Annotated in this window: 62 protein-coding genes and 2 riboswitches (1 of these 64 running past the window's edge); of the genes, 8 read left to right on the top strand and 54 right to left on the bottom strand. The window is 40.3% G+C overall.

Translation table 11 applies throughout. From position 1 onward, the window contains the following. The 7 genes from metH to prsW form a co-directional block, all read right to left on the bottom strand. A protein-coding gene (gene metH, locus KH400_RS11405) for a methionine synthase (protein WP_217224729.1) crosses the window boundary here: on the bottom strand, positions 1 to 923 show its 5' portion. The gene continues 2,527 nt to the left of window position 1, outside the view; only the first 923 of its 3,450 coding nucleotides appear in the window; the start codon lies at positions 921 to 923; the stop codon falls past the left edge of the window. A gap of 70 nt (positions 924 to 993) precedes the next feature. After that, complete coding sequence (locus KH400_RS11400) at positions 994 to 2,838, bottom strand: bifunctional homocysteine S-methyltransferase/methylenetetrahydrofolate reductase (RefSeq protein ID WP_217224727.1); 1,845 nt, start codon at positions 2,836 to 2,838, stop codon at positions 994 to 996. A 30-nt stretch (positions 2,839 to 2,868) separates the two neighbouring features. Then, positions 2,869 to 4,044, bottom strand: a complete 1,176-nt coding sequence (gene metC / locus KH400_RS11395; RefSeq protein ID WP_217224726.1) for a cystathionine beta-lyase — start codon at positions 4,042 to 4,044, stop codon at positions 2,869 to 2,871. A gap of 23 nt (positions 4,045 to 4,067) precedes the next feature. Then, a complete protein-coding gene (locus tag KH400_RS11390; RefSeq protein WP_217224725.1) occupies positions 4,068 to 5,186 on the bottom strand; it encodes a methionine biosynthesis PLP-dependent protein in 1,119 nt (372 codons plus the stop codon). Between the two features lie 105 nt (positions 5,187 to 5,291). Then, positions 5,292 to 5,401: riboswitch (SAM riboswitch) on the bottom strand. Positions 5,402 to 5,514: 113 nt separating this feature from the next. Further along, positions 5,515 to 5,649: a hypothetical protein gene (locus tag KH400_RS25295; protein WP_281418696.1), complete on the bottom strand. Its 135-nt coding sequence runs from the start codon at positions 5,647 to 5,649 to the stop codon at positions 5,515 to 5,517. Positions 5,650 to 5,784: 135 nt separating this feature from the next. Next, a complete protein-coding gene (locus tag KH400_RS11385; RefSeq protein ID WP_217224724.1) occupies positions 5,785 to 5,946 on the bottom strand; it encodes a hypothetical protein in 162 nt (53 codons plus the stop codon). A gap of 4 nt (positions 5,947 to 5,950) precedes the next feature. After that, positions 5,951 to 6,625 (bottom strand): glutamic-type intramembrane protease PrsW, encoded by a 675-nt coding sequence (gene prsW / locus KH400_RS11380; protein ID WP_217224723.1) that lies wholly within the window; start codon positions 6,623 to 6,625, stop codon positions 5,951 to 5,953. Positions 6,626 to 6,729: 104 nt separating this feature from the next. Between prsW and KH400_RS11375 the strand changes: the two genes are divergently transcribed. Further along, entirely contained in the window at positions 6,730 to 7,701 is a 972-nt protein-coding gene (locus KH400_RS11375; protein WP_217224722.1) for an asparaginase, read from the top strand. A gap of 86 nt (positions 7,702 to 7,787) precedes the next feature. Here KH400_RS11375 and KH400_RS11370 read toward each other — a convergent pair whose 3' ends face one another. The 14 genes from KH400_RS11370 to KH400_RS11305 all read right to left on the bottom strand — a co-directional run bounded on the left by KH400_RS11370 (position 7,788) and on the right by KH400_RS11305 (position 19,579). Further along, positions 7,788 to 8,780 carry a YpdA family putative bacillithiol disulfide reductase gene (locus tag KH400_RS11370; protein WP_217224720.1) on the bottom strand — a complete coding sequence of 331 codons (993 nt, stop codon included), beginning with the start codon at positions 8,778 to 8,780 and terminating at the stop codon, positions 7,788 to 7,790. Positions 8,781 to 8,847: 67 nt separating this feature from the next. Then, complete coding sequence (locus KH400_RS11365) at positions 8,848 to 10,134, bottom strand: Glu/Leu/Phe/Val family dehydrogenase (protein WP_217224718.1); 1,287 nt, start codon at positions 10,132 to 10,134, stop codon at positions 8,848 to 8,850. Positions 10,135 to 10,436: 302 nt separating this feature from the next. Further along, positions 10,437 to 11,360, bottom strand: a complete 924-nt coding sequence (locus tag KH400_RS11360) for a D-alanine--D-alanine ligase family protein (RefSeq protein ID WP_217224914.1) — start codon at positions 11,358 to 11,360, stop codon at positions 10,437 to 10,439. A gap of 207 nt (positions 11,361 to 11,567) precedes the next feature. After that, positions 11,568 to 12,173, bottom strand: coding sequence for a genetic competence negative regulator (locus KH400_RS11355; RefSeq protein WP_217224716.1), 606 nt, complete (start codon positions 12,171 to 12,173; stop codon positions 11,568 to 11,570). 228 nt (positions 12,174 to 12,401) lie between these two features. After that, positions 12,402 to 13,295: a MerR family transcriptional regulator gene (locus tag KH400_RS11350; RefSeq protein ID WP_217224714.1), complete on the bottom strand. Its 894-nt coding sequence runs from the start codon at positions 13,293 to 13,295 to the stop codon at positions 12,402 to 12,404. A 45-nt stretch (positions 13,296 to 13,340) separates the two neighbouring features. Further along, complete coding sequence (locus tag KH400_RS11345) at positions 13,341 to 14,114, bottom strand: metallophosphoesterase (protein ID WP_217224712.1); 774 nt, start codon at positions 14,112 to 14,114, stop codon at positions 13,341 to 13,343. Positions 14,115 to 14,153: 39 nt separating this feature from the next. Beyond that, positions 14,154 to 14,579 (bottom strand): hypothetical protein, encoded by a 426-nt coding sequence (locus tag KH400_RS11340; protein WP_217224710.1) that lies wholly within the window; start codon positions 14,577 to 14,579, stop codon positions 14,154 to 14,156. Between the two features lie 743 nt (positions 14,580 to 15,322). Next, positions 15,323 to 15,496 (bottom strand): hypothetical protein, encoded by a 174-nt coding sequence (locus KH400_RS11335; RefSeq protein WP_217224708.1) that lies wholly within the window; start codon positions 15,494 to 15,496, stop codon positions 15,323 to 15,325. Between the two features lie 121 nt (positions 15,497 to 15,617). After that, positions 15,618 to 16,022, bottom strand: coding sequence for a DUF2663 family protein (locus KH400_RS11330; RefSeq protein WP_217224706.1), 405 nt, complete (start codon positions 16,020 to 16,022; stop codon positions 15,618 to 15,620). Positions 16,023 to 16,143: 121 nt separating this feature from the next. After that, the gene (locus KH400_RS11325) at positions 16,144 to 16,350 is read right to left on the bottom strand and encodes a hypothetical protein (protein WP_217224704.1); all 207 of its coding nucleotides are present in this window, start codon (positions 16,348 to 16,350) and stop codon (positions 16,144 to 16,146) included. 64 nt (positions 16,351 to 16,414) lie between these two features. After that, positions 16,415 to 16,996 carry a CPBP family intramembrane glutamic endopeptidase gene (locus KH400_RS11320; protein WP_217224703.1) on the bottom strand — a complete coding sequence of 194 codons (582 nt, stop codon included), beginning with the start codon at positions 16,994 to 16,996 and terminating at the stop codon, positions 16,415 to 16,417. Between the two features lie 5 nt (positions 16,997 to 17,001). Then, complete coding sequence (locus tag KH400_RS11315; protein ID WP_217224702.1) at positions 17,002 to 17,883, bottom strand: helicase-related protein; 882 nt, start codon at positions 17,881 to 17,883, stop codon at positions 17,002 to 17,004. A gap of 17 nt (positions 17,884 to 17,900) precedes the next feature. After that, a complete protein-coding gene (locus KH400_RS11310) occupies positions 17,901 to 18,527 on the bottom strand; it encodes a RecQ family ATP-dependent DNA helicase (protein ID WP_217224701.1) in 627 nt (208 codons plus the stop codon). Beyond that, complete coding sequence (locus KH400_RS11305; RefSeq protein WP_217224700.1) at positions 18,524 to 19,579, bottom strand: YpbB family protein; 1,056 nt, start codon at positions 19,577 to 19,579, stop codon at positions 18,524 to 18,526. Before KH400_RS11305 ends, KH400_RS11310 begins: the two co-directional genes overlap by 4 nt. 288 nt (positions 19,580 to 19,867) lie before the next feature. Here KH400_RS11305 and KH400_RS11300 point away from each other — a divergent pair, with 288 nt between their 5' ends. Then, the gene (locus KH400_RS11300; protein ID WP_217224699.1) at positions 19,868 to 20,116 is read left to right on the top strand and encodes a ferredoxin; all 249 of its coding nucleotides are present in this window, start codon (positions 19,868 to 19,870) and stop codon (positions 20,114 to 20,116) included. A gap of 127 nt (positions 20,117 to 20,243) precedes the next feature. Here the strand turns inward: KH400_RS11300 and KH400_RS11295 are convergent, their stop codons facing one another. Then, positions 20,244 to 20,882, bottom strand: coding sequence for a Crp/Fnr family transcriptional regulator (locus KH400_RS11295; RefSeq protein WP_217224698.1), 639 nt, complete (start codon positions 20,880 to 20,882; stop codon positions 20,244 to 20,246). Between the two features lie 128 nt (positions 20,883 to 21,010). Here KH400_RS11295 and KH400_RS11290 point away from each other — a divergent pair, with 128 nt between their 5' ends. Beyond that, positions 21,011 to 21,367: a group I truncated hemoglobin gene (locus KH400_RS11290; RefSeq protein ID WP_217224696.1), complete on the top strand. Its 357-nt coding sequence runs from the start codon at positions 21,011 to 21,013 to the stop codon at positions 21,365 to 21,367. A 136-nt stretch (positions 21,368 to 21,503) separates the two neighbouring features. Here KH400_RS11290 and KH400_RS11285 read toward each other — a convergent pair whose 3' ends face one another. Both KH400_RS11285 and KH400_RS11280 read right to left on the bottom strand, forming a co-directional pair. Beyond that, entirely contained in the window at positions 21,504 to 22,205 is a 702-nt protein-coding gene (locus tag KH400_RS11285; protein ID WP_217224694.1) for a FadR/GntR family transcriptional regulator, read from the bottom strand. A gap of 120 nt (positions 22,206 to 22,325) precedes the next feature. Then, positions 22,326 to 23,387, bottom strand: coding sequence for a M14 family metallopeptidase (locus KH400_RS11280; protein ID WP_217224693.1), 1,062 nt, complete (start codon positions 23,385 to 23,387; stop codon positions 22,326 to 22,328). 446 nt (positions 23,388 to 23,833) lie between these two features. On the opposite strand from KH400_RS11280, the gene serA reads away from it, so the two are divergent. After that, positions 23,834 to 25,408 (top strand): phosphoglycerate dehydrogenase, encoded by a 1,575-nt coding sequence (gene serA / locus KH400_RS11275; protein ID WP_217224692.1) that lies wholly within the window; start codon positions 23,834 to 23,836, stop codon positions 25,406 to 25,408. 150 nt (positions 25,409 to 25,558) lie between these two features. Here the strand turns inward: serA and KH400_RS11270 are convergent, their stop codons facing one another. The 13 genes from KH400_RS11270 to KH400_RS11210 form a co-directional block, all read right to left on the bottom strand. After that, on the bottom strand, positions 25,559 to 26,563 hold the full coding sequence (locus tag KH400_RS11270) for a M23 family metallopeptidase (protein ID WP_217224691.1): 1,005 nt from the start codon (positions 26,561 to 26,563) through the stop codon (positions 25,559 to 25,561). A 170-nt stretch (positions 26,564 to 26,733) separates the two neighbouring features. Beyond that, a complete protein-coding gene (locus KH400_RS11265; protein WP_217224690.1) occupies positions 26,734 to 27,684 on the bottom strand; it encodes a VanW family protein in 951 nt (316 codons plus the stop codon). A gap of 465 nt (positions 27,685 to 28,149) precedes the next feature. Beyond that, positions 28,150 to 28,725 (bottom strand): cob(I)yrinic acid a,c-diamide adenosyltransferase, encoded by a 576-nt coding sequence (locus KH400_RS11260; RefSeq protein ID WP_217224689.1) that lies wholly within the window; start codon positions 28,723 to 28,725, stop codon positions 28,150 to 28,152. A gap of 19 nt (positions 28,726 to 28,744) precedes the next feature. Further along, entirely contained in the window at positions 28,745 to 29,149 is a 405-nt protein-coding gene (locus KH400_RS11255; RefSeq protein WP_217224688.1) for a bifunctional adenosylcobinamide kinase/adenosylcobinamide-phosphate guanylyltransferase, read from the bottom strand. Beyond that, positions 29,146 to 29,754, bottom strand: a complete 609-nt coding sequence (locus KH400_RS11250) for a histidine phosphatase family protein (RefSeq protein ID WP_246589530.1) — start codon at positions 29,752 to 29,754, stop codon at positions 29,146 to 29,148. The genes KH400_RS11255 and KH400_RS11250 overlap by 4 nt, the downstream gene beginning before the upstream one ends. Beyond that, on the bottom strand, positions 29,712 to 30,530 hold the full coding sequence (gene cobS / locus KH400_RS11245; RefSeq protein WP_217224684.1) for an adenosylcobinamide-GDP ribazoletransferase: 819 nt from the start codon (positions 30,528 to 30,530) through the stop codon (positions 29,712 to 29,714). The genes KH400_RS11250 and cobS overlap by 43 nt, the downstream gene beginning before the upstream one ends. Continuing rightward, complete coding sequence (locus tag KH400_RS11240; protein WP_217224682.1) at positions 30,530 to 32,035, bottom strand: cobyric acid synthase; 1,506 nt, start codon at positions 32,033 to 32,035, stop codon at positions 30,530 to 30,532. Before KH400_RS11240 ends, cobS begins: the two co-directional genes overlap by 1 nt. Continuing rightward, positions 32,032 to 32,610, bottom strand: coding sequence for a bifunctional adenosylcobinamide kinase/adenosylcobinamide-phosphate guanylyltransferase (locus KH400_RS11235; RefSeq protein WP_217224680.1), 579 nt, complete (start codon positions 32,608 to 32,610; stop codon positions 32,032 to 32,034). Before KH400_RS11235 ends, KH400_RS11240 begins: the two co-directional genes overlap by 4 nt. Further along, positions 32,607 to 33,683 (bottom strand): threonine-phosphate decarboxylase CobD, encoded by a 1,077-nt coding sequence (gene cobD, locus KH400_RS11230; protein ID WP_217224678.1) that lies wholly within the window; start codon positions 33,681 to 33,683, stop codon positions 32,607 to 32,609. The genes KH400_RS11235 and cobD overlap by 4 nt, the downstream gene beginning before the upstream one ends. Further along, positions 33,670 to 34,626 (bottom strand): adenosylcobinamide-phosphate synthase CbiB, encoded by a 957-nt coding sequence (gene cbiB / locus KH400_RS11225; RefSeq protein WP_217224677.1) that lies wholly within the window; start codon positions 34,624 to 34,626, stop codon positions 33,670 to 33,672. The genes cobD and cbiB overlap by 14 nt, the downstream gene beginning before the upstream one ends. Beyond that, positions 34,623 to 36,095 carry a heme ABC transporter ATP-binding protein gene (locus tag KH400_RS11220; protein WP_217224676.1) on the bottom strand — a complete coding sequence of 491 codons (1,473 nt, stop codon included), beginning with the start codon at positions 36,093 to 36,095 and terminating at the stop codon, positions 34,623 to 34,625. The genes cbiB and KH400_RS11220 overlap by 4 nt, the downstream gene beginning before the upstream one ends. A gap of 22 nt (positions 36,096 to 36,117) precedes the next feature. Next, positions 36,118 to 37,170 carry a FecCD family ABC transporter permease gene (locus KH400_RS11215; RefSeq protein ID WP_217224675.1) on the bottom strand — a complete coding sequence of 351 codons (1,053 nt, stop codon included), beginning with the start codon at positions 37,168 to 37,170 and terminating at the stop codon, positions 36,118 to 36,120. Then, positions 37,133 to 38,137 (bottom strand): ABC transporter substrate-binding protein, encoded by a 1,005-nt coding sequence (locus KH400_RS11210; protein ID WP_217224674.1) that lies wholly within the window; start codon positions 38,135 to 38,137, stop codon positions 37,133 to 37,135. The genes KH400_RS11215 and KH400_RS11210 overlap by 38 nt, the downstream gene beginning before the upstream one ends. 167 nt (positions 38,138 to 38,304) lie before the next feature. Beyond that, positions 38,305 to 38,489: riboswitch (cobalamin riboswitch) on the bottom strand. A gap of 140 nt (positions 38,490 to 38,629) precedes the next feature. Between KH400_RS11210 and KH400_RS11205 the strand changes: the two genes are divergently transcribed. Then, positions 38,630 to 39,145, top strand: coding sequence for a MogA/MoaB family molybdenum cofactor biosynthesis protein (locus KH400_RS11205; RefSeq protein WP_217224673.1), 516 nt, complete (start codon positions 38,630 to 38,632; stop codon positions 39,143 to 39,145). A gap of 183 nt (positions 39,146 to 39,328) precedes the next feature. On the opposite strand, the gene KH400_RS11200 is transcribed toward KH400_RS11205, so the two are convergent. The 16 genes from KH400_RS11200 to KH400_RS11125 form a co-directional block, all read right to left on the bottom strand. Beyond that, the gene (locus KH400_RS11200; RefSeq protein WP_217224671.1) at positions 39,329 to 41,128 is read right to left on the bottom strand and encodes an ATP-binding protein; all 1,800 of its coding nucleotides are present in this window, start codon (positions 41,126 to 41,128) and stop codon (positions 39,329 to 39,331) included. Continuing rightward, positions 41,128 to 41,844 carry a response regulator transcription factor gene (locus KH400_RS11195; protein WP_217224668.1) on the bottom strand — a complete coding sequence of 239 codons (717 nt, stop codon included), beginning with the start codon at positions 41,842 to 41,844 and terminating at the stop codon, positions 41,128 to 41,130. The genes KH400_RS11200 and KH400_RS11195 overlap by 1 nt, the downstream gene beginning before the upstream one ends. Positions 41,845 to 42,159: 315 nt before the next feature. After that, the gene (gene ccsB / locus KH400_RS11190; protein ID WP_217224666.1) at positions 42,160 to 43,347 is read right to left on the bottom strand and encodes a c-type cytochrome biogenesis protein CcsB; all 1,188 of its coding nucleotides are present in this window, start codon (positions 43,345 to 43,347) and stop codon (positions 42,160 to 42,162) included. Continuing rightward, a complete protein-coding gene (gene resB, locus KH400_RS11185) occupies positions 43,331 to 45,007 on the bottom strand; it encodes a cytochrome c biogenesis protein ResB (protein WP_217224665.1) in 1,677 nt (558 codons plus the stop codon). Before resB ends, ccsB begins: the two co-directional genes overlap by 17 nt. 12 nt (positions 45,008 to 45,019) lie before the next feature. After that, the gene (resA, locus tag KH400_RS11180; protein ID WP_217224664.1) at positions 45,020 to 45,547 is read right to left on the bottom strand and encodes a thiol-disulfide oxidoreductase ResA; all 528 of its coding nucleotides are present in this window, start codon (positions 45,545 to 45,547) and stop codon (positions 45,020 to 45,022) included. A 94-nt stretch (positions 45,548 to 45,641) separates the two neighbouring features. Then, positions 45,642 to 46,376: a pseudouridine synthase gene (locus KH400_RS11175; protein ID WP_217224663.1), complete on the bottom strand. Its 735-nt coding sequence runs from the start codon at positions 46,374 to 46,376 to the stop codon at positions 45,642 to 45,644. A 153-nt stretch (positions 46,377 to 46,529) separates the two neighbouring features. After that, a complete protein-coding gene (locus tag KH400_RS11170) occupies positions 46,530 to 47,063 on the bottom strand; it encodes a spore maturation protein (protein ID WP_217224662.1) in 534 nt (177 codons plus the stop codon). Positions 47,064 to 47,065: 2 nt separating this feature from the next. Continuing rightward, the gene (locus KH400_RS11165) at positions 47,066 to 47,659 is read right to left on the bottom strand and encodes a nucleoside recognition domain-containing protein (protein ID WP_217224661.1); all 594 of its coding nucleotides are present in this window, start codon (positions 47,657 to 47,659) and stop codon (positions 47,066 to 47,068) included. Continuing rightward, positions 47,652 to 48,803 (bottom strand): D-alanyl-D-alanine carboxypeptidase family protein, encoded by a 1,152-nt coding sequence (locus tag KH400_RS11160; protein WP_217224912.1) that lies wholly within the window; start codon positions 48,801 to 48,803, stop codon positions 47,652 to 47,654. Before KH400_RS11160 ends, KH400_RS11165 begins: the two co-directional genes overlap by 8 nt. Positions 48,804 to 48,979: 176 nt before the next feature. Then, positions 48,980 to 49,840: a DUF421 domain-containing protein gene (locus KH400_RS11155; RefSeq protein ID WP_217224660.1), complete on the bottom strand. Its 861-nt coding sequence runs from the start codon at positions 49,838 to 49,840 to the stop codon at positions 48,980 to 48,982. 37 nt (positions 49,841 to 49,877) lie between these two features. Continuing rightward, positions 49,878 to 50,084, bottom strand: a complete 207-nt coding sequence (locus tag KH400_RS11150) for a DUF1657 domain-containing protein (protein ID WP_217224658.1) — start codon at positions 50,082 to 50,084, stop codon at positions 49,878 to 49,880. 14 nt (positions 50,085 to 50,098) lie between these two features. Beyond that, the gene (gene spoVAE, locus KH400_RS11145) at positions 50,099 to 50,449 is read right to left on the bottom strand and encodes a stage V sporulation protein AE (protein WP_217224910.1); all 351 of its coding nucleotides are present in this window, start codon (positions 50,447 to 50,449) and stop codon (positions 50,099 to 50,101) included. Continuing rightward, positions 50,449 to 51,465 carry a stage V sporulation protein AD gene (spoVAD, locus tag KH400_RS11140; RefSeq protein ID WP_217224656.1) on the bottom strand — a complete coding sequence of 339 codons (1,017 nt, stop codon included), beginning with the start codon at positions 51,463 to 51,465 and terminating at the stop codon, positions 50,449 to 50,451. The genes spoVAE and spoVAD overlap by 1 nt, the downstream gene beginning before the upstream one ends. After that, the gene (gene spoVAC, locus KH400_RS11135) at positions 51,466 to 51,945 is read right to left on the bottom strand and encodes a stage V sporulation protein AC (RefSeq protein WP_217224655.1); all 480 of its coding nucleotides are present in this window, start codon (positions 51,943 to 51,945) and stop codon (positions 51,466 to 51,468) included. 36 nt (positions 51,946 to 51,981) lie between these two features. Further along, complete coding sequence (locus KH400_RS11130; RefSeq protein ID WP_217224654.1) at positions 51,982 to 52,422, bottom strand: hypothetical protein; 441 nt, start codon at positions 52,420 to 52,422, stop codon at positions 51,982 to 51,984. A 154-nt stretch (positions 52,423 to 52,576) separates the two neighbouring features. Continuing rightward, positions 52,577 to 52,783, bottom strand: a complete 207-nt coding sequence (locus tag KH400_RS11125) for a DUF1657 domain-containing protein (RefSeq protein WP_217224653.1) — start codon at positions 52,781 to 52,783, stop codon at positions 52,577 to 52,579. Positions 52,784 to 52,953: 170 nt separating this feature from the next. Here KH400_RS11125 and KH400_RS11120 point away from each other — a divergent pair, with 170 nt between their 5' ends. Beyond that, positions 52,954 to 53,499 (top strand): hypothetical protein, encoded by a 546-nt coding sequence (locus KH400_RS11120; RefSeq protein WP_217224652.1) that lies wholly within the window; start codon positions 52,954 to 52,956, stop codon positions 53,497 to 53,499. Positions 53,500 to 53,932: 433 nt separating this feature from the next. Beyond that, the gene (locus KH400_RS11115; RefSeq protein WP_217224651.1) at positions 53,933 to 55,513 is read left to right on the top strand and encodes an alkaline phosphatase family protein; all 1,581 of its coding nucleotides are present in this window, start codon (positions 53,933 to 53,935) and stop codon (positions 55,511 to 55,513) included. Between the two features lie 59 nt (positions 55,514 to 55,572). Here KH400_RS11115 and KH400_RS11110 read toward each other — a convergent pair whose 3' ends face one another. After that, positions 55,573 to 56,586, bottom strand: a complete 1,014-nt coding sequence (locus tag KH400_RS11110; protein ID WP_217224650.1) for a superoxide dismutase — start codon at positions 56,584 to 56,586, stop codon at positions 55,573 to 55,575. 160 nt (positions 56,587 to 56,746) lie between these two features. Here KH400_RS11110 and KH400_RS11105 point away from each other — a divergent pair, with 160 nt between their 5' ends. After that, positions 56,747 to 57,553, top strand: a complete 807-nt coding sequence (locus tag KH400_RS11105; RefSeq protein WP_217224649.1) for a DUF2935 domain-containing protein — start codon at positions 56,747 to 56,749, stop codon at positions 57,551 to 57,553. Positions 57,554 to 57,671: the final 118 nt, after the last annotated feature.

Below are 57,671 nucleotides of genomic sequence, written 5' to 3'. Positions count from 1 at the left end.
TGGTCCTTAAATGCTTCAACAATCGCCTTAATGTGTTCTGGCGTTGTTCCACAACATCCACCGACAAGGTTTAACCAGCCTTTCTCGGCAAAAGCTACAAGCTTTGTCGCTAATGATTCTGGTGACTCATGGTAATGACCCTCTTCATCTGGAAGGCCCGCATTCGGATAACAGCTAACATAGGTTGTTGCCAATTCTGACAAAGAACGAACATGATCACGCATAAATTCAGGTCCAGTTGCACAGTTGAGGCCTACTACTGTCGGTTTCATATGTTCAAGCGATAGATAAAACGCCTCAATATTTTGTCCGGCTAGCGTCGTCCCCATCGGCTCAATCGTTCCAGAAACAATAATCGGTAAAGTCACCGCTAGGCGTTTAAAGACTCGATCAATCCCAATATAAGCAGCCTTAACATTTCGCATGTCTTGACTCGTTTCAAGGAGAAGAACATCGACTTCACCTTCGATCAAAGCTTCCGCTTGCTCTTCATAGGCGTCCACTAACTGCTCAAATGTCGCCCCACCTGTGACTGATAGAGATTTAGTCGTTGGCCCCATTGCTCCCGCTACGAAACGAGGCCACTCCTCTGTAGAAAACTGATCCGCCACTTTTCTCGCAATTTGAGCGGAAGCGATGTTGATTTCTTTAGCATGATCTTGTAAATCATAATCCGCTAATACAATACTCGTTGCCCCGAATGTATTCGTTTCAATAAGGTCTGCCCCGGCGTCAAGGTAATCATAGTGAATTTTTTCGATCACTTCCGGTGCCGTTATATTCAAATATTCATTACATCCGTCATATTCCTCTCCACCAAAGTCAACGGGACTTAAATCCGCTTGTTGCAGCATGGTACCCATCGCACCATCTAAAACGAGTATTTTCTTTTTTAATTGCTGTTCAAATCGTTTGATTGCCATTTTGCGACCTTTCCTTTCTTCTCTTAAAGCAAATGATTATATGCACCAACTCATACCCTCAGATGATTGCCTACTGCACAAATTGGTTATTTACTATATCTTTTTGTTGAACGTAGTTGGTTAACGTGACAGTCATTTCATAACGTAAAAATGGCGTGATCAAATAAATGCCATTAAAATACTCATAAGCCGTATCAATTAAATCCTTCGCTATTGCAATCCCTTCTTGTTGGGCTGCTTCACGGTCTTCGCCATGCGAGGCCATCCGTTCGCGGATATCGTCAGTTAACTTGATGCCAGGAACTTCATTGTGAAGAAATTCAGCATTGCGGTAGCCCGTAAGCGGCATGATCCCGATATAGATCGGCTTCGATAAATGCTTAGTCGCTTCATAGACTTCAACAATCTGCTCCTTACTGTATATCGGCTGACTCATAAAATAATCTGCTCCACAATCTATTTTCTTTTCAAGCCTTTTTACCGCTCGCTCCAGATGACGAACATTGGGATTAAAAGCTGCGGCTACCGAGAAGTTTGTTTTTTCACCGAGTGCTTTCCCCGAAAACGATATCCCCTCGTTCAGCTGTTTAATCATACGAATCAGATCAAATGATGAGAGATCATAAACCGAACTAGCTCCTGGAAAGTCCCCCACCTTCGTTGGATCTCCAGTAACAGCTAACAATTGATTAATGCCTAACGTATGCAACCCCATTAAATGTGATTGTAAACCAATTAAATTTCGATCGCGGCACGTCACATGGACGAGTGGACGTGTTTGTAGATCATTTTTAAGAATAGAGCCTAATGCCATGTTATCAATACGCGGTGATGCTAATGAATTATCTGCCATGGTTATTGCATCTACCCCGGAGATCTTTAGCTGTTTTGCCCCTTCGAGAAATTTATCAATACTCGTTAATTTTTTGGGCGGATCTAATTCTACAATCACTGATTTTCTTCTTGATACAACCTCATGAATCGCTTCTTCTCGTTGTGGTTCGATTGTCGTTATTTTTTCGCGCACTCCCTCACTTTTAACTACTTTTGTATTAACAGGTGTTAACCCATTCACCGCATTAGCCATAGCTGCAATGTGTTCAGGAGTTGTTCCACAGCATCCACCAAGTAAACGTACACCTTGCTCTCTTAAGCGAAGAGCACTATCTGCAAAATAACTTGGATTTGATTGATAAACAAATCGACCATCGCGATAATCTGGCAAACTAGCATTAGGGTAGGCAGATAGATAAGCATGGTCAAAGAGAGGGACCTCTTCTAATGAACGAATTGTATGGTATGGTCCCATATGGCAGTTGATTCCGACGACATTCGCACCTAGTTGTGCCAATTCAGATAGCGCATCTGCCACATTCATACCACCATGTAACACACCCACTTCACCTAATGATACTTGCGCAATAATCGGCATGTCGGTGTAATTGCGAGCTAACTTTAAAACCGTTTTTATCTCTTCAAAATCATAATACGTTTCAAGCAATAAACCATCGACACGCTCTTCTGCTAATACTGAAAACTGTTGATAAAAACTGTTTGTCACATCTTGCATGGAAACGTCTTTTTTCTGGATCCCACGAACGCCACCAATTGTCCCCAATACATAAGCATCTTTGCCTGCTACTTGCTTGGCAACTGCAACCGCTGCTTTATTGATTTTACTAACCTGATCTTCAAGCCCATACCGTGATAATTTCAATTCGTTAGCTGCATACGAATTGGTTTGTAGCACTTGAGCACCTGCATCAAGATAAGATTGATGGATATCTGCTATTCGTTCAGGATTTGAAAGGTTCAACTCTTCATAGCAACGATCCACACCTTGATGATAAAGGAGAGTCCCCATGGCTCCATCCCCGATCAGTATTTTTTCTTGTAGGTCTTTTAATAAGTTCATGTTTCCCCTTCCTTCCACTCGTTATAGCACTTAAGATGGCGTAACATTCTGACGAATCTGGTTAAAAGCTTGCTCAAAATCAGCGATAAGATCCTCCGGCTTCTCCAACCCGACCGATAAACGGAGTAAACCATCACTAATTCCTCGCTTTTCACGTTCATCTTTTGGCATCGCCGCATGCGACATCGTTGCCGGATACGATAAAATCGATTCAACAGCTCCTAAACTGACAGCAAATACTGGAATTTTTGCATTCGCAACAAACTGTTTAACCGCTTCACGATCTCGCAAACGGAAGGACAGGACTGCACCATACCCCTGTGCTTGGTTCGCTTGAATGTCATGACCACGATGGCTTTCTAACCCTGGATAATAGACCTCTTCAACTTCAGGAACCTCACTTAACCACGTAGCGATTTGATGAGCAGCCTTTGACGAGTGCTCCATTCGCACATGTAACGTTTTTAACCCTCTTAAGACAAGCCAGCAATCTTGAACACCTAATATTGCCCCAAACGAGTTTTGTAAAAATGCAAGCTGATCCGCTAGTTCTTGGTCACTGACAACAGCTAAGCCTGCAATGACATCACTATGTCCGCCAATAAACTTCGTAGCACTATGTAAAACTACGTCTATGCCAAGTTCCAATGGCTTTTGAAGAGCTGGTGTTAAAAACGTATTATCTAAAAACGTTAGGCAATTGTTCTGCTTTGCTAAGCTTACTATTGCGCGGATATCTGTAATTTTCAATGTCGGATTTGATGGCGTTTCGATATAGAGTAATCTTGTGTTCGGTTGGATATTTTCTTTTACTTCCTCTACATCTGTCATATCAACAAACGTATGATCAATACCTAACCGCGTCAAAACTTCTGTTACTAGACGAAACGTTCCACCATAGACGTCTTTTGTTAAGACGACATGATCTCCCTTTGATAGTAACATAAATGACGTTGATATCGCCGCCATCCCAGATGAAAATGCAAATCCCCTACAACCACCTTCTAACTCGGCAATCGTTTCCTCTAACGCTTCTCTTGTTGGGTTCCCTGATCGTCCGTAATCGTAATTACCAAATGTCTCAAAGTCAAATTGATGAAACGTAGACGCGTGCTGAATCGGTACACTCACTGCTCCTGTTTGTTGATCAACTTTATGATCGTTATGTAGCAATTTTGTTTGAAAACTATACGTATCTTGACTCATTGTCCTCGTCCCCCGATTTCTAATTAAATTTGTTCATGCTCTTTGGCATAGCGAAAAGCTTGCTCTAAATCTTGAATTAAATCCTCAACATACTCCACTCCAACTGAAAACCGTAACAACCGATTACAAACCCCATTTGCGACCCGAACATCCTCAGGAATATCCGCATGGGTTTGTGTGGCAGGATATGTGAGTAAACTCTCAACACCACCTAGACTTTCTGCAAATGTAATCAGCTTTAATTGTTGTAAAAATGGATCCACCCAGTTTTCACTTATAATTCGAAATGAAATCATCCCACCTCGTCCCGGATATAAAACCTCATCGACACAAGGGTGATTACTTAAATATTCAACAACCTTTGTCGCGTTACGTTCATGTTGGTCCATGCGTAACGCAAGTGTTTTCATACCACGAATGAGTAACCAAGAATCAAAAGAACCCAAAGTTGCGCCAATTCCATTATGGTATAAGAAAAGCTGTTCACACAATTCTTTCCCCTTCGCAACGATTAAGCCTGCAATCAAATCATTATGACCACCTAAATACTTTGACGCACTATGGATAACAATATCTGCCCCTTCACGAATGGGTTGTTGTAACAGCGGCGTATAAAAGGTGTTATCTACAATAAACAGTAAATCATGCTTTTTTGCCAGTTGATTTAGGGCACCGAGATCTGCTTCTTGCATTAATGGATTGGTTGGTGTCTCAATAAAGATTGCTTTTGTCTTATCGGTTATTTGTTGTTCGAATTGCTCAAGGTTTCGTGGGTCACTAAATGTAAACGTTAGTCCCCATTTCGTCCACCCTTGTTCAAACAACCGATAGGTTCCACCATACAAATCTTGTGAAGCGAGAATCTCATCACCCTGTTCAAACAATGATAACACAGTTTGAATCGCAGCCATCCCCGAACTACAGGCAAAACCTTGGTCACCACCTTCAAGTTCAGCAATCGCATTTTCCAACACTTCACGCGTTGGATTTCCAGTTCTTGCATAATCATAGCCAGTGGACTGCCCAATTCCCGCGTGCCGATAAGCCGTTGATAGGTAAATAGGTGTATTAACGGCACCTGTCCTCTCATCCGTTCGGTTACCAATTTGTACCAATGTTGTTTCAAGTTGCTTTCTATTCATCCTGTTTTCCTCCTTTTACAAACCAGTACTTCAACCACTACTAATTATCAGGGTATAATAAAAACCTTCTTCATGATAAGAAGAAGGTTTTGTAGTCTCAACTTCTTCTTATCTTTCAAGCACACATCGCTTGATGGATTTAGCACCTGACCAATAACTAGCGGCTGGTTGCTGAGACTTCTTCGGGCCATTCCCTCCGTCTCTCTTGATAAGAACTTTATTAATAATATATAAATAGTAAATATTCAGCTTATTAGTTTAAAATACAGCAAAACAGTAGGGAATACAAGAGTATTTTTATAATTTTTATAAAGTTTACAAATCTCCTTTAAAAGAAAACGATTTCATGGACACTCTTATATAAAAAGCAACCGCTTATAATTTCAGGTTCACCTGTTACTCTTTTATCGTTTAAACAACCTTCTTTTCTCAGCGCCAACTCCTTGAACCACCTTCTACTCATCAGTGCATTCTCCCTCACACTCCCATCTCCGCCCCTTTTCCACAAAAAAAGACTACGACAAAAGGAGTTGGTTTTTACCTTTTGTCCTAGCCTCGAACAATTGCCAATAGTTTAACTAGTTTTGTCACGACACCTTTATTCAGGTGAAGCTTCAACGCGAAGCTGCTCCTCATTCCCACAAATACATCGTTTGAATCCAGTATCATAGCCGCCTTCTTTATTCTGGCGACCCCTAAGTATATATTTTTCCCCACATTTTGAACAACGAATGACAATACGAAAACGCTTATCTGGCACAGTATCACTCCTTATCTATCGGCAAATCCTTTGTGCGTTGACTCAGATTAGCCCTTTTTACTTTTTGTAAGGCTAACCACCATAAGAAAAACATAAACGGTACAATTAATAACTTCACGTATTGATTAGCTGCAAGTAACATAAAATCATATAGCCCATGCAATACAACTGGAAGTGTCAAAGAGAGGAAAACCCAGATGAAGGTTTTGGAAGACGAAACACTTGCTTTACCTAAATAATATCCCATAATCACACCAAATAATGCATGACTCGATACAGGAAAAAACGCCCGTCCAATCGCCCCTTCTATCCCATAAGCAATTAAGTATAAAATATTTTCAACCGTTGCAAACCCTAATGATATAGCAGCTCCAAATACGATTCCATCATAATGTTCGTTAAATCTTGCGTGTTTATACGATAGAAAAAATAGCAGGAACCATTTAAAAAATTCTTCAATGAGCCCAGCGCGTATAAATGCATGGCTAAATGCATCTAGTAGATACCCTTCCGCTTCAAAAGCATACTGTAGGACCATCACCGGAAACACTATAAGCGAGCCATAAACAAAATTTCGAGTCACCATTGCAATCGTTGTACGCTCATAGTCATCTTTGAGATAAAAATAACACAACAAAGCGATGCCCGGTGCAATTCCAGCAGATATAACTGCAAACAACAGCCTTCCATTCCCCTCTGTTTTTTTTCATCGTAACATGTTACTTTTATTTAAGAAACCATAGTTTGGTTATGAAAGCCTACATTAAATGAGGTGAAGCAGTTATGAAAAAGATATTACTTTTACATACAGGCGGTACGATCGCGATGCATGAAGATGAACAAACAGGTACCGTCGGCCCTAGTGTCTCAAATCCATTATATTCAACAATTGAATCACTTTCAAAAATTGCCTCCGTGATCGTTGATGATTTTCTACATTTGCCTTCGCCACACATCACACCACAACATATGTTGGAATTGTCTAAACGAATTGAGCGCCGTATCAAGACGGAATACTTTGAGGGCGTTGTCATTACACACGGAACAGATACACTCGAAGAAACAGCATATTTACTGGACCTATTACTTGATACTGATGTTCCAGTCGTTGTTACTGGTGCGATGCGATCCAGTAATGAACTTGGTGCGGATGGGCCTTATAATTTAATTTCTTCTGTCCGAACAGCAGCAAGTGATGCAGCACATGGCAAAGGCGTTCTTGTCGTTCTTAATGATGAGATTCACACTGCAAAAAATGTAACAAAAACGCACACGAGCAATATTGCTACATTTCAAAGCCCTCAATATGGGCCGATTGGAATTGTCACAAGACGCGATGTTGATTTTCATCATGTCCCTTCGAAACGAGAACGCTATGACGTTTCAACATTAACAAAAAATATTGTATTAATAAAATGTTATGCTGGTATGGACCCTAGCCTACTTGATGCAATTTTAACAACTTCGATGGATGGACTTGTCATCGAGGCATTCGGACAAGGAAATGTTCCCCCAGGCATCGTTCCGGGTTTAGAGAAACTGATCAAACACCACATTCCAATTGTTCTCGTTTCTCGTTCTTTTGGAGGTATCGTTCAAGATACGTATAGTTATAGTGGCGGTGGACGACACCTAAAAGAGCTTGGGATTATTTTCACAAATGGTTTAAATGGTCAAAAAGCGAGAATTAAATTAATGATCGCACTTGAAGTAACGTCAGATCGAAACAAACTTCAAGAACTATTCTTAACATAATTAAAAGGGGAGTCCTCAAGTAGGTTCAGTTCACCTCTGAGGATTCCCCCTTTCAAAAACAATATGCTAAATATGCTTGCACATCTTTAGCTCTTCAATGCTGCTCGGTTTGCAATTTCTGCTGCAATAAGATCACCATGAAAACGCCCATTCTCAATAAAGATTTCATTCGCATTATTCCCAGCTGCGATCACTCCTGCAATAAAGATACCAGCTACATTCGTTTCCATCGTTTCCGCATCAAAAGCTGGCCTACCGCTCCCCGGATCAATGTGTACGCCCATCGCACTCAGAAAAGAATGGTCAGGGTGATACCCTGTCATAGCAAATACAAAATCAGCCTTTGCCTTGTGCTCTTTACCGTTCTGTTCATAAATGACGTCCGTGGAAGTAATTTCTTTGACTTCCGCTTCAAATTGCATGTCTACCTTCTCATGATTGATTAACGATACAAATTCAGGAAGAATCCATGGCTTTACGCTACTTGAATAATCACTCCCTCGATAGAGTACAGTGACTCTAGCACCTACCTTTTCAAGCTCTAACGTGGCATCAACGGCCGAATTTTTACCTCCAATCACGACAACATCTTTATCAAAGAATGGGTGAGCCTCTTTAAAGTAATGATGCACATGGTCTAATTCTTCACCTGGTACGCCCATAAGATTCGGGTGATCATAGTATCCAGTTGCGATAATTACATAAGATGCTTCGTATAGTTTCGTGGTTTGATTACCCTTCATTGTCTGAACACGAAACGTTCCCTGCTCCTGCTTTGACACTTTTTCTACTATTTCAAATGTATGTACTCTTATTTGCTTACGTTTGACAACCTCTCGATAATAGGAAAGGGCTTGATTTCGTCTCGGCTTACGATCAACCGTTATAAATGGAACTCCCCCAATCTCAAGTTTATCACTTGAACTAAAGAATGTTTGATGCGTTGGATATCGATAAATTGAGTGAACGACGTTTTCCTTTTCAATCACTAACGGGTCATAACCTTTTTCAATTAATGCGATTGCAGCAGCTAACCCACAGGGTCCACCACCAATAATAATAACTTGTTCCTTTTCCATGTTAATCACTCCCCTTTTTCTCAAAGTAAAAGCCCCCACACCGATGTTTTGACGGGGGGCTTGTTCATTAAATCCAACCTCTAAATCGTGATGCTTCTGCCATTTTACGTACACCGACCATATAAGCAGCTAATCTCATATCAACTTTTCGCCGCCGCGCCAATTTATAGATGTTATCGAATGACTGAACCATAACATGTTCAAGTTTAGCCTCGACCTCTTCTTCTGTCCAATAGTACCCTTGATTGTTTTGAACCCATTCAAAGTAAGAAACGGTCACTCCACCAGCACTGGCAAGGACGTCTGGAACGAGTAATACGTCGTTTTCTGTTAACACTCTCGTACCTTCAATCGTTGTTGGACCATTCGCTGCTTCTACAACGATTTTTGCTTTTATTTTATCTGCATTATCTTCTGTAATCTGGTTTTCAATCGCAGCTGGAACGAGAATGTCACAATCTAACTCTAACAGTTCTTGATTGGAGATCGTATTTTTAAAGAGCTTCGTTACCGTTCCAAAGCTGTCACGACGATCCAATAAATAATCAATATCTAACCCTTCGGGATCATACAGGGCACCGTACGCATCAGAAATAGCAATCACCTTTGCACCAGAATCATGCATAAATTTAGCAAGAAAACTTCCTGCATTCCCGAACCCTTGAATGACTACGCGCGCACCGTTTATATCAATTCCCTTTTTCTTAGCAGCTTCACGAATACAAATCGTTACTCCCTTTGCAGTCGCCGATTCACGGCCATGTGAACCACCGAGAACAACTGGTTTCCCAGTGATAAAACCAGGTGAATCAAACTCACGAATTCGGCTATACTCATCAAACATCCAAGCCATAATTTGAGAATTGGTGAATACATCTGGCGCCGGGATATCCTTTGTCGGGCCAACGACTTGACTAATCGCTCTTACATACCCACGACTTAATCGTTCAAGCTCTCGAAACGACATCTCTCTTGGGTCACAAATTATTCCACCTTTTCCGCCCCCATATGGCAGGTCAACGATACCGGCCTTTAAGCTCATCCAAATAGAAAGTGCTTTGACCTCTTTTTCCGTCACGTTAGGGTGAAATCGAACCCCACCTTTGGTCGGACCAACCGCATCATTATGTTGTGCTCGGTAACCTGTAAAGATTTTCGTTGAACCGTCATCCATACGTACAGGAATTCGGACAGTCAACATCCGCATCGGTTCTTTCATTAATTCAAAGACCTCACTTGAATACCCTAACTTCTCAAGCGCCTTGCCAATGACCGTTTGCGTTGACAGTAACACATCGCGATTTTCTTTTTGTTCTCGATTCGTGTTTGTCTGCTTATCTTTTTCTCCCATCATTTTCACCTCTAAATTAGTGTATATCGTTCATCATTTTTCATGTATCAATGACTTGCTCGTTACCTACTACTATAATCGCTGTCAGCAACATTTTCCACTATTCTACTTACAAAACACTCGATGATGCTGATTAGCTTCCTATGAAGCATTCCCTACTATCGATAACCTACCTGACGAGTTGATCGATTGGCGTATGAATCAGCTTATCTATTGATATTTCTTCATAGCTACCGTACCCTCGGGCTGCTTTTCACACCTCGCAAATAAAAGGAAGGTGATGAAGCATCTCCATCACCTTCCTTTTATTTTTTTAATGACAGTTGAACAAGCTTTTCAACCATCTCATCATAGGACAATCCAATTTCTCGAGCAGCGTCAGGGTATAAACTCGTTGGTGTCATTCCCGGTAACGTATTGACTTCTAAGATCACTGGTTCTGAACCATCTGTTGGAATAATAAAATCGACTCTTGAATAAATATCACATCCAAGCGCTTGATGAGCAAGCACAGCATGTTGCTGCAATAGCTGCGTTACCTTCTCATCAAGCTGGGCAGGGACGATGTGTTCACTCATTCCTGGTGCATACTTGGACTCATAGTCATAATATGCATTCTTCGGAACGATCTCGATTACAGGTAAAGATTGTTCATTTCCTTTATCACCCATCACCGCAACGGTTACCTCTTTCCCTTTGATAAACTCTTCAACGAGGACCGTTTCGTCATATTGAAATGCATTTTCAATTCCTTTCGTTAACTCCCCATTGTTTTGAGCAATCGTAAGTCCAATCGTTGAACCCTCTTGATTGGGTTTTACAACAACCGGATAAGGTAATGATGAATTTTTAAAGACGTTCTGATCATAATTATACTTATGAACAACCATTTCTTTCGCCGTCCGAATACCGGCCGTCGCAAAAAATGTTTTCGATTTTGCTTTATCCATCGCTAATGCAGAGCCAAGTACGCCCGAACCAACATAAGGAACACCGAGCATATCTAAAAACCCTTGAATACGTCCATCTTCACCAAAACGCCCATGCAAGGCAATATAAACAATATCTACATCAGCTAATGTCACAAGATCAGCTAAACGATCAGGGTGAAAATCAATACCAACTACTTCATGACCGTTATTCTCGAGTGCCTTAATAACGCCCTTTCCACTTGATAATGAAACTTCTCGTTCCGCAGAGGTCCCACCGTATAATACTGCTATTTTCATAATCATGATCCACTCCTACAAACAATATGTATAACCATTCTATTCGCACGTCGCAAAAGATGATACCCGACTAGAAAACCCTTGCTTTCATTGGATTCAGCACTGTTTTTAATAGTTCCTACTGCCAAGATAACTCGTCACTCTCTCACAAAAAATAACAAAGCCTCGAACCCGAGGCTTTATCTATGCAGTTACACTCATATGCCCCTACGACATGTCATCTTTGACAAACGTATGATACAACTTATAAATCGCGTCATATTCCATTAATTTTTTTCCATATTCGCTGACACGGTGTGTCGTTATCGTCGAAGGGCTTCCAAACTCTGCAAGCAAAGCAATAAATGCTTGCTCCGTATCTGGTTGAATATCGAGATCCTCAAATGCGATATAAAACTGATCGTTGAAAGAATACAGAGTTCCACCTAGTACACCAAACGGGTACAACCTTGAGGCTAAAGCAATCACATCTTCAATCGATTGAAATTCATAGAAGACTTCATCACTTTCATCAAGTGTGACTTGCATTTCAATAAAGCCGTCATCGTACTCTTCATCAAATTCACTCTCTACTGTCCCTTTTGTTACGATTACAACCATCCCTTGTGCCGGCAAAGAAAATACTTCAACAGCAATCGGTCCATCTGCGATAAACCCAAGCTCATCACTTGCTTCAGTCATCATATCTCGAAACAAATCATGAACTTTCGGAACATCTTGCCATAGTTCCTCTTTTGTGATGCCGCGCTCATTAAGGTCATCGTATGTCAAAAAAATTTTAATTTTATCTAACGTTAAACGCTCCAAACGCATCTATATGACCCTCCCAACGTACGATTGATCCTTCGCCTTTTTGACGAAAAGACATACACATCGCACGACATGTTGATAGTATAGGATATGTGAAAACAAGAGATATGGTTCGAAAAATGCACTTATAAAAATCAGTTTACACATGTTCACTAATAAAAGACAAGCTTTTTTATCTATAAGTAAAACGAAACCATCTGTATCACCAATGAATGTTGATATTCATCCCTTTTAAGAGCCAGATGTTAGCCATCCTTCCCACTCTTCTATCTCGCTTCCGAGAACAAAATAAGAAACATCCTGTCGCTCTTTACTTTGTTTATCACAAACCCCTTGACCACCAACACCAATTTCCATTTCAGGACAAGTTACCTTAAGTTTCCGGATTAGATCTAAAGTCTCTTGGAAACCGTCTTTTGTTGAACAAGAAACAAACAAATAATTAGGTTCGACCTCTTTAATCACATCATTTATTGCACGTTCTGGAACATCTACACCAAGATAAATGACGTCAAACCCTTTACGTCTTAAGAACAAGGTGAAAAATAGCAAGCCAAGTTCATGTTGCTCGCGCGGGCTACAAACAGCAACTGCCTTTGGCAATTTCGTATTAACTGAACAGCTCTGAATAAGTGATGTAAGTTTCGCTCGTATAAAACCAGTCACAAAATGCTCGTGTGCAACCGTAATCTGCTCATCCTTCCACAATTCCCCAATATTTACAAGTAACGGTCTCATAACATCAAAAACCACTTTCTCTACTGTATATAAACCAAAGGCTTGGTTCAACAGATGCTTTGCCCTTTCCTCATCAAAAGACAACAACGAATCAAGCAGATACTCAGTGAGTTGGTTAACAAAATCGTATTGTTGTGTGTCCTTACGTCCAATTGCCCGATCTTGGAGCATTTCAACAGCTTGTCCAATCGTAATTCCCTTGTTTAATTGATTGACCAACCACCGCAAGGTTTCCACATGCTCATCCGTATACAAACGGTGACCTACCTCGTTACGAATCGGCTCAATGACTTGATAGCGACGTTCCCACGCCCTTAACGTTCCTGGTTGAATGCCTACCATATTCGCAATCGCCTTTATGTTGTACTTACCTGTTTGTGTCGACATCACGTCGTCTCCTCGCTTTACAATCAATCTTAGGAAACACGAGCTTTACTTATCTCGTGTTTCGGGCGATTTCGCACGTAATGTAAATAAATGTGTCTCAGCTCGCGCCCCTAAGCGGAAAGGAACTCTAGTTGTCCCAAACCCGTTACTGATGACTTGGACAATCCTTCCAACAGTCTTCACGCCACCTTTTTCTCTTAAACCAAACCCCAAAAAGCGAATTTGCCCACCATGTGTGTGTCCACTCAACACGAGACCGATACCTGCATCCGTTGGTACTTTGTCAATAATATCGGGATAATGACTAACTAGGATTCGGTAACCATTCTCACTGTCCTTTAAGGCTAAATCTAGTCGATCGCGATGGTGTCCCACATCGTCTACTCCGACAAGAATCAGCTTTTCATCCTCCTGCTCAAACGTCACCGCCGTATTATCTAGGATCGTAACCCCTTGCTCCATTAACATAACATCTAACCGTCTAAAATCAGCTTCATAATCGTTATTTCCCCATACAAAATAAACAGGGGCTATAGCACGTAATTTTTTTATGTTTTCTTCAGCTCGTTGAAAGGGAACGTTCTTTTCTAATAAATCCCCACCGATAATAATAATGTCTGCTGTTCCTCTGATCTGTTCGATTATTCGATCCGAAACCGCTCGAAAATGAATGTCAGTTATAAAAAAAAGCCGTACCCCATCAAAAGATCGTGGGAACCCAGGAAGGTAGAGTTCCCTTTTTTCAACATGAGTGCGATGTGCTTCCAGATACATATATAAACATAAACTTAAGATCAAAACGCCTACTAAAACAATCATCGACATGCCCCCACTTACAGCTCTCTTGTTTATCGTTACCTAATCACTCGACTCTTTCTTTTGGTGTTTTTGGTCTGATTTCTCATTAAAATCAGCATCCATTATACCATAGAACAACGCAGTGATTAATGCTAGAATTGCAACCCAAACATTTATAAGAAAAAAAACAAAAAAGCTTATCAATGTCATTCCTAATGCAAACAACTCGATTGGTTGTAAAGGATGATTGCTATTGTAACAATGAACAAGGTGTTCAAACGATGATTGGAACAAACGAGCAAATGATAAAAAACCAATAATAAAACAAATCACCGCCCCTAACAATTGAAAGGGCTCAAAGACCAAGGTTGCAATAATGTGCGAAGATGTCATTTCTGCAGGCATAGGGAAAATATCCATAGACAAGTAAATGCCACCAAATCCTAACACCAAATACAGTAACTTTCGTTGATACTTACGACTCATCGAATGATGCTCCTTTTTTTATATTCTACTACCAATAGATCAAAGAACAGATCTCCGGTCGACTAAACAAAAAAACAACACATCCAACCACGTTGGTGTGCTGCTTTTTTCACTTATCTTATCTTTATTACAGTTCGCATGTGAATTATGCCAAATTATACGAGTTTAACTATCATTGATAGTCTAACTAGTCAAAAACATTAGTTGCTCTAATTATAGAAAATTCAAAATAAATGATTTACTTTATTTCTCACAAATGGTAAAGTAGTAATTGTAAATGACCTCTTATTTTTCTCTCTTTGACGAAAGCCTTTTTGAAGGCTTTCTTTTTTCATTTTCAAATAGGAAATTATTTTAAATTGATTGAAAATTTAGTCAACTTACATTATACTTATAATAGAAAGCGCTTTCAAAATATAAGTTATTTCCCTTAAGTAGCGAACAGACATAAACAGAAGGAGATGATAATCAGATGATTCTTCATAAGCTGAAAACAAGGTCTTTGATTACTACTGAAGACATTGAATATAACCATCGTATCGGTCTCCCAGTTGAAGTATTTTGCACCAAAACACACCATACTGTCGCATTTGGACGTATTGAATGGTTTGGCAATCAACACATATGTATAAACGGGAGAATGTTTAATCGAAGTAGCCACGTGTTCTTTGGCCATCCTGTATTATCGGCCTAGACAAAAGGCCAGGCGTAGCTTACGTCCTACGCCTGCCTTTTGACTTAGACTACTGCTCACGACTCTCTTCGAATTGCTTTTCCCTTGTCTCTTTTCTTCCTTCACTGCCACTATCTAACTTTTCCTCTTCTGCATCAACACCAGGTGGAATGAACCCTGGTGATATCATCGTCGGGCTCATCATATCTGAAAACGATCCAAAGCTGTTTTTCTTTTTCACCATTGATTGACCTCCTCACAGTCATCATAAATCCAGACACTTTTAGGATACGCCAATGACGAATGATGAATGTGAGGAACATTTTTCTTCGAATACCACCCTTGCCTTATCTTCATTTTGGTGCCTATTTATGATACAAATTTACCCCATACGTCTCCTTTAATAACTGGAACGCTTTTTCTCGTTTGTTCCATTGTTCTGGGGTATCCCAAAGCTCACTGCAGCGCTCAACCGTTTCGATTCGTAAGGCTTCATAATCATCCTCAGCTTTTTCTTGTTTTTTCGTATAAAAGTTTACTCTCATTAAACAAACACTAACGAGCAACACAATAAATAAAAAATTTCGGTCACTTAACAGCGAATGTAAGGCTGACCCCGCAAAACCACTCGTACTTAGCGATTGCCCAAAATAAATGTACAAAAGACAGACCCCTAAACATAGAAAAGTGGTTAACGACCATCTTAATTTACGAGCTTCATACGTTTTTTCCTCTTGCTTTTTATCAATAAGTTCTTGTAAAACAACCATTGCCACTTCAGAAACATGAAGTTGTTTAAGATGCGAACGAACTACCCCATGTCAAGCCCCTCCTTCTTCATTCTAACTGTATGAACAAGTCGAGGTCCTTAGCACAATATTCTAGAAGTTTTTATATCCAATACGGCGCCGTAGCCACTAAAATAATAATGATGAAAAATAATAATAACAACAAGCGTATAAGCGGAAATTTCATTGTATTGTGTTTCTTTTTATGAACCATACTTCGTGGTGGCAACGATGCATGTTGGTGTGAATCCACTTTGGCCACCTCTTTTCGTATCTTTTCCGCTTGATCGGTTTGATGTTTTGAAGTCATGTTTGTTCACCTCAATTAAAATTCCATTAAATCCTTTCTTACTTCGTTCACTGCAGTTCAATCGTCAGCCTTTCTGTCGAGATTGCAACGCAATGTTAAGCCCCAATATAAAATCAATCAGAAAGTGAGCCATGATTGTTACAAGTAAATTACCAGTAAGTAAAAAGATCCATCCAAGTAACAAGCTAACAACAACAACAACAGTAAATAAAACGACTTTTGATAAATAACGGAAATGTATAAAGGCAAATAACAAGCTCGCTGGAATCCAACCAATGTGGGTTTGCAAAACACCTCGAAACAAGATTTCTTCAGCAACAGCAACAACCGCAGCGATGATGGCTATGTGAAACATCCCCCGTTTCGCGAATACCCTTTCATTAATCCCTCCATCATCTAGCCAATGATCTGGGAGTACTTTAGCTAAGACGATTTCGACTAAAACCACCACCATCGCAACTCCCCCACCGATTAAAAGAATTTGTTTGAGGTCCCATGTAAATAAAGCAATAAAGCTAGACCAATCATCAAACAAAAACAGACCAAAGAGGAATGCCAGAAGGAGCATAATTATTTGTGTGACGTATAAATTGAGCAGAATTTCTCGATCTGAAAGCTGGTTTATCAGGTTCTCCTGTTTATTCATTATGTTCAATCCTTCTGATGTAACAACATCTTTAGTTCTAATTTCCAGTCTGATAATAAAAACGTTTCGTAAGACGAATTTTGGTTTGTGGCAAAATATTGATGTTCATTGATACCGCAGATGTCGCAACAATTTTCTATTGGCACGGTCTTTTCCTCATCAAACAAGTGTAAATATGCATCCCTTCGGCAACTCTTTGTTTCAAGCCAAGTTTCCACTTCCTGTAATTTAGCAACCTTTTTTGCTTTCCGGTCAGAAATGAAGGTTATCATTTTTTGTCGAAATTTTTCTTCAATACCACTCAGAGCAAGTCTCTCACCACTTAATGCATACGCTTGCTCTAAATGGTAACGTATCAAACGCCACATCGACTCGGTGATCCCCGTCTCCTCTACTATCAGTTGTTCATGCTGTTTTGAAAGCAAGTTTTGTTTTTGCTCAAGCTCCACCAACAACTTTATCGTATGATCAAGCTGATCAAAATCAGGGAATTCACTGTCAATTAACGAAAGTGGTAGATACTGATCGTCATAACTATGAAGAACAATTGCAATACTGCTTTTGCGATCTCGGCCTGCACGTCCAATCTCTTGCAAGTAAGACTCCATTTGTACAGGATAATGAAAATGTATAATATAGCGGATATCTTTTTTATTTATTCCCATTCCGAATGCATTCGTACAACAAATCACGTCTAGCTGATCATTTAAAAACTGTGCTTGAATTTGAAGACGATCTTCTGATTCAAGTCCACCGTGATAATAAGCGACCCGTGCGATATTTTCGGATCGTATTCGCTCTGCAATAATCTCTGCCCATTTTTTACTAGAAAAGTAAACCATCCCGGGTCCTTGTAACGATTTTATGTAGTGTACCAGCGTGTTCACTTTCTCCTCGTTTGTCTTCACTTCTTTTTTACTAGTGCAATATTAGGACGATCGATTTTATGTCGGTGAAAAGAAACGGCATTAAGCTTTAAATGCGTGATGATATCCTCTTGCACCTCGCGAGTTGCCGTGGCTGTTAATGCTAAAGTTGGTGGTGCCCCGATTTCCTGTCGTAGTTGAGCGAGCTTTAAATAATCCGTTCTAAATTCATGTCCCCATTGAGAAATACAATGGGCTTCATCGACCACAAAGAGGGAGACAGGAAGTCGCTTTAAGACAGTCCTAACAGCAGTCGATTGTAAGATCTCTGGGGACAAATAAATCAACTTATAATTATGAAGATGCTTTAATACACCCTTCTTCTGTTGATACGACAAAAAGCTATTTAAAGCAACGACACGTTTAATTCCTGCACTTTTAAGTTGTTGCACTTGATCTTCCATCAACGAAAGCAACGGCGAGATCACGAGCGTACATCCTGGATACAACAACGCAGGTAGTTGATAACATAACGATTTCCCCGTACCCGTTGGAAGCATCGCTAACACATCTTTTTGATTTAGGACATCCTTAATAATCTCGCGTTGACCAGGACGAAAACTGCGGTGGCCAAATCGTTCGTACAAATGTGTCTCTAAACTCATTGTAACCCCCTTCTCGTTAAAGCTAACCGAATTGAAAAATAATCGATATCAGCCGGTAATGCGTCTTTAATAGCTCTTAGCTTTTTATATGGTAGATTCTTTTCTACGTCAAGAATCATTTTACACGTCTGGTTATTAACAAATCGATCAATTGAAAAGTCTTGACGCCGAATCGCTAATTCTACGATATGATCTTCTATTGTATTTCTTTTCAATTTTCTCCTCTTGGAAATCTCAGTAATTGTATAACCTTGCTTTAATAATTGAAATGTTAGGGTAGCTGATTCACTAATGGCCGGTTGAAGTAAATCTTTTAGCAATACAATCATAAATGGAAACGATTTTTGTTCTTGTTCGACGATCGCAAGCATCTCATGGAGCGCGCTTTGAAAGACGAGATGAAACTTATCTGGATCTCCATCCATCGTGTGAGCTAACTGATCTACCGTAAGCCCTGTCCGATGACTGCCACTTAAGCGGCTTACGATTAGACGGGCCTTGCTCTCCTCTAATTGAGCCAACAAAGCACTACATTCTTGGTAAACCTGCTTAGCTGCAGCCACACGTTTAGCTTTAGTAGCAGGAAAATGCTTTTTCACCCAATCGTGTACTAGTTGATTATGAGTGAGTGGTAAAAATTGATGGTCACCATCCAAAAGGTGTGAAAGTGATTGAATAAATAGTGATAATCGTAACCACACCGTATAAGCTATTCCACCGTATCGCCAGCCATTTAATCCTGTCGGCCATGAGTTAGCGGATATGAAGCGAGTCAGTTGCTTTTCACCTTGATCAGTTAGTGTGTATGTATCTCGATCCGTAGTTTGTCGGATATCCAGATTTTCAGCTAATGAATCGATTGTTCGATCAATGTCTTTTTTCTTTAGATGGGGGAATGTTGCATATAAAAAAGATACGTTAAACAGTTGCCCGTCCTGAATCGTTTGCGCTGAACGTTTCCCTTGAAGGAGGTGAAAAATTGCGGCTGTCGACCGGTTCCCGTTAAACATATCAACTAAAAATAACACAACACCTTGTCGATACTTCAGCATGAACCATTCATTCCCCTCGTTCATTTTAATTTTATTTTAGCAAATCCTGATGATTGATGGGGAATATTTTGTTAACGCACCCGATACGTTAGGTCCGAACAAAGCCTTTTATGATAAGTATTCTCACTAAGATTAGCTATTGAAAAGTTTGTGAATCCGCTTTACAATGATAAATAGATATTGTAGATTCCTTATTTCAAAGTCGATTACCAATTCACGTTAGTGACTGATTATACATAGGTTTTGCTTAAGGAATCGACAATCACTACAAATTGGGAGGTTTTTAATATGGCAAAGTACACAATTGTAGACAAAGACACTTGTATCGCATGTGGAGCATGTGGAGCAGCAGCACCAGATATTTATGATTACGATGATGAAGGTATCGCATTCGTAACACTCGATGATAACCAAGGGATTGTAGAAATTCCGGATGTTCTAGTCGAGGACATGGACGATGCACTTGAAGGATGCCCAACAGATTCAATTAAAGTTGCAGACGAGCCATTTGATGGTGATCCATTAAAGCATGAATAGATTAAATAGACATAAATCCCGCTAACATCACATGTTTGCGGGATTTATGTCTATTATTGGTTATCACAAAGAGGCTGGGACAAAAGGTTGGTTTTTTACCTTTTTTGCCCCAACCCCTTTATGTCTATTATTGATTATCACAAATGACAATACTATGTTTTAACATCTTGATTTTCCCCTGTTTCTCCAACTTCTTCAATTGACGTGACACTGTTTCTCTTGAAGCACCGACTACGTTTGCGATTTCTTGATGGGTCAAGTTTATTTTATCCTCTCCCAACGTATTTAACTGCTCAATGGTTGTTAACAATCGTTCTTCCACATTTAAAGACAGCATATTATTTAATTTATGTTGGAGATCATAGATTTTCCTACTCATGACTTTAATTACACGAAAAGCAAGATGAGGATTTGCTTCAATAAATGTGTCGAACGCTTTCATTGGAATTTTTAACACTTCCACCTCTCGCTTTGCTTGTGCTGTCCCAGGGTACGGCCGATCATCAAAAAAACCTGTATGCGGAAATATTTCACCACTTGTTAGTATATTAATCACCCGCTCTTCCCCCTCTTCGGATAACTTGCTTATTAATACCGTTCCCTTACGTAGAACGAACAAATAATCTCGTTTGTCGCCTTCCGAGAATAACACTTCTTTATCTTCATATGTTTTTTCTATCGCATTTTGCAATAAAGGTTGGATTTCCTCTTGAGTTAATCCTTGAAAAAACTCCATCTTTTTCAATAATGGTACCCAATCTAGCATAACGACCTCCGTACTCTTTTTCAAATTAACATTTTTAAATTGTGATAAATGTCACTGCCGATACTAATGTATAGCTTTACGATTAACAGTGAGATAAATCACACTATAAATCAAGGGGGACATTAAAAATGACAACACTTTATGAAAAAATCGGTGGAGAGAAAGCGATCGCAACTGCAGTTGACATCTTTTATGAGAAAGTATTAGCTGATGATACAGTAAACCACTTTTTCACAAACACGGATATGGACAAGCAACGATCCCATCAAACGAAATTCCTATCTTTTGCCCTTGGCGGTCCTAACCAATACACTGGACAAAGCATGGAAAAAGCACATCAAGGAATGAACATTCAGCCTGTACATTTCAAAGCAATCGCCAACCATTTAGCTTCAACATTAAGAGAGTTAAATGTTGATGAAAACGACGTCAATGTTGTATTAGAAAAAGTAGGAAGTTTGGAATCCGATATCCTTTATAAATAATACCAAATAGCTTCAAGTTTTTAGCAAATTAAATCAAACTTACCGTAAGGGCTTCGGCCCACGTCATCCGCATTAACCCACTCATATCCATATAAATAGAACCAGGCAGTTCTTATACATCTGCCTGGTTCTACATTTACCTAAATAATCCCTTTTCAACACCAACAATATGAGCCATCATCTCTTCATAGGCCCGTTGACGGTCTTGATTCTCAATCGCTTTATAAATACTAAGATGCTCATCATATAATTGCTCCATCTTTGACTTTTGAGAATAAAGAAAAAGCTTCCTTGCTTCTCTCATTGATTCTTGCATGGTATCTGACACCGTTTCCATTAGCTTGCATAACATATCGTTTTTTGTTGAATTAACGATCGTCATATGAAAATCAATATCTGCCTTTTCACCGATGTCGCCGTCTCCAGCAGCACGCTTCATTTCATCTAAGATTAATCGTAATTGTTGTACATCGACTTCTGTACGGTTTTCAGCAGCAAGTGAAGCCGCTCCAGTTTCGATAATCTTTCTAATTTCAAAAAGTTGACGAATATCTTCTTTTTGCATAAATTGCGCTGACGGTATGACATGACTTGCTAAATCATGATCAATTTTTTTAACAAATGTCCCCTCACCTTGCCGAATCTCAATCAGCCCCATCGCTTTGAGGGCACTTAACGCCTCACGAATAGCAGATCTCCCAACATTAAAGTCTTCTGCTAATTTTTGTACAGAAGATAATCGCTCTCCTGGAGTCACTTCCCCATTTTTTATCATTTCTGTTAGTTGTTCGGCTACTATTTCATATATTTTCTTTGGTTTAACATGTTTAATTGTCACAATTCCACCTCTTTGCTCTCCCTCTTCCACCACTTTTCTTTTATATTCCCTGTCATTTAAATTTTACAGATTTTTAAACAAAATAGCAATAAGAAGAGCAAACACCGGCTATCGCCACATTTACAAACAGAGTCCAGCTAACGCTAATTTAGCATTATTTGACCAGATCTCTGAAAAGGCTGACAGAGGCAAGGGGTTGGTGCCGTTCCCTACTTCAATTGTAAATCCTGGACGTCCTGTTTCTTGAATAAACCAATCTTTATAGCCACCATCACTATCTGCCGTATGGATTGGTTCATAAGAGCTTGCTAGTGATAACTTTGTGACCATCTCCTTGCTTTCATCAGGTTCATATCCGCGATATCCCCAATAAATGACTTGCCCTTGCGAATGAAAGGCAAGCACATATGCAAATTGGTGTTGATTCGTTATGTTATAAATCGCTTTTGCTTCCGGTTCTGTAAGAGGCGCTTGACCACTGTAATGCCTTGGCCACGGCTCTTGTGGACTTTCCTTTGCCTCAATGTCCCACCCCGCTGGCCACTGGTGATTCAAATCAACACCCCTAATGTTACTTGACCAATGATCGAACCGACGAGCGCCTTTGTTGATGTATAAAACTTCTTCAAAGTAAGGATGATCAGGATATATGCCTTGTTGCACAAGTTCAACTCCATCAGGGTTGACCATTGGCACAATCACTAATGTGACCTCTTTAAAGATGGCTCGTAGATCATAAGCAAACCATTTTTCATCTGTAGCTATGTGGTGTAAACATTGCTTTAAAAACATCATCAGAAATTTCCCGGTTAACCATTCGTTCGCATGCCACGCGCCAGAATAAAACACCTCTTTCTTCCCTGTACCAATTTTAACCATCATAATTGGCTTTCCCATCACTGAATAACCTATCGTCGTTGTCTTCATATACCGACTGTATAAGCGCTGTAATTCATTTACATCATACTCAAGATCAACAGGTCCATACTCATACTCAAATGACGGTCTCACTTGTTGCTTTTCTTGTTTAACTTGTGGGATGTTAATAGCATCACCAGGATAAATGTAATCAGAATCAGTGATTAGCTGCGGGTTGAAAATAAGCAGATCAAATGGTCGAATTTGATGATGATAAGCAACCTTGTGAATCGTATCACCAGGCTTAACAATATATGTTTTCAAGGATAACTCCCTCCTTTATAGTCATTTTATGAACAAAAATGAAATCAATGAAGGGTACAATTGACAGAATATGTCCAATATGTGGATCGTCAAAAGATATTAAATGATGACCGAACAATAACTAGATGGAATGAAAAATTGCCCCCCAATTACAAAGAATTAGTATTGGGGGCGGCGCTCTGAAATTCTACTATGACGGATCAACTATTACCTTGGAGATATCACCCAAAGGTGAATCTAGAAACCGATACACAAATGGAAGTACACCGCGGTTCACTCTTCCGCCCCTCTTGATAACCTTGACTTTGACATATGAAATTTGAACATTTTAGAATCTAAAACAAAGTAAAAAAAGAATCATTTCTAAAGGAAGAAATGGATAACATGAGGAGTGGGAGTATAAACCAACAAGATATAACTGAACAAAGAAAGAAGGAAGCGAAACCATGTACAATATCTTAGTTTCTGATGCGATGAGCAAAGATGGATTACTACCTTTGTTAGAAAATGACAATGTTATTTGTGTCCAAAAAAACGTCGATGAAGTCGAAGGAACTCTTGACACCTTTGATGCTTTGCTCGTACGCAGTGCAACAGCAGTCACTGCTGATTTACTAGACAAGATGACCAACTTAAAAATTATTGCTCGTGCCGGTGTAGGTGTCGATAACATCGATATTGATGCGGCAACAAAACGAGGGATCGTTGTTGTCAATGCACCTGATGGGAACACGATCTCAACAGCCGAGCATACCTTTGCAATGATGGCATCATTAGTCAGACATATTCCACAAGCTAACCAGTCCATTAAATCAGGTGAATGGAATCGTAAAGCCTTTCAAGGTACAGAACTCAGAGGGAAAACGTTAGGTATTGTTGGGTTCGGACGGATTGGTACACAACTAGCTCAACGTGCCAATGCCTTTGAAATGGATTTACTTGTGTATGATCCGTTCTTAACGAGAGATAGGGCAGAAAAGGTTGGGGTGGTTCCAGCCGATCTAAATGAAGTTCTTGAATCATCAGATATCATTACAGTTCACACACCGTTAACAAAAGAAACGAAAGGGCTCCTAGGCATGAAGAACATTGCAAAAACAAAGAGTGGTGTTTATTTAATTAACTGTGCTCGTGGTGGAGTTATTGATGAAGAAGCCCTAAAGCATTACCTTGAAAATGGTCATGTGGCCGGTGCTGCACTTGATGTATTTGAAGAAGAACCCGCAAACCATAATAATCTTTTAGAGTATGATCAGGTGATTGCAACACCTCATATTGCTGCATCAACAAAAGAAGCACAACTAAACGTTGCGGCACAAGTATCCGAAGAAGTGATTCGTTTTCTAGAAGGAAATCCGGCAAACAACTCGATTAATATGCCTACACTTTCAAAAGAAGTCTATGAGAAAGTACAACCATATTATGAATTGACAAAAGTGATGGGCACGATTCTAGCACAATGCAGTAAAACACCCGTCCAAGAAATCGAGGTTAATTATGGTGGAGAAATTACCGATCATGAAACATCGATTACGACGCGAAGCTTGATCGCTGGATTTTTACAACCGCGAGTCGATGCTCCTGTAAATGATGTCAATGCTTCTTTCATTGCAAAAGAGCGCGGCATCACTTTTGGCGAAAAATATGTTAACAATTCTTATGGCTATTCAAACATTATTCATGCAATTGTTCACGGTGAGGATCGTTCATTCGACCTCCAAGGAACATATGTAAAAGAGTATGGACCGCGAATTGTTAGAATAAATGGCTTTAATGTTGACTTTTACCCAAGTGGACATATCATTTACATCCAACATACCGATCGTCCTGGGGTCATTGGTTATATGGGACAATTACTTGCAAAACACAATGTCAACATCGCTACCATGCAAGTAGGTCGAAAAGAAGAAGGTGGGGAGGCGATTATGATGCTTTCTGTTGATAAAAATGTTAATGATGACGTTCTAAAGGATCTAACTTCCATCGACGAAATTATTTTTGCAGATAAAATTGAACTATAACCTCTATGCTTCACCTCTCACCCCTCTGTATTTCTACTCTCATACTCTAATCTAAGGCGGTGCGAGTAAGTGCTCTTCTTTGATTACTCTTCATTATTCGCGCACTCCGAACAGCGTGATCTCAATTGAGATCACGCTGTTTCCTGCTTTTTATTTCATTCGTTCAACATCTAACGTATCACCGGGAAAAATTTGATCATGTTTTAAGTCATTTAGTTCTCTCAATTCATCAACAGAAACACCAACATCCTTGGCAATTGTCGATAAAGTATCGCCCTGTTTTACAATATAACGTTTTCGTTCATGAGAGTAAATCGTAAGCGTATCGCCAACACCAATCACTTCTGAATCAAGATTATTCCATTCCTTAAGTTCGTCTATGGATACTTTATGCTGATGAGCGATTTCCCATAATGTATCGCCTGTCTCAACATCTAACTCTATCTTTTCATCTGAACTGTCAGTACGCGTCGTTAATAGTCCCTTTTGCGCTTCTATTCGTTTTATTGGATCGAGGAACATATCCTCAGCTACTTTCATCACGACGATTGATTGCTCAATCTCTGCAAACGATGGCTCGTCCTCTTTTTCCATATCAGTGTGTTCCTCAACGGATGCCACAAGTGAATCTGGTTGCTCGACTCGGTCAGCTAACACTAATAAAGGATCAATTGAATTTGTCTTGTCTACGTCCCAATTTCCATTATGTACCTCGAAGTGTAAGTGGCTTCCTGATGATCGCCCTGTATTTCCAACTGTACCAATTTTCTCACCTACCCCCACGACTTCACCTTCATTCACTTGTCGTTCTTGCATATGGGCATAGACGGTTTCATAGCCACTTGGATGCTCAATAAACACTACATTACCATATGTATCAGAATAATATGATTTTGTTACCGTTCCATCCTCAACACTATAAATGGGCGTACCTTCAGGGGCGGCAATATCAATCCCATGATGGTTTCCGCCCCTTGTACCATATGTATCTGTCATTTCACCTTCGATTGGCCACATCCTATCTTCGAAAATCGTGTGATTATCGACCTCATTCGAATGTTCTGCATAAGTGGCTGTCCCACTTATAAACAAGATCCCGATACATATTGCAATAATAACCGCAATTAAAAATCGCTTAAAATAGTCAATGACCATGATATCCTCCTTGTACTTGTACACTAACTTTTTTTACATTGTTATCCTATGAAGGCCGCTCAATTTTTATAACTACTTCTTTCAACAAACATTTAATCGTGCGAAAAAATTCTCCTTAAGTGAAAGGAAAAAGCAGCGAGAGTCTTTCTCTTCGCTACTCTATCAACGAACTATTCACTTTTGACAAATAAATCATATTTTTGTTGAGACGCATACACATCAACGCTAATTTCACCACTCGTTAATGATACATCCGTAGCAATGAGCACCGGGAAGTCGTACGGATTCTTAAATTTGAAATCTGGCCCTCCCCAAGATACGGTTGCATCTCTACCTGGGGACACATAACCTATCTCTCGAGAATGTGTGTAGCGCTCGACGACCTCTAATCCTGCTTTGTCAATTGCATTAAACAATGTCGATGAGGTTTGACAAATTCCTCCCCCAACCCCCATGACAAATTCCTGATTCACAATTTCTTTTGCTTCATGATAACCTCTTTTGATGGTCCTTTCTCCTACAACTGAATTAAAGGAGAATACATCATCTGGACCTAATACATAATGTTGAATCGCCGCTGAAGACTCTGCAATATTTAATGATCTTCCTTGGACATTAGGGTTAAAATATGTAGTAAAACTCCCTAATGACACGTCTTTTATCGCATCTAGATCCTCCACTGCAACCGTTGGCTCTGTCTCATAAATAGGAAGCTCGATCTGTTTTTGCTCATATGGCAGTTCTAACAAGGCACCAACAAGTTCATCCTCCTTTAATATAATTTCATTTTTTCCAGGGACTAGCTCACCCTCTTCATCAATCGTAGGATTAACCATAGGCTGATCAATCTGGACAGCTAAGCTCCGGGCAAGAGATTCAAGTTCATGCTCGTTTAGCTCTGAACGATTCACATTGTACCCAAAATCGTTCAGTGTAATCGTTTTAACCCCTTCCTCCTCTCGTCCATCAATGAGTGTTATCTTCCATACGACTGGTTTTTTAAACATCATCTCCTGATGTGCGAAAGAGGAATGCAGCGTTGACGTCCGCGCCTCCTCCGGTTCAGTCTCACAACCTAACAATAAGAATAAAACAGTAAAAACAAATAACCTCCTCTTCATAGCTCCCCCCTTATACGGCCTCCCATAAATAAACTATGTAAAAAATTTACATAAATGTATGTCCTACTTTTATTTTTAAACTTTTAATAGTGAGGCTAATACATACTACAGGTACGAGTAAGCTAACCTCCCTTGATATCCTTCCCTGTTCGCACACTCCGCCCCTTGACCCTCCCTCGAACAAGCTTCTTCTACTTCAGTGAATTCACCCTAATACTTAATCCTAAGGCGGTGCGAGTAAGCGCTCTTACATAAGTATTCTTCCTCGTTCGCGCACTTCGCCCCTGACCCTCCCTCGAACAAGCTTCTTCTACTTCGGTGAATTCACCCTAATACTTAATCCTAAGGCGGTGCGAGTAAGCGTTCTTACCTGAGTATTCTTCCTCGTTCGCGCACTCCGCCCCTTGACCATTAAAAAAAGCGAAAAGCATCAGGTTGATACTTTCCGCTTCATCCACACAATGATTAGTCTTCCTTTTTTCCATCTTTAAATACATTAGCACTGCGTTCATATTCAACATCTTTTACACCCGAACGAAAGTTAACCACTCTAGCTACTGCAAAAAAATAATCAGAAAGGCGGTTTAAATATTTTAGAACCACGGGGTTCGTCGTATCTTCACGGTGCAATTGTGAGACATAACGTTCAGCACGACGTGTAACGGTGCGACAAATATGGAGCGTTGCAGCTGCCGGTGCACCCCCTGGTAAGATAAATCGTTCTAACTCAGGTGCTTCTTTAATATATTCATCAATTCGCTTTTCTAAAAATTCGATACTCTCTTCGGTCGCTTTATATGGGTACTTGTCAGAAACCATTGCCAAGTCACCACCACAATCAAACAACTCGTGTTGGATCTTCTCTAATTCCTCAAGGATATCAGCAAATAGCTTGGGGTCTAACTGTGTAGCAGCTTGACCGACAAAACAATTGACCTCGTCAGTCGTCCCATAAGCAACCACTCGAATATCATCTTTCGTTAATCGTCCTCCGATCACACTTGTTTTCCCTTCATCTCCAGTTCTCGTATATAACTTCATCTCATCATCCTCCTTTAGATTATTTCAATTGCTGAGGTAATCCATACCAAATAAGGTCCACACGCTCAGCTCGCCTTGTCACATCTTGATAACACCAACCTGTAAGGTCTCGCCACCTACGGTTTGCTGCCTCCATAGGTACAACCCCTTTACTAATTTCAGTACCAATCAAAATCAATTGATGCTCTGATTCTTGCGTTTCCCAATGTAACCACTGCTCTAATTGTTCATTAAATCGGTGTCGCGCATCATCATAATGCAACAACGATTGGATCAACACTTCTAATCCTTCTATGACAACGATTGGGCAATCGCAAGAGTATAAAAATTCAAAATTCTTTCTTGTGTAGCTATTATACCAGAAAACACCGTTACCATGGTCAATATCATAGTAGTTGCAAACCCATTTACGCTTCCCATTCATGGCACCTCCTGTAATAAAGTGCAACGCTGATTCCCCCTTACTTGCTGTCGATCGCCAATCAATGTGTATCCTTTTCCGTGTCCGATTTCCCACTCCCAAAATTCCTTTTTTACGGGTGCGTAATCTGATAATAGTGCTCTGATCACACCTCCATGGGTAACAATGATCAAGTGCCGAATATGTTCTGCTTCAAAATATGAGATAACCTTTTGCCATGCAATTGTCACTCGTTGGTTAAATTGTTGCATGCCCTCTCCATTTATTGGAGCATGGTCACTTGGATTGGTGAGCCAATTACGGTACTCCTGTTGATGCTTCAACTCATGATAAGTCTTTAATTCCCAGTTACCGAAGTGACATTCCCGTAAGTTTTTTTCTACATCATATGGCCTGTGTGGATATAACACTTCAAGTGTTTGTACACAACGTAATAAATCACTGCTCAAATACAGGTCTCCAGTTGGATAATCACTCGTCGCATACGTTTGTAATTGTTTTCTACCTTTTTCGCTCAAGCCGACATCCGACCAACCAAGATAACGCTTTTCTTCATTCGCTTTTGTCAACCCATGACGGAGTAATGTAATAGCCACACGGTCATCCATAACCACGTTTCCCCTCCTTCAACAGTCGCTCCAACTGTATCTCCAGTCACACCACCAAATTGGCGAAATACGAGAATCGTAAACCCTACCAAAAATAACAGTGCAGAACAAATCATCACTAACATATCCATGTAATAGTTGGAGTAGACAGTGACAATAACAAAAAATAACATGACTAAGTATCCAAAATAAACAGTACCAAGCCGTTGCGACAAGTGCTGTTTAAACGCATGCGCCATCCCCTCTTTACGGGCAGGTCGGCCATAAATTAATGACAGCCCCATCATACAACGTGTAAGCACTGGTATAATAAAAAAGTAGAGAAACGAAAACGTTGAAAGGTTTAAGAGCTCAAGAATAAAAACATAACGCCAACCTAATAAAAACAGCAACGATAAAACCCCAAATGCACCTACCCTTGAATCTTTCATGATGTCAAGCTTTCGTTCTTGATCACGGTAGGAGAAAATTGCATCACTCACATCCATCCAACCATCAAGATGAAGACCACCCGAAAATACAATCGAAAAACAGAGGAGCCAAGCAGCAATCACCACAGTTGAAAAAGCTGTATATTCAAGTAATAGAAAAGCTTGCATAGATAGTAATATGCCTAGCACAGCACCAATGAAAGGAAAGTTCAATACAGACGCCCTTGCCCGTCTCGCGTCCCACGGCACGTTCTTTTTAATCGGGATAATTGTTAAAAACTGAAAGGCCAACGTTAAACCATCTAACCAAACCATCTCTTTCTTTTTCTTTCTGACAGTGATCATTAGCGGCTACCCCAGTTGTCAATCATTTCAAGTAAGTAATCAATATCTAAAACTTTTTCGGTTTGTTTTGCCAGTCGTTCAAACGAGGCATCCTTTTCATCATGTAAATAGTTAACCGCTTGCTTTTCCATTCCTTTTTGCTCACGGATCTTATTTAACCAATCCGTCCGCCACTCATCATTATGGAATAATGAATGAAAATAGGTACCAATGATTCTACCTTGATCGATATTCACACCTTCAGCCTCGTCATTAACAAGTAATAAAGGTGAGACTTCGTTGTTTTTGCGTACGGTTTCACCAAGGTGAATTTCATATCCTTCAATTACCGTTGATGCTTTGTTCTCTTTATCTACTAAAATTCCTTTTGAGCGAATCGTTTTCTTTTGGTTATGAAAATAGGTAACTAGTGGGGCAATTCCTAAGCCTTGCTGTTTATTGCCAACAATGCCTGTATCACTACCTGCTTTATCAATTAATTCATCACCGAGCATCTGATAGCCACCACACAACCCTACAATGGTCCCACTATCTTGCGCGTACTCCTTTAATTTACGATGAAGCTGACGTTCTTTGATAACTTTTAAATCATGGAACGTACTTTTCGTACCGGGTATGATGACAGCATCTGGCTGACCGAACTCTGTCTGATCTCGCACAAACCGAATCGATACATCTTCTTCAAACCGGAACGGCTCAAGGTCGGTATAATTTGAAATATACGGTAACTCGATAACCGCGATGTCTATCTCTCCAGAACGCTTTTTTGACTGAAATTGGGTTGTTAGTGATAAAGAATCCTCCCCTTCAATCGTCATGTCTTGAAGATGTGGCACAACACCAATCACTTTTTTCCCTGTATATTCTTCAATCCAGTCGATCCCACTTTCAAATAAAGACAAATCTCCTCGAAACTTGTTCACGATAATACCAACGACACGACTCTTTTCTTCCTCGCTGAGTAATGCAAGTGTACCCACAATACTTGCAAAAACACCGCCTCGATCAATATCAGCAACTAAGACGACAGGAACATCAGCAAGTTCAGCGACCTTCATGTTGACAATTTCACGGTCGTTCAGATTCACTTCAACAGGACTGCCCGCGCCTTCAATGACAAGGTAATCATAATCGCTTTCTAATTCTTGTAATGATTCAACAATTATTTCGATCCCTTTTTGATAGAATTGCTCACGATAATTTTTTCCTGATAAGGTTTCAAACGAAGTTCCAAAACGTATAACCTCCGAATCACAATCGCTTCGCGGTTTTAATAAAATGGGGTTCATAAAAACAGACGCTTCAATTTTCGCTGCTTCAGCTTGTACCCCTTGTGCCCGTCCAATTTCTTTGCCATCACGGGTAACATAAGAATTGTTAGACATGTTTTGTGACTTGAACGGCGCCACTTTCAAATTGCGCCTCTGAAAAATTCGACATAACGCGGTACACAGGACACTCTTGCCAACATCTGAGGCCGTACCCTGTAACATAATTCCTTTCATACCTTCATCCCGCCTTGCTTTTTGATTATTGGAATCCCAGCTTCAACAAGCATCGCTGTGTCTGATAAATGCACAACGAACTGATGAAGATTCCCTAAAAAATGGAGATAGTAAAGCGTCCCTGGATCGGTCGGAAGTTCGCCCTGAAATAATTCATTTGAGACGATAACCGTCGTATTTGCTTTCTTTTTTAATATCGTTAGAGTCATAGCAAGACGTTCGAAAAGACGGTTACGGTAATCCTCATCCTTCCACTTCTCGTCTCCCTCCTGCCAACCATAAAACAACTCATTACTGACTAAATTCGTTAAACAATCAAGCAAAACAACATCTTTTTCGTCTATTTTTGAAAAGCATGATTCGATATGACGCGAGGCTTCAGACGTTAACCACCGCTGTGTTTGTTTCATACGCTCGTCTTGGTGGCGTTGAACTCGCTCTTCCATTTCTTGATCTACACAAATGCTCGTCGCTATGTAATGGAGTGTTGAGTTTGACTTTGCACACTTTTGTACCAACTGCTCTGCAAAATGACTCTTCCCGCTTCGTACGCCTCCAGTAACAAAAATCATCATCGTTGCTTCCAACTCTCGAGTGCATGTAAAAGCTTGTTATTCGCTTCCTCGCCTTTGACTGCTAAACGTACGTAAGCACCATCTAAACCGCGGAAGTTATAGGTGTGTCTTGGAATGATTTCCCGCTCGATTAAATATGTAATTAGAGGCATTGCATCTTCTAGATTCGGTTCCTTTAACAAAAAGAAATTAACTTGTGAAGGTGATGTTTCAAAACCAAGCTCACCGCACCTTGACAACAAACGGTTCCGCTCCGCGCTCACAAATGACACTGTTTCCTCCACATGACTAGCGCTTTCGAGGCAAACCTTACCGATGACTTGAGCCAATCCATTGATATTCCATGGGTGTTGAAGCTTCGCTAGTCGTTTAACCAATTGTTCATTAGCTGCTAAATAACCTAATCGAATACCAGGAATACTATACATTTTTGTTAATGAACGTAAAACGACCAAGTTCTTAAATTGATGTACGTGCTGTAAGACTGAAATAGGCGCTGAACAGAAATCATAGAACGCCTCGTCAACAACGACTGTTGTGTTCAACCTTTCGGCATGACTTAGTAATTCCGCCCAAGCATGATCATCGTATACCACCCCAGTTGGATTATTCGGGTGACAAATAAACACAACGTCAACACTAGCAAACTCTTTACTCAATTCACTAACTGATAGTTTCCAACCAGCTTCGGCCGTTAATTGAAAGTATGATAGACGACAATGCTGAGCCATCGCCGCATCTCGATATTCCGAAAAGCTTGGTTCAACGATCATGACACGCTGACCGCGAAAGGTTTGGGCGAGTAAATAGATGAGTTCAGCTGCTCCGTTCCCTAGTAATATTTGGTTTATACTAATCTGCTCCTTGCGAGCAATGGTTGCTTTTAAGTCGTAGCCATGTGGATCTGGGTACTCTTCAATTAAATGTAAGTATGACAACCAGTTTTTTTTAATGGCCCCAGGAAATCCAAGTGGGTTTGTATTAACGCTAAAATCAAGTGCATCTTCGTTCGATTGTAAACCGAGGGCTTGGACAAATTGTTTCGGATTCGCCCCATGGTTAGGTAAAAACAAAATAAACACCTCCTAGGATCCATAGAAAAATAACGAATGATAATACTGTTCGATTCATGATGATAACCGCTTCATTTATATGCTTTCGTTCAAGCCTTACAATGTCATCTCCCATTTCTGCCCGGTTTGAGATGATCCCTTGGTACGTATTCCTTCCTCCAAGTTGAATCGCTAACAATGCAGCTGTAGCCGCTTCCCCCCAACCACTATTTGGGCTGGGGTGTCTTTTGGCATCACGAAACAATATTTGAAAACACCGTTTCTTGCTTTGGTGAACGCTCGCTTTATTACTAATAAGCATTAGCAGCCCCGTGATTCGACTAGGAATATAATTGAGAAGGTCATCAAGCCTTGCTGATGACTTTCCAAACTCATCATAACGCTCATTTTTATAGCCAACCATTGAATCACATGTATTAACCGCTCGGTATAAAAGTGCTAGTGGTGCACCACCGATAAGTGCAAAGAATAAGGGTGCGGTAATTCCGTCACTCGTATTTTCTGCTACGGTTTCAACCGTGCCCCGAACGATCTCGCCCTCTCCTAACGAATCGGTATCACGACCAACAATATAGGAGAGCTTCACACGTGCTTCGGAAAGTTGATTTTGCTTTAATGGAGTGGCTACTTCTTCTGCTGCTTGTTTTAACCCCTGTTGAGCAATCGTTGTTGAAATGAGAAAGGCTTCTACAAAGATGCCGGCAAAAAGATGTAGTTGATAGGCGGACCATGTCACAGCAATAGCGACCACAAGGACAACCACAATAACAACAGTTACCATAACACTCCCCTTGAAGTGACGATAGGTGCCGTGGTTCCACCTTTTCTCAAGTGATGAAATCAACTTCCCCATGAAGATAACTGGATGCGGCAACCAGCGAGGGTCACCAATTAATCGATCAATGATCACAGCTAGCGTTAAGGCTATTAAATGCACACTCATTCGCCTACACCTCTGCGCACCTTATTTCGTTGCACGGCCTTGACCGTTGCTTCATAAACTGTTTTTGCCAGTAACTTGCCAAGAGGCGTAATCGTTCCTGCATAAGGGAGAGGCACTCCAGTTTGCGTTGCTGCAATTAACAAGCTATCTGTCGATGTCCCAGTCGCTATTGTGTTTGTATACGGATCAATAACTTCTTCATCAAGCAAGGCTTTTGTCTTCGCTTCGGTTGCTGTCATCATCGCCTGAACGTAAGCCGCATCTGTTAATTCTCCTTCAATAAATACCCAAATATTAATTGTCCCTACAGGAGCTTTGCACTCCTGCAAATAGGCTTTTGATGCATCCACAGCATTACCAACGCCGGCAGTAACCATGACCATCATCGAAAAATCCTCTCCATCAGCTTGTTCAAACGAGGCATCTTCTAGAATGGCTGCGGTCATCATTGCGACAGTATCGGCATGATCAATGTTATGTTTACTCAAATAATCAATAAACTCTTCTTTCGCATCATCAGCATCATAATCTTTTCGTACATGGCGGTTTATAAATATATGATCCCAGCTAAAACCTGCACCGATAACCGCAGACGATAATGTCTTTAAATAGACCGGGCTCTCAATTTTAATCATCTCATCCGATTGCTCGATAACAAATCGGCTAATGAGCGAGCGTTCAGTTTGCCTTTGTTCATTTGGCAACAACGTAATCAATGGGCTCGGTACTGAAGGATGTTCTTTGCGACAAATCGGTGTCTCATAGACTCGCTCTAGTTGTTTCTCATTCATCACATGTGTCGGGCGTTCAAGGTGCTCCATTTGCCCATCCTGTAACAGAAGCAATCGATCACAATACATGCTTGCCATATTTAAATCATGCAAAATCGCAACAACGGTTAACTCGTCACGTTTTGACCACTGTTTCAACGTATCGAGCAAACTCATCTGGTAAGAGATATCAAGATGGTTCGTTGGTTCATCAAGCAACAGTACCCGAGGTTCTTGTGCAAGCGCTCGAGCAAGTAATACTCGTTGTCGTTCCCCTCCACTGAGGGATTGCAAGGGTTTATCTTTAAAGCCGTATACACCCGTTTGAGACATCGCTTCTTCTATCACTTGTTCATCTTCATCGCTTTTAAAATGAAAAATTCCCTTTTGATGCGGATACCTTCCTAGAGCAACAATATCCTTAACTGAATATGTAAATGAGGTATCCGAATTTTGCGGTAATACGGCAATGTTGCGGGCTAATTCTTTGGAAGTAAATGCTTGTAAAGGTGTATGATCATATAAAATTTCACCTGATTGAATCGGTAAGGAGCCACTAATCATTTTCAACAAGGTTGTTTTCCCGCTTCCATTAGGACCAAGAATACCAAAAATTTCCCCTTCTTTTACCGAAAAAGAAACATCCTTTATCACCTGATCACTTCCATAACCACCTGAAACGTTTTTTACTTGTAGCATTAAGTCTTCACTCCGTAACTCTTTATTTTCGACGCTGCCGTACAAGGATCATGGCAAAGACAGGCCCCCCAATTAAAGCTGTAATCACACCAATCGGTAATTCTGTCGGTGAAAGAATGGTCCGAGCGGCGAGGTCTGTTAGGATTAAAAATCCGCCACCAACGAGCATCGACAGAGGTAAGAGGTGACGATGGTCACTACCCCAAAGTAATCTAGTTAAATGAGGGATCACTAAGCCAACAAAGCCGATCGTCCCGGATACAGCTACTGCTGAGCCGGTTAATAACGAGGCCCCTAATAAAATCATCATTTTTCGTACTTGAACATTGACACCAAGGTGCTTTGCTGTTTCTTCACCAAATGCTAATGCATTTAATTCACGGCTATTGGCTAGTAAAAGCAACGTCCCTAAAAGAAAGAATGGAATAATGAGGTAAACGTAATTCCATCCCCTCATGGCCACACTTCCCATGAGCCAACTAATAATTTGCCGCAACTCTTCTCCTGTCATTGCGACCATTAATGAGATCAATGACCCTAGAAATGAACTAAAGATAATACCTGCTAGAATAATCGTCTCAGCTGACATGGATCTTTGCACTAAGCGCGCAAAGAAAATCACAAGAAATAATGTCACAAAGCCTGAAACAATACTAACAACAGGTAACGTGAATGCACCTAATATAGGAAGAGATATTCCTAAAAAAAATACGAATACAGCCCCTACAGCCGCACCCGATGACACACCTAACGTATAGGGATCCGCTAGTGGATTTTTCAAAAAACCTTGAAAAGCAGCGCCAGCTACCGCTAATGAGGCACCTACAAATAAAGCTAGCAATACACGCGGTGCACGTATGTCGATGACAATGTTTGTAAGCATCGGCTCCACTGCCGTTTGAATCGGTAATTGTAAAACTTCAGATCCAAAAATCGTCAAAATGGTGGAAAAGGGAATCGATAACGTTCCAATCGATATCCCTACAAAAATTGAAAAACATAAAAATAAAATGGCAACTAGGTACGCTACTAATATATTATTGTGAAAAAACTTCTGGATAGATGAGCTTTGCAAGTTCCTCGACCCCTTTTGCAAGACGTGGACCCGAACGAGTAACTTGATCCGAATCAACATCATACACACGCTCAGTTTTAACTGCTTCGACGTCACTCCATGCAGGTCTACTCATGATCTGTTCTTTCGGATTATCGATATAAAACCCATACGTCGTAATGATTACATCTGGGTTTAATGATACAGCTTCCTCCTCAGTATATTGGGTCCACCCTTCACTTTCCTCAGCGGCATTTGTAGCTTGAATAATCTCTAGCATTTCATGCATAAATGTCCCTTTGCCTGTTGTAAAAATCTCAGGTGCTGGAGCTACTTCGACCCATACCTTCACTCGGTCTTCATCCCTGACATTAGCAGCTGCTGTTTCTTGGATATTTTCAATCGTTTCTTGCATCTCAGTGATGATCTGATCAGCTTCTGTCATTGTCCCAGTTGCCTGGCTGATCATTTCTATCGATTCATAGACTTCTTGAATTGAATTTGCATTATTGACAATAAGAACATCAACCCCAGCGTTTTCCAACTGTCTGAATCCTTCACTTAAGGAGTCCGCATTTGATGCATGTCCTAATACAAGGTCAGGCTGTACGGCCAACACTTTTTCTACATTAAAATTCATATCTCCGATGACTTCTTTTTCTTGTGCCTCTACCGGAAAATTACACCATTCAGTTACACCTACAATATTGTCTTCTAACCCTAGTGCAAACGCAATTTCGGTATTACTTGGAATAAGCGTAACAATACGTTCGGGCTTTTCTTCAAATGTTACTTCATTATCAAGTGCATCTGTCACTGTTACTGGGAACTCAGCACCAGTCACTTCTTCACTTCCCTCTGATTGATCTGCCTGTTCTTGAGGTTGTTCTTCATTTACTGAGGTATCATCCGTTTGACCATCTCCACATGCTGTCATCATGACAGCAGCCAATACTGCTACAATCAATTGCAAATACCATTTCTTCATACGTTTCCTCTCCTTTTCAATTCTTTGGTGACTAACATTCAACTGAACGTATCAACCTATGAAAAAAAGAAAAGGCTCCCTCCTTGGGAACCTTAAAACAGTAAAGTTAGGTTGATAATCGTTGAACAACCATCAACACTATAAACTGTTTCACCTTTTCCTCGAAGGATTCACACATCTTTAAGGCAGGTCTCCTGACTTACGCATTAACAAACCATTCTCCTTCCCATCCAAGTTGGACAGTGGCATGTAAACAGTTCTGGCGCTTACAGTGGCGGGACCGTGTTGGATTTTCACCAACTTCCCTTTTAACATTCATGAATATTGAATGACCTTAAATATATAAATTCAGTTGTTTTGATTGTTTCATTATACATTCTTTTGTCACTGTTTAACAGTAGTTTGCTAGAAAATTGTGAAACGGTAGACACCTTTGTCGAACCATCTGGTATAATGAGGGCAATAATAATCGCTTATAAAGGGAGTGATAATATGTCTGTCGAGGAACATAAAAAGCAAGCAGCAAGCTCAGTGAAATGTATGATCATTACAGTATCAGACACACGAACAAAAGAAACCGATAAAAGTGGTAAACTAATCATGAAATTGCTTGAAGATCGCAATAATGAAGTAAGTGAATATCAAATTGTAAAGGATGAATACGATGATATTCGATCGCTACTACACAGGGCTTCTGAACGGAATGATGTTGACGCTGTGCTCTTAAACGGTGGCACAGGAATTTCTTTTCGAGATACGACATATGAAGCGGTTCGTGACTCATTAGATAAGGAGATTCCAGGATTTGGTGAGCTGTTTCGTTATTTAAGTTACGCTGAAGATATTGGATCTGCAGCGATTTTAAGTCGGGCAATTGCCGGCATCTGCAAACATACAGCCATTTTTTCAATGCCTGGTTCGAGTGGCGCTGTGTCCCTAGCTATGAACCGATTAATCTTGCCTGAACTTACCCATGTACTACGAGAAGTAAACAAAGACCGGCGTTAATATCCATTAACGCCGGCCTTTCGTTACACAGATAACGATTATTTAAACAAATCGGTAAAAAAGGGGACCCCATTCAACCGCGACCTTAGGAACAATAGATAAAGTTTCTATTCTTTCTCAAAGGGGCGCAGTCACATTTGGAATTATCCCTTTTTTTTGTTACGTATGAAACAAAATTATTCGTTACATTTCGTCTGTTTCCTCGTTTCGGTGTGGAAGATAAAAGGTAAATGTCGTACCTTCATTTATTTTGCTGTGTACAGATATTTGTCCACCGTGAGCTTCTACAATGTTTTTGGCAATCGCTAATCCCAAGCCTGTCCCCGAACGTCCACGTGTTCTTGCTTTATCTGCTTTATAAAAACGTTCAAACACATAAGGTAAATCTTCTTCCGGGATCCCTGACCCTGTATCTTGCACATCAACTTTTATTCCCTCATCTAACGATGTGACAACTAATTTCACCCGGTCATCTTCACCCGTGTGTCGAATTGCATTATGAATAAGGTTTGTTAACACCTGTTCAATCCGATCAGGATCAAACCATAATATGTCATGATCGGTCTTTACATCCATTTCTAAACGTATTTGTTGTTCATTAGCAAGCCCTTGAAACTTTCGCATAATCCGACTAGAAAAATCTGTGACGTTCACTTCTTCACGATTTAACTGGATATGTCCAGCTTCCATCCGTGCGATATCAAGCAATTCATTAACAAGACGCCCCATTCTTAGCGACTCATCATATATAATCTGCGCCAGTTCTTTCTTTTCTTCATCAGAACCAGCGATATCATCAATAATAGCCTCACTGTACCCTTGTAACATCGAAATCGGCGTTCGCAGCTCATGAGAAACATTTGCAATAAAGTCTTTACGTAATTTATCATGACGGCGCTCTTCAGTCACATCACGAATGACGGCAACTGCTCCGCGGACAAATGACTTGTCATATAAAGGTGTCATTAACACCGCCCAACTTCGTCCTTGAAGATCAATTTCTGTCATTTGCTCTTTTTCGATCGCGACAACTTGTTGAAATAATTTCTTAATGTCTTTAGGTAAATCTGCTGCGGCTTCACCATTTAACCCTTGCTCATAAAACCATGCTTGCATTAATCGCTCTGCTGGTGGGTTAGTCACAACAACTTCACCCTTACGATCGAGTGTAATAACCCCATCTGCCATACTGCTCAGGATTCGTGACAATTGTTCTTTTTCTTGATTAAGGGCAGCTAAATTCCGATTTAATTCACGCCCCATGCGATTAAAAGCAATCGCAAGTTGTCCAATTTCATCATTCGTTAAGATTGGCACCTTCGTATCAAATTTCCCTCTTGCCACTTCAAATGATACTTGACGCATTTTTCTTAGCGGAGCGGTAATTCTTGAAGACAAGAAAAAAGCAAAAACTGTCGTCATTACAATCGCAATGGCGGCTGACAGGTAGACAATTCGCTTCGTTTCATCAGTCGTTTGCGCAATGACATCTAGTGATTGATAGAGAAACACGGCCCCTTCATGATCATCGGTAACGGTAAGTGGAACTCCAACGATCATAATTTCGTTATGTATTTCTTCACCGTCAACATAAAAAGGAAAATCACCTTGACTGACAACGACTGATTCACCCTCAAACACATTCGATAAAACAGGATCTTCTCGGTAAATAGATACTGGTAAATTGACAAGACCTACCTCATTTTGAGAATACCAATCTTCCTCATTTTCCTCAATAATTAAAACCTTTGTATGGTAAGAGTCTGCAATTTTCCCAATTGTTGAAAGAGCTGTCTGGCGATCTGCATACTCTTCCATAATGGTCGCTATTAGATTGGCTTGGTTTGTCAATTGTGATTCAGCATCTTGAATATGCGATCGCTCAAAAAACTGTAACAACATGACCATTAAAATTGTCAGTACTACGGAAACAAGCAGTAAGATTGTCAACCACAACTTACCGACTACACTACGCCAAAGCATTATTCTTTCGCTACCTCGAATTTATAGCCAACTCCCCACACGGTAGATATCATGTTCGCTGCCTCCGTTGAGACTTTATTTAGCTTTTCTCGTAAACGCTTGATATGGGTATCAACTGTTCGTAAATCCCCAAAAAAGTCATAGTTCCAAACATCTTTTAGCAATTGTTCTCTTGAGAAAACTTTATCTGGAGATTGCGCTAAATATAGCAGCAACTCATATTCTTTTGGTGTTAAGTTTATTTCTGAATCATTAACTGTAACGCGGTGTGCATCATTATCAATTGTTAAGTGTGAAAAGACAAGAACGTCCTTAGTGCCCGTATCCGTTTGCAGGAATTTAGTTGAAGATGATCGTCTTAATAATGCTTTAACACGTAGAACGACTTCTCTTGGACTGAATGGTTTAACGATGTAATCATCAGTTCCAACTTCAAATCCTTGCACACGGTTCGCTTCTTCACCTTTGGCTGTTAACATAATGATCGGTGTTGCCTTCGTTTTTCTTAGTTCCTGACAAACCTCTACACCATCCATACCTGGCATCATAATATCTAATAAAATTAAATCGTAGTCTTTTTCTAAAGCCATCTCTAGGGCCATCTCACCATTCTCGGCATCTTCTACAATATAATTCTCACGTTCAAGGTACATTCTTAATAAACGACGAATACGCTCCTCATCATCTACGATCAAAATTTTAGCTTCAATGTCCATGTTTTAATCCCCCATTTAATAGTTGATTCATTTGCGATTTCTCAAACAACGAGCGTTTAAGAAAAGCCCCCTGCTCTCAAATACACCCAGCCAATATAAGGTTACGCCCCCTTTACGCACCTCACCGATAGCCAAATTTCGAGCATGTACATCTATTATTGTACCATGTTCTATGAACGTTAATAAACAACAAAAAGAGGCAGCCCCAAAGCCAAGCAACAGTCACCCCAGGCACAATAGATAAAACTGAATGTAAAGGTTTATCTATTGTACCCAAATGAGGTGATCAGCTACTCATAGGAGAGCCTCTTCTCATTAGGCATATGAATGTAAACCGGCGATGACAAGGTTAACAAATACTAGATTAAACATGATAATCGCAAACCCGATCACACATAACCACGCTGATTTTTCTCCATGCCAGCCTTTTGACAAACGTAAATGTAAGTATGCGGCATAGAACAGGAATGTAATTAATGCCCATACTTCTTTCGGATCCCATCCCCAGAACCTTGTCCAAGCAATCTGTGCCCAGATCATCGCAAAGATAAGGCCTCCTAATGTAAAGACCGGGAAACCGATCGCGATGGCTCGATAACTAACTTCATCAACCTTTTGTGGGCTAACCCCTTTTAGTAGCGGTTGAATAATCGCCCCAATTCGTTTTCTGAAAATTAATCGTATTAGCCAATACAAGACGACACCAGTAAGCAATGACCAAATCACCGTGTTCAAGTCCCATGCTTTGATCCAACCCGGCATCGTGATCAATGGTGAGAAACGATCCTCAGTTAATAATTGAGCTTCATTTGGACCGATCAAAGCAGGTAGATTGTAGGTGACCTCTGCTTCTACTTCATTTTCATTGATATACGAAAAATTCGCCTCATAGTTTGCAGCATTGAAACCATAGCTAATCACAATATAGCCGAAGACACTAAGTAGTAAAAACAAAACCAATTCTAATGAGAACGTTTTTTTATTCGACTGTGTAAAGTCTAACGTTCGAATTAAATAAATCAGACCAGCAACGAATCCGATCGCCAAGATCCCTTGTCCAAGTGCCGTTGTAATGACATGAATCTTCAACCAATAACTTTGCAGCGCTGGGATGAGTGGAGCAATGTCACTCGGAAACAGCGATGCATAAGCGATAATTAACATGACGATTGGCATTGTAAATAAACCGAGTATATTTGAGCGATATATCGCATATATAATGATAAAGGCTAATCCCATCATAATCCCTAGAAAAGCCGTATATTCAAACATATTACTTACAGGGGCATGTCCGCCTGCAATCCAGCGCAGGATAAAATACCCCATTGAAAACAGAAACGCTACAATCGAGAAAATAAAACCAAACGTCCCCCAGCGGTTTCCTTTCATTTCACCGTCACGATTTCGCCATTTTTTCCCTGTCACAGAAACAGCGAAAGCAATTGTCGCAGCGAGATAGGTAAAAAAGGCAACCAATAACAGGTTACTACTTATTGCTACCATCCGTTGTATCCTCCTTAGGCGCTTTTTCTTCCAATTGTTTTTCCTCTTGTTTTTCCTCTTGTTCGACTTGGTCCACTGGCATCGTTAAAGTTGTCGGTTTCAACACTTCACTAATTTCTTTCATTAATGAGTTCCAGTTTTTATTTGTATGAGCGGCAATCCAAACTTCTCCATGTTGATGCTGGATCCAGATTCGACGGTGTGCCCAATAAGAGCCTTGAACGAGTCCGAACATAAAAATAATCCCACCGACAATTAAAAATCCTAGTGTGTAGTCTTTACGTACCGTTAGAGCTGTAACATGACTCGTATCGATATTCGCAAAAGCTAACCGATAATCATTTTCACCAAATGGTTCTAAGTTTTGCTGTATAGCAACAAAGCTATACTCACCATCTGGATAATCAGGTGTAATCATTTCAAATATAAATGCTGGATTATCAGGAATTCGTGACCGTGTTGATGGCTCTCCGTCATCATTAAAGAAATAATTTGGGAAGTAGTCAAGTACTTTGACTTTATAGCCATCTCCAAGGTCATATTCTGGTTGCGGGTCATATAAATCAATATCAATACGCCCAAATGATTCTCCACTATCCTTCTGAACCAAATCAAAACTCATTTCACTTAGCTCATTCAATTTATAATCGACTTGATAAAGGGCGAATCCAGAAAACTTAAATGGATCATTCACTCGAATGTTGTGTCTGTCCACTTCAATCAGTTCCCCCGTCTCTCCAATCGTACCGGAGTCATCTCTTTGATAAAGGACAGCTTGGGTTTCATATGTTTTTACAACTGGAGCACCTGACTGTCGCATCGCCTCTCCAAAAACCTCATCATCCTCATCATAAAGCTCAACGAGAAATTTTTCATTTTCAAGATAAAATTCGCTATCTGTTCCTGGAATGACAACGGTCTCCCCTTCACGGATCCAAACAAAATCATCCACATACATCCCCGGAAAATAGCGTAACATCGCACCTAATAAAAAGATAATAAGTCCAATATGGTTCACATATGGGCCCCACCGAGAAAAGCGCCCTTTCTCGGCAACTAAATTCCCATTTTCTTCAGAGATCTTATACTTCTTTTCCACTAACGTTTCTTTCGCTTTCGCCAACTCTTCTTGGGAATCCTTGACAGTCGAGCGTCCGAAAATCCGTTGACGCTTAAGGAAGTTTTCATGGCGTGTAACACGTTGCGTCTTTAAAGCTCGATACAACGGAACGACACGATCAAGGCTACAAATAATTAACGATACACCTAACGCTGCAATTAACAGCATGTACCACCATGAGCCATATAAGTTATGAAAGCCGAGTTGATAATAAATCTGACCAGCAACGCCATATTCCTCTGCATAATGGTCAGCTGGATTTAACGTTGGGTTGATATACATTTCTTGTGGAAAAATCGTTCCAATTGACGAAGCAATTAATAGAACGATAATAATCCCTATCCCTACTTTGACTGAAGAGAAAAAATTCCATATCTTATCAATAATGGATTGATTATACGTTTGCGACCTACGAGCAACCCCCTCATAGCGCATATTTAATAGTTGCTTCTTTTCATCCTCTAACGGCTTACCACATGATTCACAAATGATTGTCCCATGAGGATTAACATGTCCGCATTCACATTTCACTTTATCCATTTGAACACCTCATTAAGACTCAGGTTTGATCTCTTCCATAAACGATTGAACATCCCTTTCAGTCATCCCACCGATATGCTTCCGAACGACCGTTCCGTGTTCATCGATTAAAATCGTTGTCGGTAATGGACGAATACCATAAGCGTCGAGAACATTAGAGCCTCGGTCGATAACAATCGGAAATGTTAGGTTATGACGATCGACAAACCTCTGTACCGATAATTCTGGTTCGTCAACGTTTACAGCGATAATTTCAACACCTTGGTCCTTGTAGGCTTGATATTGACTTTCCATGTACGGCATCTCTTCTTCACAAGGAGGACAATAGGTTCCCCAAAAATTTAGAAACACCCCTTTGCCTCGTAAATCGGCTAATTCGACTCGATTCCCATCTAGGTCGGTTAACGCAAAGTTCACTGCTTCTTCACCTGCGTTTACAACCTCTGTGTCATCAAAAAAGTTTGCATAAAAGGTATAAGCTAATGCAACCCCTATAATACTTAAAATCGTGGTACGCATTAACAATCGTTTCTTTTTCATACCCCACTCTCCTCTTTGTCATACTTTATCTCTGATGAAACACTTTTTGCAGTATAATAACCTTATTATAACGTTGCAAAACTTTGTAGAAACATTAGCTTTTTGACTTTTGTGTGACAGCTAATTCCCGAATATGCTTAACCTCTATCGGTTTTAGCTCTCTAACATCCCCTGGATTTAACCCCCTCAAATCAAGGGAACCGTAACGCTCACGCTTTAGCTTTTGCACTGGATGACCAATCGCCTCAAACATCCGGCGAACTTGACGGTTTCGTCCTTCATGAATAGTAATCTGTATAATCGCAGTATCTTTCTTTCTATTTCCCGAGATAAATTTTATCCGTGCTGGCGCTGTCTTCCCATCTTCGAGCTCAATCCCTTTTTCTAACTTCTTAAGAGCTGTACGTTCAGGGATACCTTTTACTTTTGCAATATATTCTTTGTCAATTTTAAATGTAGGGTGCATCAGTTGATTAGCAAACTCACCGTCGTTTGTAAGTAATAAGAGCCCGGATGTATCATAATCTAACCTTCCAACGGGAAACACACGCTGTTCGACTTCTAAAAAGTCTGTCACAACTTTCCGTCCACGATCATCACTTACACTTGATAGTACCCCAGTTGGTTTGTAAAGCAAAAAATAAACCGGTTCTTCCCGGTCAATCGGCACACCATTTACTTCAATTTCATCTTTGTTTGGAGTCACCTTAACTCCTAATTCTCGAACCACCTGTCCATTGACTTTTACCTTACCTTCTTGAATTAAAACCTCTGCTTTTCGTCTTGATGTCACACCAGCTTGGGCAATGACCTTTTGCAATCGTTCCATAATTTCACCTCGTCTACCATAATACTCTTCCATATATAAATTCTCAAGTTACCAGCCTAAGTTTACATTTTTGTCACTCTTTTGATTATGACCGAGAGTCGATTATTATTATACATTTCCATTATAAAAATCACCAACACAAGTGCTGGTGATTTATGAACCAAAGACAAGCGTTACAATCACAATCGCTGCAATAACGCCTACTAAATCAGCTAGCAGTCCAACTTTAAGGGCATCTCCCATTTTCTTGATTCCGACCGCTCCAAAATAAACGGTTAACACATAAAACGTTGTATCTGTGCTCCCCTGCATCGTAGAAGCGAGCCTCCCAATAAATGAATCAGGACCATATGTCGCAATTAAATCTGATGTCATCCCTAGTGCGCCTGTCCCAGAAATAGGGCGAATTAACGCAAGTGGGACAATCTCTGATGGGACACCAATCATTTGTAACATTGGTTTCATCAAATCAATAAAAAATTCCATTGCGCCTGACGCACGGAAGACAGAGATGGCCACTAACATTCCGACTAAATATGGAATAATTGATACGGCCATCCCAAAACCTTCTTTTGCCCCTTCAACAAACGTCTCATAAGTAGGAACTCTCTTTGCCGTTCCATACACGAGTACGAAGCAAATCAAGAGGGGAATCAACCAAATCGAGATCACAGTGAGCCATGACACGTCTATCCCCTCCCTTTACGTAATCGTCGATAATAGAAGTAACGGTCAATCAAGATAGCAGCAACTGTCGAACATGTAGTTGCCATGAGCGTCGTCCCGACAATTTCAGTAGGAGAGACAGAATCATAACTCATTCGAATCGAAATCACCGTTGTCGGAATAAGGGTAATACTGGCGGTGTTGATTGCTAGTAAGGTAATCATTGACCGACTAGCACTATCTTTCCCTCCATTTAATTCCTTCAATTGCTCCATCGCTTTGATTCCCATGGGTGTCGCTGCATTGCCTAAACCGAACATATTTGCTGTCATATTTGATAAAATATACCCCATAGCTGGGTGGTCATTTGGCACATCTGGAAATAATCGTGTAGCAAGTGGCCGCATCACCTTTGCCAACCCATTCAACAATCCAGCAACTTGGGCAATCCTCATTAACCCTAACCAGAACACTAAAATACTTATTAACCCAAAACAAATCGTAACAGCTTCTTTTGCCCCTTCAAATACTGCTTCATTTAGTTCTTCCATACGCCCATTTATGGCTGCAAAGGCGACACCAATAAGGATCATCGCCATCCATATGACATTAATCAAAACTCTTCACTCCAATGGTAAAAAAGAACATTTCCTTAAGTTTAGTCCAAAAACTTTTTTCACCTTCTTCACCATCAGGGGCGGTATAAAACAATGGGACATTGGCAATCGTTTCGTTATCTAACGTTACCGTCATCTTCCCGACAGGCTGTGGAACCCCCCACTCATTTACATCTTCATCCTCTGGCGGACGGTATAACGTAATGTTTTTTTCAACCATGTCTTTTTCAAGTTCAGTTAATGGATAAGAAAAAGTATAGGCTGCACTTACATTGTCACGATAAAAATCATCTTTAATCCCTTTAATGACCCCTTCTTTAACCAAGTCTTCAAGCTCGTAATTTTCAAATGCCCAATTAAAGAGGCTCATATGATCTTGCCAATCACTTGGGGCATTTAGCGTAACCGCAATTAAATCAACGTCATCTTTTGTTGCCGTTGATACCAACGTACGTTTAGCACGTTTCGTATACCCTGTTTTCCCTCCCGTTGAATGCTTGTAAAGCTGGGTCAATAGACGGTTTTTATTTTTCCAGATGCGATCCCATTCCTCTCCTTCTTGAGGGGCACGATAGGTTTCTGTTGAAGAAATATCACGATACTTGTCATTTTTCATCGCGTATTGCGTAAGAAGCGCCATATCATAAGCAGTAGAGTAGTGCTCTTCATGATCATCAAGACCATGAGGATTTGAGAATACGGTGTTATCCATGCCAATTTCATCAGCCTTTTCATTCATTAAATACACAAAGCCCTCTAAGCTCCCACCTACATGCTCTGCAATCGCAACACCAGCATCATTTCCTGATCGTAGCATCAATCCATATACAAGATCCTCTAATAAAATTTTTTCACCTGGTTTCAAATAAAGCGATGACCCTTCAGTACCAGAAGCAAAGTCACTCACCGTTACTGTCTCCTCCATTTTCCCAGACTCAATCGCTAGAATTGCTGTCATAATTTTAGTAATACTAGCAATTCTCATTTGGCGGTGTTCATGTTTCCCATACAACATCCGTCCCGATTCCTGTTCCATTAAAATGGCAGTTTGTGCCGATACTGACACGTTTGCTGATGTGTTCGTGGGAACCACCGTAACTAATAATAAAATTGAAAGCATAATGATGGCAGTTTTATAAAACATTTTCGTCATCTCTATCCCCGTCCCATAGTTTTGTTTTGTACAAGTGTATGCGCAAAAGACATGCATATGCTTTAATTGCATGAAAACCTAGAAAACGTAGAAAAAACGAGGATGCCCCAAAAGGTATTAATCAACCTCTTGAGGCATCCCGAAACTTTTTGACACTCTTTCTTTTGTTAATCACGTAAATAAGGTGACAATTTCTGCATCACATCTTGCATCTCTTTAGCACTGTGTTCATACATTTTCTTTATTTTTTGAGAATCTGTCGCTAATGCGAACCCCTCTAAATCAGCCTGACATTTTTTTATGGTTGATAGTAACATTGGCTTTTCAACCGGCGCAGGTACTTTCAATTTATCATCAAATAAATCAAGCGTTAATTGTCCATAGGAATCAATTTGTCCTAAATAGACATTTTCGATGGCCGCCCCTTGTTTATCAACTTCACCTTCCAACCACCTTCGATTAAACCCCATCGTTGCTAACGGTTCATCAAGAATCTTTCCATCCATAATCACAGTTTGCGGTTCCTTAATGGGCGCTACAGGGACTTGCAAATCCATCGGTGTTAATGGTTGCTTTTGCTTTTTTAAGAGCACATTCAACTCACCTGTCGGCTCAAGAACGGCAAACTCGACGTCCGCTACATTAAATACATTTCTCGTACGCAATTGCTTGAGTAGATCATCAGATGTATATCGTTGTTTTTTCATGTTATCTTCTAAAACTTTTCCATCTTTTATAATCGGTATACCTTGACCACCGACAAGGTTACGGAACGTCTTACTTTTCAGTGATAAGATACCGACAAGATAAGGTATGAGAATCCATACAAACAATGCTGTTAATAAGAAGCCAATATTAATGTTTAACATTACTGATCCAATGGCAACGATGATCCCGATTACGAAGATAGCAAGAGCTTCAAAATAGGTGGCTTGAGCTAATGATTTTCGTACAAACAATCTTGTCGCAAACATAATAATGAGAATACCGACAAATGAACGTAAGGCTACTTCAATCCAACCGGGCATTCACTTCCCCCCTTCCTCCATTCTTGTTTATAACCATTTAAAAACCTTTGTATTGGGGTTCTTCTCGTTCCATCTCGCCAACTCTGTTTTCAATGTCCGCAATAACACGTCGTGTCTGCAAACAAGTCTCGTGAAAAACCTTACGCGCTTCTTCATCCTCACTTTTAAGAGCAAAGGCTCCTAAGCTTGCTTCAATTCCTTTTAAACTTGATAAACATTGTTTTACTTGTGATGCTACTGTCATCGCTGACCTCCATTCTACCCTTTTGGTCTAAAAATTAATGAGGCAATAAATCCAAAAATAATTGCGGCCGAAATCCCGGCACTTGTGACTTCGAAAATCCCGGTAATAACACCAATGAGTCCGTGTTGCTCTGCTTCAGCCATGGCACCATGGACGAGCGAATTCCCAAAACTAGTAATCGGGACTGTTGCCCCTGCTCCAGCAAAGTCAATTAGTGGTTCATAAAGCCCCAATCCATCTAATATCGCGCCAGTTACAACAAGTGTACTCATCGTATGAGCTGGGGTTAACTTCACGACATCCATGAGCAGTTGACCAATCACACAAATCAATCCACCAACGATGAAAGCCGATAAAAAGATCATCAATCATTCTCACCTCCAGCTTCAATCGAGACGGCATGTGCGATACATGGGATCGTTTCCTTCTGTTGAAACGAAAGTGGTGATAACAATGCACCTGTAGCAACAATTAAGATTCGCTTAAATTCACCTTTTTTCATTCGGTTTAGGAGGTGTCCGTAAGTAACCGCAGCTGAGCAACCCGAGCCACTACCTCCGGCTAATACAGGTTGTCCTTCCCGATAAATCATTAAGCCACAATCTTGAAACTGTTCTTGAGACAGCTTTAGCCCATGCTTTTCCAATAAATCAGAAGCAATCGGGTGTCCGATGTGACCTAAATCGCCTGTTGCAATCAAATCATAATAATCAGCATCGATATTCAAGTCCTTAAGGTGTGCTTCAATGGTATCGACAGCAGCTGGTGCCATTGCCCCTCCCATATTAAAAGGATCACTAATCCCCATATCAACGACTCGACCAATCGTTGCAGATGTAATGACAGGTCCGCTCCCTTGATTGGAGACAATCGCTGTCCCAGCAGCAGTTACCGTCCATTGCGCCGTCGGAGGTTTTTGTGCCCCATATTCCGTCGGGTATCTGAATTGTTTCTCATTCGCTGCATTATGACTAGCTGAACCCGTTAAAATATACTTTGCCCCACCGTGATTCACGATAAAAGCACTGAGCGCTAATCCTTCCATCGAGGTTGAACAAGCTCCAAATAAACCTAAGTAGGGAGTTGCTAACGTTCGACATGCAAAGCTTGTTGGTGTAAGCTGGTTAATGAGGTCGCCTGCAAGACAAAATTGAATATCCTCTTTATTTAAGTAGGCCTTTTCAATGGCTTTAGTTGATGCTTCTTCCATAAGTACTTTCTGAGCCTTCTCGTAGGAGTCTTGTCCTAACCATAGATCGGCATGCAACGTATCAAAATCATTTGGAATATTGCCATTCGCTTCAAAAGGACCACCTACCGTCCCCGTCGAGATAATAACCGGACGATTCGGAAATGACCATGTGCGGTGCCCAACTAACATTTACAACCCTCCCCACTGGATAAGCATTGTTTTAATAATTGCAATCACAAATGCTGCAAACGTTCCAAAAACGATCACAGATCCTGCAAGTTTAAACATATTCCCACCGACACCAAGAACATAACCTTCTGTACGGTGCTCAATCGCAGCGGACGCAACTGAATTAGCAAATCCCGTTACTGGCACAGCGGTACCTGCCCCTGCAAATTGTGCAATGCGATCATATACCCCAAACCCAGTTAACATCGTAGAAATAAAAATCATCACAGCAATAGTAGGATTACCAGCTGTACTTTCCGTAAAATCAAAATAATGGATAAAGAACATTGAAACAAACTGTCCAAGCAAGCAAACAAAACCACCAACAAAAAATGCCTTCAAGCAATTTTTTAATACCGGTCGTTTAATTTCATGTTCACTTGCAAATTTTTGATATTCTTGTTGAACTGGTGTTAAATTCTTTTTCTTTTGATCTGACATATCGATCCCTCATTTCATTCACACGTTTTTCCTCATTTACCTTTTCATATCTTCTTCAATTTTTTTTACCTGCTTTTCTGTCTGCGATTTGCTGATTTCATTCTTTTTTAGCTTATTTTCTAATTCTTCTAATTCCATGAAAACTTTAGCATCTGTTGAAAGGTGAACATTGGCTTCAGGGTATCGCTTCTTGATTTTTTCAAATCCTGTTTTGCGAATGTTTTCCAATTGAAGTCGATCGAGATGTCTTACCTTCGAAGCAATATAAATATCTTCCTCATAGTTAACACCTTTGACTGCAATCACTTCTTCCATTGAAATCAATATTTTTTTTGCTTCATCGGCTTTTGTTTGATCGATGACCGCCTCTTCACCTAGCTGCTGTGGCGAGATCGTTTCTTCCTGTTGTATGCCTTGCCCTTGACAAGCCGTGATTAGTGCCAAGCAAGCAATGATGATAAGTGTATATAATTTCATGCTCCACACCTTACCCTCTAATCTAAATTGTTATATATCGGTTAGTATGAAAAGAAAGAATCGCTTTTATGTAGCTTTTTTTACCGTTACGATTTAAGAAAATAAAACATGATGAAAAGGTTGATGTAACCTGCATTACATCAACCTCTTGCACTTATTGTTGTTTGTACTGTGGCTCCTCTTGTTCAATTTCCTGCATACGTGGTGTGATTGTGTCTACAATCCCTTGCGTTTGTTGAGCCATGCTTTGAAACATTTGTTTAGCCTGCTTATTTTCTGTTTGTAAAGCAAATGTTTCTAAGCTAGCTTGTGCACTTTTTAACCCTGCTAACGTTTGTTTTACTTGAGTAGCTACAGTCATGTTTCATCCCCCTAATCATGATAAAAAAATTTGTTGGTACGCTATTTATGATGAGAAGAAATACCGAATTTATTTGCACCAATAATTGTCACTTACAGGATATTCATTACACAAACTGAGAGTTTATTGGTATTCTATGTTATAAATGAACGGAAAAGGGAGGTGTTATTTTGAACACGAACATCATACTGACTGTCATGCTAATCATTGTTTTAATTATTTTAATTATGAAGATACAACAATTAGTAACGATACAGCGCGCACTCTATAAACAACAACTGAGAAACGAAGAAAAACAAGAGGCATTAATCGATATCCTTCATCAACAGGAAAGTGTTGAACAAAATGCGTTACAAGAGGAATTACGCTCTCATCTAATGCTCAAAGCTTTAAAAGTTCGTCATGCGGTCGACAAACAAACGGTTAGCATACATGCTCGTCTGATTGAAAATGCTCCACGTTCATCTGGATTAACCGATAAGCAGTTAGCATCAACCTTCTCACCACAACAGTTACAGGCGATCGAAGCTTATTGGCAAGCATTCAATGACTATTTGCATGCCTACTGGTTAACGAAAAATGGGAAAGTAAAAACCGTGTTTAGAGGTCATGATAGAAGTAAAGAAAGCGAGATTGGAAAAATGATGCACGCATCTCATGAATTGCTACGAAAGTTAGATCCTCTTCTTGACCAACTTTCAAATGAAAACCAATGATACATCATTGTAAAACCACAAGCTCGTTTATTCGAACATGTTGATTACATAATACATGTAGGACGGAAATTAGTTAGTGACTCATTCTTATTTGAGAGGCCGAATACGAGTGGATCACTATCGATATGTTGTATCACCTCAAGGTTGAGATCCCTCCCTCCTTCCCTCCTCTTGCACTCCGTTATTTAGTACCTTCCTGAGCAAATACGTGTTGGTAATTCGTATAAACAAGGAACGTTTATAAATTAGCATAGGATATTGTCCTGTCAAAATGTGAACAATGACTCTTATGGGGGAGGGCCCCTGATTTTATTTTTTGTTTATCTTTTTTAGCTTCTGGTCAAAATAACGGTAAAATAGGAAGATTCTTTGTTCGATACATTCAAAAATAGCGAGGTTTGTTACCAAGTCAATCTATAAAAGGAGTGAATGTATGCGACTACAACAAATCATTGTTATGCTTATCATTGCTTTATCGCTAGTCGGTTGCCAGACTAATGAAGATGAAGATAAAAATACAATTCAAGGACTTGGAAAAAAAGATCACCCTGATAAAAATGTAGTATTTGTTATTCTCGATTCAATGATGGGCTCCCTCGTCGAAAATAGTAAAGAAAAAGGGATGGTACCCGCCATAGACTTTTTAATGGAAAACGGTCAATATTACAATGACCTTGTCTCACCGTTTCCATCGATGTCTGTAAATATTGAAAGTACGATTTTAACAGGTACAATGGCTGATAACCACCAAGTACCGGGATTGGTTTGGTATAAGCAGGATGAAGACCGGCTTGTTGACTACGGTTCAACCATCGAAAAAATGCTTAAATTAGGATTAACTCAATCGTTACAGGACTCGTTATATCATTTGAATAATACACACTTAAATCCACAGACAACAACCATTTTTGAAGAGTTACAGCAAGAAAGATTGACAACAGGGTCAGTCAATATGATCGTCTATCGTGGGGAAAGTGAACACGAACTTACACTTCCACCATTGCTAGATGGTCTAGTGTCTCCAAACGGCCCCCTACTAACGAAAGGACCTGACCTATTAGCATTCGGCAGCGCCATCAAGCCTAATGTGATTGCCAATCAACCATTACCAGACTCTATCTATCAGCGTTTCGGGCTGAATGATGAATATTCGATTGAAGTAACCAAAGCATTGATCAAAAATAATCAGCAGCCAAACTTTCTTGCGGTTTTCCTTCCTAATTTTGATAAGGAAGCTCATGAACACGGTCCTCATTACCGAAGAGGGTTTGAGCGAGCGGAATTATTATTTCAGGAGATCTTAAACAGTTATGATAGTTGGGAGCAAGCATTAGAGGAAAATATTTTTATCATTATTGGTGATCACGGTCAAGACAAACTAAAAAGTGACAAAGATGAAATGTTAATTAACTTAGACTCTATCTACAACGATTATCAAATATCAACATTACGTGAGAATATAAGCAATGGAGAGATTGCCTTTGCTAATAACCATCGAAGTGCGTACGTTTATTCTTTACATGATCCAACACTTATACCGAGTCTTGCTGAGACAGCGATGGTTGATCACCGCATCTCATTTTCGGCTTGGCAAGAAGATGACTGGATCTATGTCCTCTCACCTAACCAAGAGCAAACGCTCCGATTTAAACCTGGTGGACAGTGGAATGATCGCTATGATCAGTCGTGGACTATTGAGGGCAATGAAGCGATTTTAACATTGGAACTTGATCCTACTATGAACGAAATACACTATCAAGACTACCCTGATGCATTAAACCAACTATATAGTTCATTAAATAGTCATCCTGGCTCATATCTCGTTCTCAACGCCAAACCAGGCTACAGTTTTGCCTCTGAAGGCGCTCCTGAACATGAGGGTGGAGGGGAGCATGGTGGTATGCATAAAAATGATACATTAGCCGCCATGATCATCGCTGGCACCGACCAACAGCCAAAATACAGACGAATGGTTGACCTAAAGGATTTCTTTAAACAACTTGTAACCCCATAACAAGTAATATAAAAGTAGGACTGCCCCGAGTCTCGTCGAGGGACAGTCCTCTTTCTACTTTAATACGGCTGCCAACGAAGCGTACGCGCCTGTAAAAACCGTTGATTGACAGCATCCCAATCAACAACATTCCACCAATTTTCAACGTACTGACCTTTATCTGTTTTATATTGTAAGTAATAGGCATGTTCCCATACATCTAAGACTAACAGCGGAATAACATCCCATTGACTTAAATTTTGATGTTTTTCAGCTTGTAAAATCTCTAAACGATGCGAACGCGGGGCCCAAACAAGGATAGCCCAACCGACCGCTTCTACTTTTTTTGCAGCCTCAGAAAAATGTTGTTTAAATCGCTTAAAGCTTCCAAAGTCTTGATTGATTTGTGTAGCAACTTCCCGTCGTGGTTGCCCTCCCCCCCTTGGACTCATAATGTTCCAGAAGATCGTATGAAGGTAATGACCAGCACCGTTAAAGGCAGCTTCACGCTCCCAGTGTTTGATCAGGTCGAAGTCCCCTGACTTCCTTGACTTCTCCATTTCTTTTTCCGCTTTATTCAACCCATCTACATAACCTTGGTGATGCTCAGAATGATGCAACCTCATAATTTCCGCACTAATGTAAGGCTCTAATGCATCATACGCATATGGTAGAGGTGGGAGGGTATGTTTCCCAATCGGTACACGCCTCATCGCTACAGGTTCGACCGATTGCTGTTGTACTTCCTGTCGATTTATGAGATCCTCTTCGTCTATTTGGTTATCCTCATTTCTAATCTCGTTGTTATCATCACTCTCTTCCAACGCGTAGAGCGCTGACCACTCTTCATATAAAGCTTGTGAAGAATCTTGAAGACGATTTATTTTTTCAAGAGTAGCTTCCGGTTCTAGATTCTCCTCTATGTCTTTTAGCTCATCTTCAAATGCGTCAATTTTTGCTTTTAATTGTGCGTGATCGTCAAGTCCACCTCTTGACTCTTCTTCATTATCAACACCTACAAGTTTAATAACACGATCGTACCAGTCAAGCAACTCTTCTTTGTAGGATCGATATGTTTCAAGATGACGTTCCATATTATCCCCCTTTAACGAATGACTCGCTTTACTATATGCCCACACGTGCATAAAGTGTTCACCAAGAATCACTCTCACCTTTTTTTGACTGAAACATAGATCACACATCACTTGATGGACGCATATGGTAGGTTTGAAAATAGTAAGGAGGGAACGTGGCATGGATCACTATCTCGAAACCGCCTTGTTTGAACATCGCTTTTGGTTACAAGTTCTAGGCGATCACGCTCGATTTATCCGTGATGCACTTGCTCCAACCGAAACAGAGGAAATTAAGGCTTCGGAAATGTTTATTTCGGCATTTGATCAGTTACTTGACCAAGCAAACGACGTACTTACACGTGCACAACTGCGTTCACTTAACGAAGACGCGGATGCTAATGCGAAAAGCATTCGGGAGTTTAAGCTATCACTGATCGAAAAGCATCTAGTTGGTCAAATTACGATTGAACTTCCACCCACCTTTTTAAATCATATGGTTAATGAAGTCGATGAATATATCCGCATCTTAACGTACTTAGTGAATGAACAAACACCACCCATTTGCCATCCCCTTCACCACCATCTTGTTTGGTTACTTGATGCTGCCGGTCATGCAGGTGCGATTTCAGACTCACTTGATGCAACAGAAAAGAAATTAACAAAAAAAAGTGATGCATTCACGACAACTTTTGAAGATTTTTATATCAAAGCCGTTGAAATGGCAGGGTACCTTAGGGCAAATATCGAACAATTTCCGGCTTTATCAAGGTTTAATAACCAAGTCGAACTTGAGGTCGCGTTATTTAAAGCTTTTTTAGCCGAGATTGAAGAGCTAGAACTTTCAAACGAGGTTCTATCCACCTTTTCAGCATTAATGGCTGATCATATGGCTAGAGAAGAGTGCTATTACCTCTTTAAATTGGCTGAATCATCAGACACCTCTCAACCTGATTGTGATCCAACAAAACCAAGAACACAGGAATGAAGCACAACAATCGAGTAGGAGGATAATCATTAATTGATTATCCGACCTCTCAGTCAAGTAGCCAATGGGAGTTTCACCCAAAGGCTCTCACAGAACCGTACGTGAACCTCTCGATTCA

The sequence above is a fragment of the Desertibacillus haloalkaliphilus genome, assembly GCF_019039105.1.
Lineage (GTDB): Bacteria > Bacillota > Bacilli > Bacillales > KJ1-10-99 > Desertibacillus > Desertibacillus haloalkaliphilus.
The sequence above is the reverse complement of the archived record's forward strand: the minus strand, read 5'-3'. Positions and strand labels throughout refer to the sequence as shown.

Coding starts and splice junctions, on each gene's coding strand:
- KH400_RS11400 (WP_217224727.1), bottom strand. CDS start 2,838: ATGAACTTATTAAAAGACCTACAAGAAAAAATACTGATCGGGGATGGA.
- metC (WP_217224726.1), bottom strand. CDS start 4,044: ATGAGTCAAGATACGTATAGTTTTCAAACAAAATTGCTACATAACGAT.
- KH400_RS11390 (WP_217224725.1), bottom strand. CDS start 5,186: ATGAATAGAAAGCAACTTGAAACAACATTGGTACAAATTGGTAACCGA.
- KH400_RS25295 (WP_281418696.1), bottom strand. CDS start 5,649: ATGAGTAGAAGGTGGTTCAAGGAGTTGGCGCTGAGAAAAGAAGGTTGT.
- KH400_RS11375 (WP_217224722.1), top strand. CDS start 6,730: ATGAAAAAGATATTACTTTTACATACAGGCGGTACGATCGCGATGCAT.
- KH400_RS11370 (WP_217224720.1), bottom strand. CDS start 8,780: ATGGAAAAGGAACAAGTTATTATTATTGGTGGTGGACCCTGTGGGTTA.
- KH400_RS11365 (WP_217224718.1), bottom strand. CDS start 10,134: ATGATGGGAGAAAAAGATAAGCAGACAAACACGAATCGAGAACAAAAA.
- KH400_RS11360 (WP_217224914.1), bottom strand. CDS start 11,360: ATGAAAATAGCAGTATTATACGGTGGGACCTCTGCGGAACGAGAAGTT.
- KH400_RS11355 (WP_217224716.1), bottom strand. CDS start 12,173: ATGCGTTTGGAGCGTTTAACGTTAGATAAAATTAAAATTTTTTTGACA.
- KH400_RS11350 (WP_217224714.1), bottom strand. CDS start 13,295: ATGTCGACACAAACAGGTAAGTACAACATAAAGGCGATTGCGAATATG.
- KH400_RS11345 (WP_217224712.1), bottom strand. CDS start 14,114: ATGATTGTTTTAGTAGGCGTTTTGATCTTAAGTTTATGTTTATATATG.
- KH400_RS11340 (WP_217224710.1), bottom strand. CDS start 14,579: ATGAGTCGTAAGTATCAACGAAAGTTACTGTATTTGGTGTTAGGATTT.
- KH400_RS11335 (WP_217224708.1), bottom strand. CDS start 15,496: ATGGTGAAAAAGAAAAACAGCTTTGGATCGTTTTCAGATATGATGAGC.
- KH400_RS11330 (WP_217224706.1), bottom strand. CDS start 16,022: ATGGTTGTTTTACAAGAACTTATTGATAAAAAGCAAGAGGAAAAAACG.
- KH400_RS11325 (WP_217224704.1), bottom strand. CDS start 16,350: ATGACTTCAAAACATCAAACCGATCAAGCGGAAAAGATACGAAAAGAG.
- KH400_RS11320 (WP_217224703.1), bottom strand. CDS start 16,996: ATGAATAAACAGGAGAACCTGATAAACCAGCTTTCAGATCGAGAAATT.
- KH400_RS11310 (WP_217224701.1), bottom strand. CDS start 18,527: ATGAGTTTAGAGACACATTTGTACGAACGATTTGGCCACCGCAGTTTT.
- KH400_RS11305 (WP_217224700.1), bottom strand. CDS start 19,579: ATGCTGAAGTATCGACAAGGTGTTGTGTTATTTTTAGTTGATATGTTT.
- KH400_RS11300 (WP_217224699.1), top strand. CDS start 19,868: ATGGCAAAGTACACAATTGTAGACAAAGACACTTGTATCGCATGTGGA.
- KH400_RS11295 (WP_217224698.1), bottom strand. CDS start 20,882: ATGCTAGATTGGGTACCATTATTGAAAAAGATGGAGTTTTTTCAAGGA.
- KH400_RS11290 (WP_217224696.1), top strand. CDS start 21,011: ATGACAACACTTTATGAAAAAATCGGTGGAGAGAAAGCGATCGCAACT.
- serA (WP_217224692.1), top strand. CDS start 23,834: ATGTACAATATCTTAGTTTCTGATGCGATGAGCAAAGATGGATTACTA.
- KH400_RS11270 (WP_217224691.1), bottom strand. CDS start 26,563: ATGGTCATTGACTATTTTAAGCGATTTTTAATTGCGGTTATTATTGCA.
- KH400_RS11265 (WP_217224690.1), bottom strand. CDS start 27,684: ATGAAGAGGAGGTTATTTGTTTTTACTGTTTTATTCTTATTGTTAGGT.
- KH400_RS11260 (WP_217224689.1), bottom strand. CDS start 28,725: ATGAAGTTATATACGAGAACTGGAGATGAAGGGAAAACAAGTGTGATC.
- KH400_RS11255 (WP_217224688.1), bottom strand. CDS start 29,149: ATGAATGGGAAGCGTAAATGGGTTTGCAACTACTATGATATTGACCAT.
- KH400_RS11250 (WP_246589530.1), bottom strand. CDS start 29,754: ATGGATGACCGTGTGGCTATTACATTACTCCGTCATGGGTTGACAAAA.
- cobS (WP_217224684.1), bottom strand. CDS start 30,530: ATGATCACTGTCAGAAAGAAAAAGAAAGAGATGGTTTGGTTAGATGGT.
- KH400_RS11240 (WP_217224682.1), bottom strand. CDS start 32,035: ATGAAAGGAATTATGTTACAGGGTACGGCCTCAGATGTTGGCAAGAGT.
- KH400_RS11235 (WP_217224680.1), bottom strand. CDS start 32,610: ATGATGATTTTTGTTACTGGAGGCGTACGAAGCGGGAAGAGTCATTTT.
- cbiB (WP_217224677.1), bottom strand. CDS start 34,626: ATGAGTGTGCATTTAATAGCCTTAACGCTAGCTGTGATCATTGATCGA.
- KH400_RS11220 (WP_217224676.1), bottom strand. CDS start 36,095: ATGCTACAAGTAAAAAACGTTTCAGGTGGTTATGGAAGTGATCAGGTG.
- KH400_RS11210 (WP_217224674.1), bottom strand. CDS start 38,137: ATGAAGAAATGGTATTTGCAATTGATTGTAGCAGTATTGGCTGCTGTC.
- KH400_RS11205 (WP_217224673.1), top strand. CDS start 38,630: ATGTCTGTCGAGGAACATAAAAAGCAAGCAGCAAGCTCAGTGAAATGT.
- KH400_RS11200 (WP_217224671.1), bottom strand. CDS start 41,128: ATGCTTTGGCGTAGTGTAGTCGGTAAGTTGTGGTTGACAATCTTACTG.
- KH400_RS11195 (WP_217224668.1), bottom strand. CDS start 41,844: ATGGACATTGAAGCTAAAATTTTGATCGTAGATGATGAGGAGCGTATT.
- ccsB (WP_217224666.1), bottom strand. CDS start 43,347: ATGGTAGCAATAAGTAGTAACCTGTTATTGGTTGCCTTTTTTACCTAT.
- resB (WP_217224665.1), bottom strand. CDS start 45,007: ATGGATAAAGTGAAATGTGAATGCGGACATGTTAATCCTCATGGGACA.
- resA (WP_217224664.1), bottom strand. CDS start 45,547: ATGAAAAAGAAACGATTGTTAATGCGTACCACGATTTTAAGTATTATA.
- KH400_RS11175 (WP_217224663.1), bottom strand. CDS start 46,376: ATGGAACGATTGCAAAAGGTCATTGCCCAAGCTGGTGTGACATCAAGA.
- KH400_RS11160 (WP_217224912.1), bottom strand. CDS start 48,803: ATGTTTTATAAAACTGCCATCATTATGCTTTCAATTTTATTATTAGTT.
- KH400_RS11155 (WP_217224660.1), bottom strand. CDS start 49,840: ATGCCCGGTTGGATTGAAGTAGCCTTACGTTCATTTGTCGGTATTCTC.
- KH400_RS11150 (WP_217224658.1), bottom strand. CDS start 50,084: ATGACAGTAGCATCACAAGTAAAACAATGTTTATCAAGTTTAAAAGGA.
- spoVAE (WP_217224910.1), bottom strand. CDS start 50,449: ATGATCTTTTTATCGGCTTTCATCGTTGGTGGATTGATTTGTGTGATT.
- spoVAD (WP_217224656.1), bottom strand. CDS start 51,465: ATGTTAGTTGGGCACCGCACATGGTCATTTCCGAATCGTCCGGTTATT.
- spoVAC (WP_217224655.1), bottom strand. CDS start 51,945: ATGTCAGATCAAAAGAAAAAGAATTTAACACCAGTTCAACAAGAATAT.
- KH400_RS11130 (WP_217224654.1), bottom strand. CDS start 52,422: ATGAAATTATATACACTTATCATCATTGCTTGCTTGGCACTAATCACG.
- KH400_RS11125 (WP_217224653.1), bottom strand. CDS start 52,783: ATGACTGTAGCTACTCAAGTAAAACAAACGTTAGCAGGGTTAAAAAGT.
- KH400_RS11115 (WP_217224651.1), top strand. CDS start 53,933: ATGCGACTACAACAAATCATTGTTATGCTTATCATTGCTTTATCGCTA.
- KH400_RS11110 (WP_217224650.1), bottom strand. CDS start 56,586: ATGGAACGTCATCTTGAAACATATCGATCCTACAAAGAAGAGTTGCTT.
- KH400_RS11105 (WP_217224649.1), top strand. CDS start 56,747: ATGGATCACTATCTCGAAACCGCCTTGTTTGAACATCGCTTTTGGTTA.